At 73.6% G+C, this 57,421-nt stretch carries 51 protein-coding genes (2 of these 51 running past the window's edge); 25 read left to right on the forward strand and 26 right to left on the reverse strand.

From position 1 onward, the window contains the following. From ACI793_RS07120 to ACI793_RS07130, 3 genes are all read right to left on the reverse strand, one after another. Positions 1-121: the 5' portion of a hypothetical protein gene (locus ACI793_RS07120; RefSeq protein ID WP_456605673.1), read on the reverse strand. Its footprint begins 329 nt before the window's first position; the window shows 121 of its 450 coding nt (coding positions 1-121); its start codon is at positions 119-121; its stop codon lies beyond the left edge, outside the window. 14 nt (positions 122-135) lie between these two features. Beyond that, the gene (locus tag ACI793_RS07125) at positions 136-333 is read right to left on the reverse strand and encodes a hypothetical protein (RefSeq protein ID WP_456605674.1); all 198 of its coding nucleotides are present in this window, start codon (positions 331-333) and stop codon (positions 136-138) included. 77 nt (positions 334-410) lie between these two features. Beyond that, the gene (locus ACI793_RS07130; RefSeq protein WP_456605675.1) at positions 411-755 is read right to left on the reverse strand and encodes a hypothetical protein; all 345 of its coding nucleotides are present in this window, start codon (positions 753-755) and stop codon (positions 411-413) included. Positions 756-1,173: 418 nt separating this feature from the next. On the opposite strand from ACI793_RS07130, the gene ACI793_RS07135 reads away from it, so the two are divergent. Continuing rightward, on the forward strand, positions 1,174-5,676 hold the full coding sequence (locus ACI793_RS07135) for an ExeM/NucH family extracellular endonuclease (RefSeq protein ID WP_456605676.1): 4,503 nt from the start codon (positions 1,174-1,176) through the stop codon (positions 5,674-5,676). Between the two features lie 102 nt (positions 5,677-5,778). Here ACI793_RS07135 and malQ read toward each other — a convergent pair whose 3' ends face one another. After that, on the reverse strand, positions 5,779-7,617 hold the full coding sequence (gene malQ / locus ACI793_RS07140) for a 4-alpha-glucanotransferase (RefSeq protein ID WP_456605677.1): 1,839 nt from the start codon (positions 7,615-7,617) through the stop codon (positions 5,779-5,781). 37 nt (positions 7,618-7,654) lie between these two features. Next, positions 7,655-10,165: an ATP-dependent helicase HrpB gene (gene hrpB, locus ACI793_RS07145; RefSeq protein ID WP_456605678.1), complete on the reverse strand. Its 2,511-nt coding sequence runs from the start codon at positions 10,163-10,165 to the stop codon at positions 7,655-7,657. Positions 10,166-10,345: 180 nt separating this feature from the next. Between hrpB and ACI793_RS07150 the strand changes: the two genes are divergently transcribed. The 4 genes from ACI793_RS07150 (at position 10,346) to ACI793_RS07165 (ending at position 16,557) form a co-directional block, all read left to right on the forward strand. Continuing rightward, complete coding sequence (locus tag ACI793_RS07150) at positions 10,346-13,027, forward strand: putative bifunctional diguanylate cyclase/phosphodiesterase (RefSeq protein WP_456605679.1); 2,682 nt, start codon at positions 10,346-10,348, stop codon at positions 13,025-13,027. Positions 13,028-13,045: 18 nt separating this feature from the next. Next, positions 13,046-14,089: a TIGR03885 family FMN-dependent LLM class oxidoreductase gene (locus tag ACI793_RS07155; protein ID WP_456605680.1), complete on the forward strand. Its 1,044-nt coding sequence runs from the start codon at positions 13,046-13,048 to the stop codon at positions 14,087-14,089. Then, the gene (locus tag ACI793_RS07160; protein WP_456605681.1) at positions 14,086-15,756 is read left to right on the forward strand and encodes an alpha-amylase family protein; all 1,671 of its coding nucleotides are present in this window, start codon (positions 14,086-14,088) and stop codon (positions 15,754-15,756) included. Before ACI793_RS07155 ends, ACI793_RS07160 begins: the two co-directional genes overlap by 4 nt. Positions 15,757-15,864: 108 nt before the next feature. Next, the gene (locus ACI793_RS07165) at positions 15,865-16,557 is read left to right on the forward strand and encodes a hypothetical protein (protein WP_456605682.1); all 693 of its coding nucleotides are present in this window, start codon (positions 15,865-15,867) and stop codon (positions 16,555-16,557) included. A gap of 74 nt (positions 16,558-16,631) precedes the next feature. Here the strand turns inward: ACI793_RS07165 and ACI793_RS07170 are convergent, their stop codons facing one another. The 6 genes from ACI793_RS07170 to ACI793_RS07195 form a co-directional block, all read right to left on the reverse strand. Continuing rightward, entirely contained in the window at positions 16,632-17,402 is a 771-nt protein-coding gene (locus tag ACI793_RS07170; protein ID WP_456605683.1) for a sulfite exporter TauE/SafE family protein, read from the reverse strand. Next, positions 17,399-18,178 carry a sulfite exporter TauE/SafE family protein gene (locus ACI793_RS07175; protein ID WP_456605684.1) on the reverse strand — a complete coding sequence of 260 codons (780 nt, stop codon included), beginning with the start codon at positions 18,176-18,178 and terminating at the stop codon, positions 17,399-17,401. The genes ACI793_RS07170 and ACI793_RS07175 overlap by 4 nt, the downstream gene beginning before the upstream one ends. Positions 18,179-18,303: 125 nt before the next feature. After that, positions 18,304-18,693: a universal stress protein gene (locus ACI793_RS07180; protein WP_456605685.1), complete on the reverse strand. Its 390-nt coding sequence runs from the start codon at positions 18,691-18,693 to the stop codon at positions 18,304-18,306. Next, positions 18,690-20,207, reverse strand: a complete 1,518-nt coding sequence (locus tag ACI793_RS07185; RefSeq protein WP_456605686.1) for a tripartite tricarboxylate transporter permease — start codon at positions 20,205-20,207, stop codon at positions 18,690-18,692. The genes ACI793_RS07180 and ACI793_RS07185 overlap by 4 nt, the downstream gene beginning before the upstream one ends. A gap of 12 nt (positions 20,208-20,219) precedes the next feature. Next, a complete protein-coding gene (locus ACI793_RS07190) occupies positions 20,220-20,855 on the reverse strand; it encodes a tripartite tricarboxylate transporter TctB family protein (protein ID WP_456605687.1) in 636 nt (211 codons plus the stop codon). 73 nt (positions 20,856-20,928) lie between these two features. After that, a complete protein-coding gene (locus ACI793_RS07195) occupies positions 20,929-21,984 on the reverse strand; it encodes a Bug family tripartite tricarboxylate transporter substrate binding protein (RefSeq protein WP_456605688.1) in 1,056 nt (351 codons plus the stop codon). A 77-nt stretch (positions 21,985-22,061) separates the two neighbouring features. Here ACI793_RS07195 and ACI793_RS07200 point away from each other — a divergent pair, with 77 nt between their 5' ends. The 10 genes from ACI793_RS07200 to ACI793_RS07245 all read left to right on the forward strand — a co-directional run bounded on the left by ACI793_RS07200 (position 22,062) and on the right by ACI793_RS07245 (position 33,163). Further along, positions 22,062-22,955 (forward strand): LysR substrate-binding domain-containing protein, encoded by an 894-nt coding sequence (locus tag ACI793_RS07200; protein ID WP_456605689.1) that lies wholly within the window; start codon positions 22,062-22,064, stop codon positions 22,953-22,955. A 154-nt stretch (positions 22,956-23,109) separates the two neighbouring features. After that, positions 23,110-24,024 (forward strand): 5-dehydro-4-deoxyglucarate dehydratase, encoded by a 915-nt coding sequence (gene kdgD, locus ACI793_RS07205; protein ID WP_456605690.1) that lies wholly within the window; start codon positions 23,110-23,112, stop codon positions 24,022-24,024. A 40-nt stretch (positions 24,025-24,064) separates the two neighbouring features. Then, a complete protein-coding gene (locus ACI793_RS07210; protein ID WP_456605691.1) occupies positions 24,065-25,396 on the forward strand; it encodes an enolase C-terminal domain-like protein in 1,332 nt (443 codons plus the stop codon). Between the two features lie 17 nt (positions 25,397-25,413). After that, a complete protein-coding gene (locus ACI793_RS07215) occupies positions 25,414-26,565 on the forward strand; it encodes an L-talarate/galactarate dehydratase (RefSeq protein ID WP_456605692.1) in 1,152 nt (383 codons plus the stop codon). 31 nt (positions 26,566-26,596) lie between these two features. After that, a complete protein-coding gene (locus ACI793_RS07220) occupies positions 26,597-28,111 on the forward strand; it encodes an aldehyde dehydrogenase (NADP(+)) (RefSeq protein ID WP_456605693.1) in 1,515 nt (504 codons plus the stop codon). After that, a complete protein-coding gene (locus ACI793_RS07225) occupies positions 28,108-28,971 on the forward strand; it encodes an ATP-grasp domain-containing protein (protein WP_456605694.1) in 864 nt (287 codons plus the stop codon). The genes ACI793_RS07220 and ACI793_RS07225 overlap by 4 nt, the downstream gene beginning before the upstream one ends. Then, positions 28,968-29,885, forward strand: a complete 918-nt coding sequence (locus ACI793_RS07230; RefSeq protein ID WP_456605695.1) for an AEC family transporter — start codon at positions 28,968-28,970, stop codon at positions 29,883-29,885. Before ACI793_RS07225 ends, ACI793_RS07230 begins: the two co-directional genes overlap by 4 nt. After that, complete coding sequence (gene mqo / locus ACI793_RS07235; RefSeq protein WP_456605696.1) at positions 29,882-31,399, forward strand: malate dehydrogenase (quinone); 1,518 nt, start codon at positions 29,882-29,884, stop codon at positions 31,397-31,399. The genes ACI793_RS07230 and mqo overlap by 4 nt, the downstream gene beginning before the upstream one ends. Beyond that, positions 31,396-32,814 (forward strand): FAD-binding oxidoreductase, encoded by a 1,419-nt coding sequence (locus ACI793_RS07240; protein WP_456605697.1) that lies wholly within the window; start codon positions 31,396-31,398, stop codon positions 32,812-32,814. Before mqo ends, ACI793_RS07240 begins: the two co-directional genes overlap by 4 nt. Positions 32,815-32,944: 130 nt before the next feature. Continuing rightward, a complete protein-coding gene (locus ACI793_RS07245; protein ID WP_456605698.1) occupies positions 32,945-33,163 on the forward strand; it encodes a hypothetical protein in 219 nt (72 codons plus the stop codon). A gap of 37 nt (positions 33,164-33,200) precedes the next feature. Here ACI793_RS07245 and ACI793_RS07250 read toward each other — a convergent pair whose 3' ends face one another. Continuing rightward, positions 33,201-33,785 (reverse strand): GNAT family N-acetyltransferase, encoded by a 585-nt coding sequence (locus ACI793_RS07250; protein WP_456605699.1) that lies wholly within the window; start codon positions 33,783-33,785, stop codon positions 33,201-33,203. 64 nt (positions 33,786-33,849) lie between these two features. Between ACI793_RS07250 and ACI793_RS07255 the strand changes: the two genes are divergently transcribed. After that, positions 33,850-34,362, forward strand: coding sequence for a GNAT family N-acetyltransferase (locus ACI793_RS07255; protein WP_456605700.1), 513 nt, complete (start codon positions 33,850-33,852; stop codon positions 34,360-34,362). Between the two features lie 28 nt (positions 34,363-34,390). On the opposite strand, the gene ACI793_RS07260 is transcribed toward ACI793_RS07255, so the two are convergent. The 3 genes from ACI793_RS07260 to ACI793_RS07270 form a co-directional block, all read right to left on the reverse strand. Continuing rightward, the gene (locus ACI793_RS07260) at positions 34,391-35,305 is read right to left on the reverse strand and encodes a phytanoyl-CoA dioxygenase family protein (protein ID WP_456605701.1); all 915 of its coding nucleotides are present in this window, start codon (positions 35,303-35,305) and stop codon (positions 34,391-34,393) included. 121 nt (positions 35,306-35,426) lie between these two features. Beyond that, on the reverse strand, positions 35,427-36,284 hold the full coding sequence (locus ACI793_RS07265; protein WP_456605702.1) for a DUF4349 domain-containing protein: 858 nt from the start codon (positions 36,282-36,284) through the stop codon (positions 35,427-35,429). Between the two features lie 204 nt (positions 36,285-36,488). After that, positions 36,489-37,064: a hypothetical protein gene (locus ACI793_RS07270; RefSeq protein ID WP_456605703.1), complete on the reverse strand. Its 576-nt coding sequence runs from the start codon at positions 37,062-37,064 to the stop codon at positions 36,489-36,491. A 345-nt stretch (positions 37,065-37,409) separates the two neighbouring features. Here ACI793_RS07270 and ACI793_RS07275 point away from each other — a divergent pair, with 345 nt between their 5' ends. Beyond that, on the forward strand, positions 37,410-37,694 hold the full coding sequence (locus tag ACI793_RS07275; protein WP_456605704.1) for a hypothetical protein: 285 nt from the start codon (positions 37,410-37,412) through the stop codon (positions 37,692-37,694). 129 nt (positions 37,695-37,823) lie between these two features. Here the strand turns inward: ACI793_RS07275 and ACI793_RS07280 are convergent, their stop codons facing one another. After that, positions 37,824-40,388 (reverse strand): DEAD/DEAH box helicase, encoded by a 2,565-nt coding sequence (locus ACI793_RS07280; RefSeq protein ID WP_456605705.1) that lies wholly within the window; start codon positions 40,386-40,388, stop codon positions 37,824-37,826. A 169-nt stretch (positions 40,389-40,557) separates the two neighbouring features. Between ACI793_RS07280 and ACI793_RS07285 the strand changes: the two genes are divergently transcribed. From ACI793_RS07285 to arfB, 5 genes are all read left to right on the forward strand, one after another. Beyond that, positions 40,558-40,689, forward strand: coding sequence for a hypothetical protein (locus ACI793_RS07285; protein ID WP_456605706.1), 132 nt, complete (start codon positions 40,558-40,560; stop codon positions 40,687-40,689). A 104-nt stretch (positions 40,690-40,793) separates the two neighbouring features. Continuing rightward, positions 40,794-41,651 carry a glucose 1-dehydrogenase gene (locus tag ACI793_RS07290; protein ID WP_456605707.1) on the forward strand — a complete coding sequence of 286 codons (858 nt, stop codon included), beginning with the start codon at positions 40,794-40,796 and terminating at the stop codon, positions 41,649-41,651. Next, complete coding sequence (yidD, locus tag ACI793_RS07295; protein WP_456605708.1) at positions 41,651-42,163, forward strand: membrane protein insertion efficiency factor YidD; 513 nt, start codon at positions 41,651-41,653, stop codon at positions 42,161-42,163. The genes ACI793_RS07290 and yidD overlap by 1 nt, the downstream gene beginning before the upstream one ends. Positions 42,164-42,203: 40 nt before the next feature. Continuing rightward, positions 42,204-43,220: a hypothetical protein gene (locus ACI793_RS07300; protein WP_456605709.1), complete on the forward strand. Its 1,017-nt coding sequence runs from the start codon at positions 42,204-42,206 to the stop codon at positions 43,218-43,220. A 20-nt stretch (positions 43,221-43,240) separates the two neighbouring features. Then, positions 43,241-43,681 (forward strand): alternative ribosome rescue aminoacyl-tRNA hydrolase ArfB, encoded by a 441-nt coding sequence (arfB, locus tag ACI793_RS07305; RefSeq protein WP_456605710.1) that lies wholly within the window; start codon positions 43,241-43,243, stop codon positions 43,679-43,681. Between the two features lie 33 nt (positions 43,682-43,714). Here arfB and ACI793_RS07310 read toward each other — a convergent pair whose 3' ends face one another. From ACI793_RS07310 to ACI793_RS07325, 4 genes are all read right to left on the reverse strand, one after another. Beyond that, complete coding sequence (locus ACI793_RS07310) at positions 43,715-43,996, reverse strand: DUF1905 domain-containing protein (protein WP_456605711.1); 282 nt, start codon at positions 43,994-43,996, stop codon at positions 43,715-43,717. After that, positions 43,993-45,237 carry an RNA polymerase sigma factor gene (locus ACI793_RS07315; RefSeq protein WP_456605712.1) on the reverse strand — a complete coding sequence of 415 codons (1,245 nt, stop codon included), beginning with the start codon at positions 45,235-45,237 and terminating at the stop codon, positions 43,993-43,995. The genes ACI793_RS07310 and ACI793_RS07315 overlap by 4 nt, the downstream gene beginning before the upstream one ends. 4 nt (positions 45,238-45,241) lie before the next feature. Then, entirely contained in the window at positions 45,242-45,589 is a 348-nt protein-coding gene (locus ACI793_RS07320; RefSeq protein ID WP_456605713.1) for a YciI family protein, read from the reverse strand. Between the two features lie 89 nt (positions 45,590-45,678). Continuing rightward, positions 45,679-47,091, reverse strand: coding sequence for an aminotransferase-like domain-containing protein (locus ACI793_RS07325; protein ID WP_456605714.1), 1,413 nt, complete (start codon positions 47,089-47,091; stop codon positions 45,679-45,681). Here ACI793_RS07325 and ACI793_RS07330 point away from each other — a divergent pair. Further along, positions 47,090-48,025 (forward strand): DMT family transporter, encoded by a 936-nt coding sequence (locus tag ACI793_RS07330; protein ID WP_456605715.1) that lies wholly within the window; start codon positions 47,090-47,092, stop codon positions 48,023-48,025. The two genes, ACI793_RS07325 and ACI793_RS07330, sit on opposite strands and share 2 nt — an antisense overlap. Before the next feature lie 763 nt (positions 48,026-48,788). Here ACI793_RS07330 and ACI793_RS07335 read toward each other — a convergent pair. From ACI793_RS07335 to ACI793_RS07360, 6 genes are all read right to left on the reverse strand, one after another. Beyond that, positions 48,789-49,043 (reverse strand): hypothetical protein, encoded by a 255-nt coding sequence (locus tag ACI793_RS07335; RefSeq protein ID WP_456605716.1) that lies wholly within the window; start codon positions 49,041-49,043, stop codon positions 48,789-48,791. A 351-nt stretch (positions 49,044-49,394) separates the two neighbouring features. Further along, on the reverse strand, positions 49,395-49,583 hold the full coding sequence (locus ACI793_RS07340) for a hypothetical protein (protein ID WP_456605717.1): 189 nt from the start codon (positions 49,581-49,583) through the stop codon (positions 49,395-49,397). Positions 49,584-50,102: 519 nt separating this feature from the next. After that, positions 50,103-50,750, reverse strand: coding sequence for a GNAT family N-acetyltransferase (locus tag ACI793_RS07345; protein WP_456605718.1), 648 nt, complete (start codon positions 50,748-50,750; stop codon positions 50,103-50,105). 80 nt (positions 50,751-50,830) lie between these two features. After that, a complete protein-coding gene (locus ACI793_RS07350; protein WP_456605719.1) occupies positions 50,831-51,454 on the reverse strand; it encodes a hypothetical protein in 624 nt (207 codons plus the stop codon). Between the two features lie 115 nt (positions 51,455-51,569). Further along, complete coding sequence (locus ACI793_RS07355; RefSeq protein WP_456605720.1) at positions 51,570-52,346, reverse strand: DUF2382 domain-containing protein; 777 nt, start codon at positions 52,344-52,346, stop codon at positions 51,570-51,572. Positions 52,347-52,470: 124 nt separating this feature from the next. Next, positions 52,471-53,265 carry a TetR/AcrR family transcriptional regulator C-terminal domain-containing protein gene (locus ACI793_RS07360; RefSeq protein WP_456605721.1) on the reverse strand — a complete coding sequence of 265 codons (795 nt, stop codon included), beginning with the start codon at positions 53,263-53,265 and terminating at the stop codon, positions 52,471-52,473. Positions 53,266-53,419: 154 nt separating this feature from the next. On the opposite strand from ACI793_RS07360, the gene ACI793_RS07365 reads away from it, so the two are divergent. Together ACI793_RS07365 and nirB are read left to right on the forward strand one after the other, a co-directional pair. Continuing rightward, a complete protein-coding gene (locus tag ACI793_RS07365; protein WP_456605722.1) occupies positions 53,420-56,023 on the forward strand; it encodes a molybdopterin oxidoreductase family protein in 2,604 nt (867 codons plus the stop codon). Beyond that, positions 56,023-57,421: the 5' portion of a nitrite reductase large subunit NirB gene (gene nirB / locus ACI793_RS07370; protein WP_456605723.1), read on the forward strand. It continues 1,136 nt past the right edge of the window; only the first 1,399 of its 2,535 coding nucleotides appear in the window; its start codon is at positions 56,023-56,025; its stop codon lies off the right edge, out of view. The genes ACI793_RS07365 and nirB overlap by 1 nt, the downstream gene beginning before the upstream one ends.

The raw sequence follows: 57,421 nt of genomic DNA on the forward strand, positions 1-57,421 counted from the left end.
GCCGGACGCAGCGGGTCAGCTCCCGCTCCTGACCCGGCGCCCAGCCCGGCACGATCTCCGCCGGCGCCCGGGTGCTCTTGAGCAGCCAGCCGGCGACGTCGTCCGCCTGCAGCCGGGCCACCGGTCGGGCGCGGATCAGTCGGTGGCGGGGTGCCGCTCGGCGCCGAGCGGGTCGGCGTCGTCGGAGTCGACGGCCTGCCGCTCCAGCTCCGTGCGGTGCTCGAGCACCTCGTCGCTGGGGTGGGGGTCCTTCGCGTGCTGCGTGCGGTCCCGGGTCACGTTCTCCTCGGGCAGGAGGACGTCGTCGAGGTTCGGCTGATCGGGGGAGGTCATCGGAGTGCTCCGTCCATGGGGTTCGCGGGTCCTCCGGCCCATAGCCAGCGGCCACCCGGCCTAATCCGGGACGACGGTCACCGCGGTTCGAGCCGGGCCGCCGGCAACCAGGTCTCGATCAGCGCAGGCCCGTCCGGGCCGGTCACCGCGTAGGTGACCCGGCCCTGCCAGCCGCCGTGCCGCTGGCGCCACTCGACGAGCAGGCCGGGCCAGGTGCCGGGCGCGTCGGGAGGGTCGTGCACCCAGCAGTGCCGCCCCTCGCCGCCACGGCCCGCCGCACCGTTGCCCGTGGGGGGCGGCCGGGGAGGCAGGTCGAGGTAGGGCGGCGGCGCGTCGGCAGCCGGCGGGGAGGTGTGGCCGGACAGCGCCGCCCGTTCGGCCAGCGATCTGCCCGAACCGCCTCGCTGCATCCCTCCGGCCACCCGGCCAGCATGACATGGGTCGAACGTGTGTTCGACCGCGGCAGGCAGATGAGCAGGAGGTGAACAGTCGAGGACGCCGGAACTGTGGCGGAGGACACCGGATCTCGGGTGGCCGCCCGGTGGCGGGCGCCCTATGCGGAACCCGTCCGCCCGGTGGCGTCACCACGCTCCGTGTGCGGTCCGATGCACTTCGCCGGGGCGAGGGTGGACACCGACACGCCCCCGGGAGGGCAGCGTGACCGTTTCGTCATCTGGCTGTCGGAATCGCTCCCTAGCGTCCGCCGCCGTCACTCAGTGACGCCGCAACCCAGCCACTCGGAAGGATCCACGCGTGCCCGAAATCCTCGGCACCGCACGGCGATCAGGCACCGCACGTGCCCTCGGACGTCGCGCCGCCATCGGCACCGCCGCTGTCTCCATGGCAGTCGTCGGCATGCCCGCGCTCGCCTCGGCCGAACCGCCCGCCGCCCCGTTCATCAGCGAGCTGAACTACGACCCGCCGGGCGCCGACAGCGGAGAGTTCGTCGAGGTGGAGCTGCCTCGGGGCACCACGTCGGCCGGCCTGTCCGTCGTCTTCTACAACGGCAGCAACAACACCGAGTACGGCCGCGTGGCCCTGCCTCCGGTGACCGCCCCGGCGGACGGATCCGCCGTCGCCCACGTCGAGTTCACCGGCATCCAGAACGGTGCACCCGACGGCCTCGCCCTCGTCGACGCCGAGGGCAACGTCCTGGAGTTCCTGTCCTACGAGGGCACGATGACCGTCGGCGGTCTCGAGAGCACCGACATCGGCGTGGCGCAGACCGGCTCCCAGGCCGCCGACCAGTCCCTGCTCCGGATCTACGACCCGGCCACCGACACGCTGACGTGGCAGTCGGGGACCGCGTCGCCAGGTGCGCTCAACAGTCCGGCCGGCGGTGAGACCCCCGACGACGGTGGCGAGACGCCCGGTGACGGTGGCGAGACGCCCGGTGACGGTGGCGAGACTCCGGGCGACGGTGGCGAGACGCCGGGAGACGGTGGCGAGACCCCCGGTGACGGCGGTACGCCCGGGGACGCCTGCGACGCCGAGCCGACCCACGCGGTCGGGGAGGTCCAGGGCTCCGGCGCGACCACGCCCGTGGACGGTCAGTCCGTCACCGTGCGCGGCACGGTCGTGGGCGACCTCCAGACCTCGCTGGACGGCTTCTTCCTCCAGGACGCGGGTGACGGCGACCCCGCCACCTCCGACGGCGTCTTCGTCTACAGCACCACCCCGGTCGACCTCGGTGACACCGTCGCCGTGAGCGGCACCGCGGGCGAGTTCTACACCCAGACCCAGATCGCGGGCTCGCCCGCCGTCACCGTCTGTGCCGACGGCGGCGTTGCCGACCTGCCCGCTCCCACGGGACTCGTCCTTCCCGCCGACGAGGAGGACCGCGAGGCGCTGGAGGGCATGCACGTCGCGCCCGTCGAGGACCTGACGGTCAGCGAGGTGTACGACCTGGTCTCCTACGGCGACCTCACCCTCTCCTCGGGCGGCGTGCTCGTGCAGCCGACCGAGGTGGCTCGTCCGGGTGCGGCGGCCGACGCCGTCGCGGCCGAGAACGAGCGGCGCCAGATCGTCCTGGACGACGCGGTCGCGGGCCGGGGCAGCGCCGAGACCGCCCCCTACCTGACCCCGGAGACCCCGGTCCGGGTCGGCGACGTGCTGGACTTCACCGAGCCGCTGGTCATGGGCTACGGCTTCGACCGGTGGCGGCTCTTCCCCGCCGACGGCACCGCCGAGGGCGTCTTCGCCCCGCAGAACACTCGGCCGGACTCCCCGGAGCCGGTGGGCGGCGACATCCAGGTCGGCGCGTTCAACGTGCTGAACTACTTCCTCACCTTCGGCGACAGCTCGACCGCCCGCGGCGCCGACAACGCCGCGGAGTTCGAGGAGCAGGCCGCGAAGATCGTCACGGCGATCAACGAGATGGACGCCGACGTGCTGGCGCTCATGGAGATCGAGGACACCGACTCCACCGGCTACGCCGCGGGCAACGCCGACGCGGCGCTCGCAGAGCTGGTCGGCCGGCTGAACACCGCCGCCGGCGTCGCGGACAAGTGGGCCTTCGTCCCGTTCCCGGAGGAGCTGTACGGCGTCGACCGCGACGTCATCCGGAACGCGATCATCTACCAGCCCGCCGCCGTCACCCCGGTCGGCGACTCCGTGGGCCTGGTCGACGAGGCGAACTTCGACAACGCCCGTGAGCCCATCGCGCAGACCTTCGAGGCGGAGGGCGACACGTTCACCGTCGTCGCCAACCACCTGAAGTCCAAGGGCTCCAGCGGCGCCAGCGGCGACAACGTCGACAGCGGGCAGGGCGCCTACAACGGCGACCGCACCCGTCAGGCGCAGTCCCTCGCCGCCTTCGTCGAGTCGCTGCAGGCCGGCACCGAGGACGACGACGTGATGGTCCTGGGCGACCTGAACGCCTACTCGGAGGAGGACCCGATCCTGGCCCTAGAGGCGGCAGGCCTGACCGACCTGGGCACGGTGTACGACGAGGGCCGGTACAGCTACGTCTACGACGACCTGTCCGGTTCGCTGGACCACGCGATGTCCACCGACAGCCTGACGGCCAAGGTGACCGACCTCGTCCACTGGAACATCAACTCGGTGGAGTCCATCGCCTACCAGTACGACTGGAACCCGGCCCTGTACGCGGAGCACGAGTTCCGGTCCAGCGACCACGACCCGCTCCTCGTCGGCCTCGACCTGGGCGACGGCGAGGGCCCGATCGTGGACGACGGCACCACCCTCATCCAGCTGCTCGGGTTCAACGACTTCCACGGCCGGCTCGGCCAGGCGGTCGCGCTCGCGGGCACCGTCGAGGAGCAGCGGGAGCGCGACGACGTCGACGCGACGATCGTGGTCTCGGCCGGTGACAACATCGGCGCCTCGCCGTTCGTCAGCTCCGTCCAGCAGGACGAGCCGACGCTCGAGGTGCTCAACGAGATGGGGCTCGACGTCTCCACGGTCGGCAACCACGAGTTCGACCGCGGCTTCGAGGACCTGATGAACCGGGTCGGCGTGGACGGGGCGAGCGGCCTGGCCGACTTCCCCTACCTCGGTGCCAACGTCTACCTGGACAACGGTGAGCCCGCGCTGCCGGAGTACGCCCTCGTGGACGCGGCCGGTGTCTCGGTCGCCTTCATCGGCGTGGTCACCGAGGAGACCAGCTCCCTGGTCTCGCCGGCGGGCATCGAGGGCATCACCTTCGGCAACCCGACCGAGGCCGCGAACCGGGTGGCCGGCGAGCTGACCGACGGCATGGGCGACGAGGCCGACGTGATCGTCCTGCTCGCTCACGAGGGTCCCCCCGGCAACGACCTGGCGGAGGAGCGGGCCGCGGACACCGCGTTCGGCGAGATCCTCCGCGACGTGAGCGCCGACGTGGACGCCATCTTCAGCGGCCACACCCACCGGACCTTCGCGTGGGAGGCGCCGGTGGGCACCGGCGGGGAGACCCGTCCGGTCATCCAGAGCGAGTCCTACGGCGAGCTGCTCGGCCGCATCTCGCTGACCTTCGACGAGGTCACCGACGAGGTGACCGACTTCGAGGTCGAGAACCTGGAGCTCACCGAGCGGTCGGAGGAGGACCTCGTCGCCGCGTACCCGCGGGTCGCCGAGGTCGCCGAGACCGTCGCCGAGGCGGAGGCCTTCGCCGACGAGGTGGGCAGCGAGGTCATCGGCTCGCTGGTCGCCGACATCACGCGGGCCTTCACCGCCGACGGCACCGAGGACCGGGGTTCGTACTCGGCGATCGGCGGCCTGGTCGCCGACTCCTACGTCTACGGCACGGAGCTGTCCGCGGGTGCGCCGGCCGACCTCGGTCTGGTCAACCCTGGTGGGCTGCGCGCCGACCTGCTCTACGGCGAGGAGGGCGCACCGGGGGAGATCACGCTGGCCGAGGCCAACGCGGTGACGCCGTTCGCCAACGACCTGATCGTGGTGAGCCTGACCGGCGAGCAGCTGGTGCAGGTCCTCGAGCAGCAGTGGCAGCCGGAAGGCAGCTCGCGTCCGTTCCTCGCCCTGGGGACGTCCGAGGAGCTCACCTGGTCCTACGACCCGGAGCAGCCGGCCGGTGAGCGCATCATCGTCGACAGCATCCGGATCTCCGGCGAGCCGATCGACCTGGGCGCGACCTACCGGGTGGCGACCAACAGCTTCCTGGCCTCGGGCGGTGACAACTTCACCGTGTTCGCCGAGGGCACGTCGGAGGAGACGGGCCTGATCGACTTCGAGGGCTTCCAGGCCTACATCGAGGACAACCCCGGTCTGGACCCGGCCGACTACGTCGGTCGCGTCACCCTGGCCGACGGCGAGACGCCGCCCGGTGACGGTGACGGTGACAACGGCTCCGGTGACGGCGACGGCGACGGCGACGGTGACAACGGCTCCGGTGACGGTGACGGTGACAACGGCTCCGGTGACGGCGACAACGGTGACGGTGACGGCGACAACGGTGACGGTGACGGCGACAACGGTGACGGTGACGGTGACAACGGCTCCGGCAACGGTGACAACGGCTCCGGTGACAACGGCTCCGGTGACGGCGACCACGGCGCCGGTGACAACGGCTCCGGTGACGGCGACCACGGTGACGGTGACAACGGCTCCGGTGACGGCGACCAGCCCGGGAAGGGCAACGGCTCCGGCAACGGCTCCAGCAACGGCTCCGGCTCCGGCAACGGCTCGGGTTCGGGCTCCGGCTCGGGTTCGGGTTCGGGTTCGGGTTCCGGCTCCGGCTCCGGCTCCGGCTCCGGCAAGGGTGGCGGCAGCCTCGCCTACACCGGTGCCGAGGTCTCCGGCCTGGTCGCCCTCGGCCTGGCACTGACCGCCGCCGGTGGCGCCCTCGCGGTCGCCAACCGGCGTCGCCGGGAGCTCGCGGACTGATCCCGCAGCACCCGTGAACGGCCGGAGGCCGGTCCCCGTCGCGGGGACCGGCCTCCGGTCGTCGGGCAGGGCGGACGAGCCGGGGGCGTCCGCCAGGTCGGCTCAGTCGCCGCGGGACCCCGCGACGCCGTCGGCCAGGGTGCGGACGACGGAACGGAGCAGCGGGTGCCCGGGCAGGTCCTCGACGAGGACCGGCAGGGGGAGCGACCAGTTGGGCCGGTCGCCGGCCCCCGGCATGTTGGGGCGGCGGGGCTCCCCGATCGCGTCGTCCAGCGTGGCCGACAGCAGCAGGGACGGCGCCTGGGCCAGCAGTTCGTGCGCCCGCTGCACCGCCTGGTCCGCCGTCGCGTCCTCGGCCAGGCCCGGCAGGTGGGCGAGCAGCGAGGAGCGACCGCGCTCCAGCTCCTCGTCGGTCCCGGTGCCCTGCTCGCGCTGCTCCTCGACGTCCGCGCCGGTCCACAGCCCGGCGACCGTGGGCAGGTCGTGCGTCGTGATCGCGGCCATCGCCTCGGCCGGCCAGGTCGCGGGCTCGTCGTCCTCGAACCACAGCAACCGGTAGGAGAGCACCCCGTGCTCGGCCATGGCCTCGCGCACGCCGTCCTCCACGGTGCCGAGGTCCTCGCCGACGACGAGGGCCTGCGCCCGGTGGCTCTCCAGCGCGACGATGTCGAGCAGGTCCTCCGCCGGGTAGCGGACGTAGGCGCCGTCGGCCGCGGTGCCGTCGCGGGGCACCCACCACAGCCGGAACAGCCCCATGACGTGGTCGATCCGCAGGCCGCCCGCGCCGGCGATGGTCGCCCGGATCGACTGGACGAACGGCTCGTAGTCGGCGTCCCGCAACCGCCACGGGATCAGCGGGGGAGACCCCCAGTCCTGCCCGGCCGAGTTGAACGCGTCCGGGGGAGCGCCGACGCTCACGCCGTCGGCCAGCACGTCCTGCCACGTCCACGCGTCGGCGCCGCCGCCGGCGAAGCCGATCGGCAGGTCCTGGATCACGGTCATGCCGTCGGTGGCGGCCGTGAACTGCAGCTCGAGAGCCCACTGCAGCCAGGCGTGGAAGGCGACGACCGCGCCGTGCCGCTCCACGTAGGCGTCCAGCGCCTTGCCGCCGGGCCGGCGGAGCTCCTCGGGCCAGGTGTGCCAGTCGGCCCCGTGCTCCTCGCTGATCGCCGCCCAGGTCGCCCAGTCCTGCAGCGGCTGGCCCTGCTCCGCCCGCCAGCGCCCGAACGCCTCCCCGCCACCGTGGGCGAAGAAGATCCGCATGAGGACCTCGCGCTTGCGGGCCCAGATCGCGTCGCGGTCGATGAGCTCGCCGTCGCCCAGCGCGCGCCCGGCCTCCTCCTCGAGGTCCACGGCGTCGGCACCGGGCACCTCGGGAACCCGCAGGTAGATCGGGTTGAGGAACCGCCGGGTGGCCGGCAGGTAGGGGCTGGCCTCCTGCTCGGCGATCGGAGCGACGGCGTGCAGCGGGTTGATGAGCACGAAGCCGGCGCCCTGGTCGGCGGCCATGCGCCGGATGCTGCGCAGGTCGCCGAGGTCGCCGATGCCCCAGCTCTCCCGGCTCCGGGCGGCGTAGAGCTGGACCGCCCAGCCCCAGCTCCGCTCCTCGGGCAGCCAGCAGCGGCCGGGGGAGACGATCAGCCGGCGCCGGCGCCCGTCGGCGGACTGCAGCCAGTGGTAGCCGAGCGGAAAGTCCTCGGCGAGGTGCCCGTCGATCGACCGGAGCTCGCCGTCCTCGCAGATGACGTCCGCCGCGTCGACCTCCAGGGCGTCCCCGGGGCGGGCCACGATCGGCGCCCTGTCCTCGAGGTCGTTTGGGGGCGTCCCGATGATCTCGCGGAGCTTCTCGATGGTCTCCTGCGCTACCTCGTGCTCCTCGTCGAGCGCGTCCAGCCAGCTCGCATCGATGCCCCAGTCGTCCGTCGTCGGTGTGCGCGTCACCGGGTGATCCTCGCCGGGGCGGCGGGAGCCCGCAGTCTCAGGAACGCGAGCGTGGGGAAGCTCGCTTCGTGGCCGGTGCCGCGGCCGGGTCCTCGGGCCAGGGGTGCCGGGGATAGCGGCCCCGGAGCTCGCTGCGGACGGCGGGATAGCCGGTGACCCAGAAACCGGCGAGGTCGGCGGTGGTCGCCACCACCCGGTGCGCGGGGGAGAGGAGCTGGAGCCGCAGCGGTCGTCCCGCCACCTGCGGGGCCCGGGCCCAGCCGAACACCTCCTGGACCCGCACCGCGAGCGTGGGCACCGTGGGATCGGTGTAGTCGATCCGGATCCGCGACCCGGTCGGGACCGCCACCGCGTCGGGCACGACGGTGTCGAGGTCGCCGGACACCTGCCAGGGCACCAGGGCGCGCAGGGCCGCGGTCACGTCGATGCGGGCCAGGTCGGCGCGCCGCCGGGCACCGGAGACGTCGATCGCGGCGAGCAGGGCGTCGTCGTCCACGGCCGGCCACGGCCCGCCGAGCCCGGCGTGCGCGGCGGCCAGGCGCTCGCGCAGCCGGCGGGCCGCCGTCGTCCAGGTCAGCAGGCCCGGGCCCTCCTGGCGCAGGCCCTCGGCCACCGCGGCGGCCAGGGCGGCCGGGTCGGGGTCCGGCAGCGGCCGCTCGGCCAGCACGACCGCTCCCAGCCGTTCCACGCGCGCACTGCGCACGTCGCCGTCCCGCCAGGTCACCTCGTCGCCGTGGGTGTGCAGCGAGCCGCCGGCCTCCAGCGCGGTCGCCTCGTCGATGGCGACGGCCGAGCGGACCCGGGCGTCCCGGCGGCCGGGGGACCGGTCGGCGACCGCGATCGCCAGCCACGGAGCGCCGGAGAGCGCGGTGCCCGGTGGCAGGTCGGCCCCGGTGCCGGCGGCCATCAGGTACGTCGTGCCGTCCGGGCGTCGCCGGGCCAGCCGCTCGGGGTGGGCCAGTCCGACCACCAGCCCGGCCGCCACATCATCGGGCGGCGGGGCGTCGGGCGGCGCGTCGCCGGACGGTCGCCGTGGTGCGACGTCGCCCGCCGATCGCTCGAGCCGGGTGACCTCGTCCCGCCAGCGCGCGGTCGCCCCCCGGTCGGTGCCCGAGCGCAGGGCCCGCCACGTCGCGGTGAGGTCGTCGCCGCGGACGGGGAGGTCCGCCGACAGCATCGCGACCACCTCGGCGGCGCGCCGGCGTCCCACCAGGGGAGCCGCATCGAGCAGTGCGCGAGCCAGCCGCGGGTGCACGCCGACGGCGGTGAGCGCACGGCCCCGCGCCGTGGCCCGTCCCTCGTCGTCCACCGCGCCGAGACTGCGCAGCGTCTGCCCCGCGACGAGCAGCGCCGCCGCCGGCGGCGGATCCAGGAGCGCGAGACCGGATCCTCCGGGCGCTCCCCAGCAGGCCAGCTCGAGCGCGAAGTCGGTGAGATCGGCGACGGCCACCTCCGGCTCGTCGTGCGCGGCGAGCCGGTCGTGCTCGGCGGAGGTCCAGCAGCGGTAGACCGTGCCGGGACCCTCCCGACCGGCGCGGCCGGCCCGCTGGGTGACCGCCGCGCGCGACGCCCGCACCGTGACCAGCGACCCCAGGCCGCGGGACAGGTCGGCCCGCGGCACCCGGGCGAGTCCGGCGTCCACGACGACCCGGACGCCGGGCACGGTGAGGCTGCTCTCCGCGAGCGCCGTGGCGAGGACGACGCGGCGTCGCGGCCCGGGCTGCAGGGCGGCGTCCTGCGCGGCCGCCGGAAGCCGGCCGTGCAGCGGCAGCACGTCGGCGTCGATCCCGCCGAGCGACCCGGCCACCGTGCCGATCTCCCCGGCGCCGGGGAGGAAGACCAGCACGTCGCCGGTCCGGTCCGCCAGTGCCCGGCGGACCGTCGCCGCGACGTGGGAGAGCAGCCGCGGGTCGACGCGCAGCCCGTGCGGCGGGTCGACCGGGCCGGCCGGCGGCGCCCACACCACGTCGACGTCGTGCAGCGCCCCGGAGGCCTCGACCACGGGAGCGGGCCCGCCGTCGCCGCCGAGCAGGGCGGCCAGCCGGTCGGCCTGGGCCGTGGCCGACATGGCCAGCACGCGCAGCTCCGGCCGGAGGGCGCCGCGGAGGTCGAGGCCGAAGGCGAGCGCCAGGTCGGTGTCCAGGTGGCGCTCGTGGCACTCGTCCAGCACGACGGCGTCGACCCCGGCCAGCTCCGGGTCGGCCTGCAACCGCCGCACGAGGAGCCCGGTCGTGACCACCTCGACCCGGGTGGCGGCACTGCGCCGGCTGTCGCCGCGGACGCTGTAGCCCACCCGGCCGCCCACGGGCTCGCCCAGGAGCGCGGCCATCCGGCGGGCAGCCGCCCGGGCGGCCACGCGGCGGGGCTCGGCCACGACGATGCGCCCGGGCAGGTCCCGTGCGAGCGCGAGGGGGACGAGCGTCGTCTTCCCCGTCCCCGGTGGGGCGACCAGGACGGCGCTCCCACGGGTCAGGAGTGCGTCGGCCAGAGCGGGCAGCGCGGTACGGACCGGCAGGTCGGTCCCCGGCGTCCCGGACGGTGGCAGCACCGCACCAGTGTGCTGTGCCGGGGGGCCGGCTCCGTGGGCCGACCGCTCACCCCATCGGGGCGCACCACCCTCCGTGGCCTTCAGCAGCCGGTGCGGCACGCCGAGACCCGGAGGAGACGAACGACGGGGGCGGTAGCCATGGGTGAGGCAGCCCGAGGACGAGGGGGCCGGCGGGCGCTCATGCGCGGCTGGCCCGTCGTCGTGCTCGCCGCCCTGGCGGCCCAGGTCCTGCTGCCCGGTTCGGTGGCGGCCGGCACCTCGTACTTCCTCGTGGTCGCCGGGGCCGCCGTGGCCTCCTGGCTCCTGGTCGGACCGGGGCCCGGCCGCGCGCCCGGGGTGCTCATCGCCCTGGGGCTGACGGCCAGCGCCGCGGGCGACGTCACGTGGCAACTGCTGGTCTGGCGGGGCGCCGACGTGGACCTCTCCGTCGCCGACGTGTTCTACGTGTCGAGCTACGTCTTCCTGGCCGCCGCGCTCACCCGTATCGCCGGCGCGACCGGTCAGGCGTCACGCGCCCGCGTCGATGGCTGGATCGACGCCGTCATCGTCTTCGTCGCCGTACTGCTGGTCATGGGCGAGCTCTCCCTCGCCGACACGCTCGGCGACAGCTCCCAGCCCCTCGCCGTCCGCCTGGTGTGGGCGCTGTACCCCTCCCTGGACGCCGCGCTCATCGCGCTGGTCATCCGGGTCGTGGCCGGGCAGGGCCGGCGCGACGCCCGGGTGCTCGTGCTGGCCGGGGGCGCCGCGTGCTGGCTGGTCGCCGACCTCGGATACCTGCTCGTCGCCGATCCCGAAGCCGGCCCCCCGTTGCTCGAGTGCGGCTGGCTGCTGGGCGCCGTCCTCCTCGCCGTCGCGACGCCCAGCCCTGCCCGGCCGGACGCCGACGGAGGCCGCGAGAGCGGCGGCTTCGCCCGGCTGGCGATCTGCCTGGGCGCGCTGCTCGTGCCCGCGGTCCTGGAGCTGGTCGACGATCTCACCGACGGGCCCGAGCAGCCGCTGTCGATGTTCGGCGCCACTCTCGTGCTGGTGCTGCTCGTCTACGTCCGCACGGCACGGCTCCTCCATGCCGAGGCAACCGCTCGTGCGCTGGTGCGCTCCCAGGCCCGCTACTACGCCACCCTGGCCGCGAACTCCTCCGACGCCGTGATCGTGGTGGACCGGGCCGGCCGGCTGCTGAGCGACCAGCGCCCCCTGGCGGCGCTGCTCGAGGCGGAATCGACGGCGGACCTCCCGGTCTCGGAGCTCATGGCGCGGGCGGGCCTGGACCTGCCGGAGAGCCGCGCCGTCTTCCGTCGTGCGCTGGATGCGGGCGGCGCCGTGGTGAGCGCGGAGCTGCCCCGCAGGACGGGGGGTGAGGACCGGTGGCTCGGTGTGCGCCTGGTCGACCTGACCGACGACCCCGACGTGCGCGGCGTCGTCGTGCACGCCACGGACATCACCGAGCGCAAGCGCGCCGAGCAGACCCTGGCGCACCAGGCCTTCCACGACGGCCTGACCGGCCTGGCCAACCGCGCGCTGTTCGCCGACCGGGTGGAGCAGGCCATGCGCCACAACGCCCGGCACGGCGACACGGCCGCCGTCGTCTTCATCGACCTGGACGGGTTCAAGGAGGTCAACGACGCTCTCGGCCACCAGGCCGGCGACGTCCTCCTGCAGCAGGTCGCCGGCCGGCTGCAGGCGACCGTCCGTGCGGGGGACACGCTGGCCCGGCTCGGTGGGGACGAGTTCGCGATCCTCCTCGGCCAGATCAGCGGGGACGACGACCTCCTGGCCGCCGGCGAACGCGTCCTCGCCGCCCTGAGCGGACCGATCCGCATCGGCAGCCAGGTCGTGACCGTGTCCGGGAGCGTCGGGATCGCGGTGAGCGACGAGAGCGCCACCAGCGACTCGCTCGTCCGGGACGCCGACGTCGCGATGTACGCCGCCAAGGCGGCGGGCCGCGGACGGGTGGTGGTGTTCGACCCCAGCATGCGCGCCGCCGTCGTGGAACGGCGCGAGCTGGAGCGCGAGCTCCAGGGAGCCCTCGGGGGAGGAGAGCTGCGGCTGGTCTACCAGCCGGTCGTCGAGCTCGACGGGTCGACCGTCGTGGGCTTCGAGGCGCTCCTGCGCTGGACGTCGCCGTCGCTCGGCCAGGTTCCGCCGGACCGCTTCGTGCCCGTGGCCGAGGACCTGGACCTGATCGGGGAGATCGGCGCCTGGGTGCTGCGCGAGGCGTGCACGGCCGCGGCTCGGTGGCGCCGGCTGTCCGGCGGCCGGGACGTCACCATGGCCGTCAACGTGTCGGCGGTGCAGCTGGCCTCGCCCGAGCTGGTCGGGCAGATCGCCGAGGCCCTCGCCGTCAGCGGGCTCCCGGCGTCCGCCCTCGTCCTCGAGGTCACCGAGACCGCCCTCGTCCGCGATCCGGAGGCCGCCGCCGAACGGCTCACCGCGCTGCGCGCCCTGGGCGTGCGACTGGCGCTCGACGACTTCGGGACGGGGTACTCCTCGCTGAGCTACCTGCGGCAGTTCACCGTCGACGTGCTCAAGATCGACCGCTCGTTCATCGCGACCATCCAGGGCGCCCACCTGCCGCCGATCGTGCGCGGCCTGATCGACCTGGGACGCACCCTGGACCTGGAGATCGTGGCCGAGGGGGTCGAGCTGGAGGTCCAGCGCGACCAGCTGCGCGCGGCGCGGTGCGACCTCGCGCAGGGCTACCTGTTCGACGCACCGCTGGAGGCCGACGCGGCGGAGCGGCTCGTGGCCCACTCGGCGGGCGCCGTGCTCGTCGACACCGCCCGCCGGCTGCCGGCGCCGCGTGACGCGGGGACGCCGGGCCGCGCAGGGGTGCCCGGCTCTCCTGAGGTCGCCGGGACCGCCTGACCTGGGTAGGCATGACCCATGCCGGTGATCGGGTTCCACAACTCCCACGAGCAGGTCCACCCCGCAGAGCTGCTGAAGGCGGTCCAGCACGCCGAGGAGGTGGGGTTCACCGCCGCCATGTGCTCGGACCACCTCACGCCCTGGAACCCACGGCAGGGGGAATCCGGCTTCGCCTGGTCCTGGCTGGGTGCGGCGATGGCCACGACGTCCCTGCCCTTCGGCGCGGTGAACGCCCCGGGGCAGCGCTACCACCCGGTGATCGTCGCCCAGGCGATCGCGACGCTGGGCGCGATGTTCCCCGGGCGGTTCTGGGTGGCCCTGGGCAGCGGCGAGGCGATGAACGAGCACGTCACCGGCGACAAGTGGCCCCGCAAGGACGTGCGCGACGCCCGCCTCCGGGAGTGCGTGGACGTGATCCGCCGGCTGCTCGCCGGCGAGCAGGTGAGCCACGACGGCCTGGTCACCGTCGACCGGGCGGTGATCTACACCCTGCCCGAGCAGCAGCCGGCACTCATCGCACCGGCGGTCAGCGTGGCCACCGCCCGGAAGGGCGCGGACTGGGCCGACGGACTGGTCACCATCAACCAGCCGCACGACAAGCTGCGCGAGATGATCGCCGCCTACCGGGACGCCGGGGGTCAGGGCAAGCTCGTGCTGCAGGTGCACGTGTCCTGGGATCCCGACCCCGACCGGGCCCTGGGCATCGCCCACGACCAGTGGCGGAGCAACGTCTTCCCCCCGCCGCTGTGCTGGGACCTCGACAGCCCGGAGGCGTTCGAACAGGCCAGCGAGCACGTGACCCCCGAGGACGTGGCCGCCGCCGTCCGCATCTCCTCCGACCTGGGGCAGCACACCGCCTGGCTGCAGGAGTACCGGGAGCTGGGCTTCGACGAGATCTACCTGCACCACGTCGGCAAGGAGCAGCGGCCCTTCCTCGACGCGTTCGGCGAGCACGTGCTGCCGCAGCTGGGGGTCACCGCCCCGGAACCGGCGGTCGCCATCGATCCACCCGGACCGGCCGAGAACCGCCGTCCGCGCCTGGACCCGGTGCCGGCGCCGTGAGGATCACCGACACCAGCGACCTGTGGTGGAAGAACGCCGTCGTCTACTGCCTCGACGTCGAGACCTACATGGACTGGAACGGCGACGGCATCGGCGACTTCGAGGGCCTTGCGCAGCGGATCGACCACCTGGCCGACCTCGGCGTCACCTGCCTGTGGCTGATGCCCTTCTACCCGACCGCCGAGCGCGACGACGGCTACGACATCACCGACTTCTACGGCGTCGACCCGCGGCTGGGGAACCTCGGTGACTTCGTCGAGGTCCTGCGCACGGCCAAGGACCGCGGCATGCGGGTGATCGCCGACCTCGTGGTCAACCACACCTCGCGCAAGCACCCCTGGTTCCGCTCGGCGGAGTCGTCGAAGGACTCGCCGTACCGCGACTTCTACGTGTGGCGCTCCGACCCGCCCCCGGACACCTCCGACCAGGTCGTCTTCCCCGACCAGGAGGACGGCATCTGGACGCTGTCGGAGAAGACGGGGGAGTGGTACCTGCACAAGTTCTACAAGGAGCAGCCCGACCTGAACGTCGCCAATCCGCGGGTGCGCGACGAGGTCGCGAAGGTCATGGGCTACTGGCTGCAGCTGGGCCTGGACGGCTTCCGCGTGGACGCCGTCCCGTTCTTCCTGGAGACCGTCGGCGGCGACGACGGTGCGTTCCCCGAGCCGCACGAGTACCTGCGCTCGCTGCGCTCCCTGGTCAACCGGCGATCCGGCGCCGGCGTGCTGCTGGGCGAGGTGAACCTGCCGTTCGAGAAGCAGCTGGAGTTCTTCGGCGGCGCCGACGGCGACGAGCTGACCATGCAGTTCGACTTCAACGGCATGCAGGCCCTCTACCTCGCGCTGGCGCGCGGCGACGCCGGACCGCTGTCGGCCGCCCTGGAGGCCCGGCCCGCGCTGCACCCGGACTCGCAGTGGGCCACATTCGTGCGCAACCACGACGAGCTGACGCTGGACAAGCTCTCCGACGAGGAGCGCGAGGAGGTCTTCGCCGCCTTCGGGCCCGAGGAGCGCATGCAGGTCTACGGCCGGGGGCTGACGCGGCGGTTGCCGCCGATGCTGGACGGCGACCCGCGGCGCGTCCGGATGGTCTACAGCCTGCTGTTCTCCCTGCCGGGCACCCCCGTGCTCTTCTACGGGGAGGAGATCGGCATGGGGGAGAACCTGGAGGCGGAGGGGCGGCTCGCGGTCCGGACGCCGATGCAGTGGACCTCCGGCCGCAACGGCGGCTTCTCCTCGGCCGAGCCGCGCAAGCTGCCCGGTCCGGTGGTCGACGGTGGCTTCGCGCCGGACTACGTCAACGTCGCCGACCAGCGCAACGACCCCGACTCCCTCCTCTCGTTCATGAAGCTCCTGATCCGGCGGTACCGGGAGTCACCGGAGCTCGGGTGGGGCGGCTTCCAGGTGCTGGAGCACCCGTGCCCGGAGGTGCTGGCGCACCTGTGCACCTGGGACGACGGGGCGCTGGTGGCCCTCCACAACCTCAGCTCCGAGCCACGCACGGTGCCGCTGGTCCTGGAGGGCTGCGGCCCCGATCACCGGCTGGCCGACCTGCTGCGGGCCGGCAGCACGGACGTGGGCGACGGCGGGCGGGTGGAGCTCCAGCTCGACGGCTACGGCTACCGGTGGCTGCGGGTGGTCGGCGCGGACAGCCGCCGGCTGGTGTGACCTCGCCGGTCGCGCGGCGCGGCATCACGCTGCGTGCACGGTCCGCCGGGGCGGCGTCCCGGACGCGTGGGACCGGTGCGCCTAGCGTGGCGCGCGAGGTGATCAGTCATGAGTGAACGCAACGGAAGCACGTCCACCGGTCCGGGGACCGCCGAGATCCCGGTGGTCCGACCCGGCGGCGCCGTGGCGGCGTCGAAGACCGGAGCAGCTCCGAAGGGCGGAGCTGCCGCGAAGGCGGGAGCAGCGTCGAAGACGGCGGCTGCTCCGAAGGCAGGAGCGGCCCCGAAGACCGATGCGGCGGCTACCACCGGCGTGCTGCCGACGGTGGCTGCCCCCGACGCCGTCACGGCGGAGGCCCCGCCGGAGCCGGAGCCGGCCGGGACCGACCGGGACCTGCCGCCGGGTGCCCAGCCGACCGCTCCGGTGTCGGTCCGCCCCGCACCCCGCATGCCCCGCCGTGGCCCGATGACGATCATGGGGCCGTGGGCGCCGGTGGCCGGTGGGCTGCTCGGCCTCGTGCTCGGCGGGATCGTCGCCGCGATCCTCGCCGGGTCGGCGGAGAGCTACGACGAGCGGCTCTCGGTCGTGTTCGTGGTGCTGGGCTTGAGCATGCTCGGCACCGCCGGCACGCTGCTGGCCGACGAGGTGCGCATCGTGCGGCAGCAGGCCCGCGACGCCGTCGTCCGCCCGCAGTGGGTGGAGGCGACCGCCGGGCTGGTCAACGGGCTCACCCCGGCGCGGCTGCTGATGCTCGGCAGCGTCGTCGTCCTGGTGCTCGCCGCCTACGTCGGCCGGGGCTGACCCCCCTCGTCCGACTGCGCGCTTTCCGACGTCTCGGCCCGCGTCGAGACGTCGGGAAACGCGCGCCCGGCCGATCAGAAGTAGGCGTCGATGCCCAGGTGGACGGCGAGCCCGAGCCCGGCCACGGCGATGACCCGCCGCAGCGCCGTCTGGGGCGCCCGCCGCACGATGCGGGGGCCGAGCAGCGAGCCGAGGAACAACCCGATCGCCAGGGGCAGCGCGGCCCACCAGGCGATCGAGGCGAAGAGCACGAAGCCGACCGCCGCGACGCTGTTGGCGACCCCGAGGACGACGTTGCGCATGGCGTTGCTGCGGGGCAGGCCCTCCCCGGTCGTGAGCAGGAAGGTGGCCAGCATCAGGACGCCGGCCGCCGCCCCGAAGTAGCCGCCGTAGATGGAGATGGCGAAGACGGCGGGCGCCAGCCACCACTGGTCGCCGTGCCGGTGGACGCCGGCGGCGGCGGCCTCGGCGGCGAGCTCGCGCGGGGGGCGCTGCACCAGGATCGTGAGCGCCGCCCCGCCGATGAGGAAGGGCACGATCCGCTCGAAGGCCTCGGTGGGGGTGCTGAGCAGCAGCGCCGCCCCGATGCTCCCGCCCAGGACGGCGGCCACGGCCAGCGGCACGAGCCGGCGCCCCTGACCCCTCAGCTCGGGTCGCGATGCGCTCACCGAGCCGACGCCGGTCAGGACCAGCGCCGCGGTGTTGGTGACGTTCGCCGTCACCGGCGGCAGGCCCACGGCCAGCAGGGCGGGATAGCTGATCAGCGAGGCGAGGCCCGCGATGCTGCCGGTGAGCCCCGCGCCGACGCCGGCGAGGAGGAGCAGGGCGAACTCCCAGACGTTCACCGGCTCAGCAGCACCGCGATGGCGACGAGACCGAGGACGACGATCGCCGTCCGCAGCACCGGCTCGGGCAGCCGCCGCCCGTAGCGGGAGCTCACGTACCCGCCCACGAGCGAGCCGACCGCCAGCAGTCCGGCCGCCGTCCAGACCACCCGGTCGGTGGCGACGACGACGTAGGCGCCGGCGGCCACGGTGTTCACCGCGAGCGTGAGGACGTTCTTGAGCGCGTTGAGCCGCTGCAGCGGCTCGCGCAGCAGCAGGCCGAAGATGCCGATCTGCAGCACGCCCTGGCTGGCCGCGAAGTATCCGCCGTAGGTGCCGGTCAGGTAGGCGCCGCCGAAGAGCGCGGCCGTGCGGCCCGGGCCGATCGGCTGCTCCACGTCATCCGGGGAGCGCCGGCGCCGCAGGGCGCGCTGGACCAGGGGCTGCGTGGCGACCAGCGTGACGGCCAGGGCGATGAGCACCGGCACGACCGCCTCGAACGTCGAGGCCGGCAGGTGCAGCAGCAGGAAGGCGCCGGTGAGGCCGCCGAGGACCGAGGCGGGCAGCAGCCCGAGCAGCCGCCTGCCCTGCCCGCGCAGCTCGCGGCGGTAGCCGAACGCCCCCGAGGCGTTGCCGGCGATCAGGCCGAGGGAGTTGCTGATCGTGGCCGGCACCGGCGGGATGCCCACGGCGAGCAGGACCGGGAACGACACCAGCGTCCCCGAGCCGACGACGGCGTTGATGCCGCCCGCGGCGAACCCGGCGGCGGCCACCGCGCACATCTCCAGGCCCGTCATGCGTCCATCGCCGTCGAGACTGGCACGGCGGGGGAGGATCCGCGGAGACCGGTCGTGTCTATCCGGTCACGCCGGACCCGGGCCGGCAGCGGGCGGGCAGGAGCTCAGGGCTCTGTGCTCAGGGCTCAGGGCTTCACCGAGAGCACCGGGCGATCGGCGTCGAGCAGGATGCGCTGGGCCGCGCTGCCCATGAGCAGCTTCCCGACGGCGGAGCGCCTGCGGAGGCCGATGACGATCACCGAGGCGTCGACCTCCGCCGCGACCCGCAGGACCTCGTCGGCGGCGTCGCCCGAGTAGCTCTCCTGCCGGAGCTCCAGCGGAACCCCGGCCTGGTCTGCCCGGTCGGTCAGCCGGCGCACCGCGTCCTCGGGGGCGACGTCCGCACTCACCGGCGCGCCGCTGCGCGCGGTGTTGAGCACGACGAGGGGCTCCGCCCGGCGGCGGGCCTCGGCGAGGGCCGCGGCGAAGGCGGCCTCGCCCTCGGGGGTGGGCACGTAGCCGACCAGGACGGTCATACCAGCTCCTTGGTGTCGCTCGGGTCATCGGCGGGTCGCCGACGGGAGAGGGCGGTGCGGAGCATCGGGCCGATGATCACCAGCACGAAGACCACCAGCAGCGTGCCCGAGATGGGCCGGGTGAAGAAGCCGACGGCATCGCCGTCGAAGATCAGCAGCGACCGGCGCAAGGAGTCCTCGAGCAGGGTGCCGAGGACGAAGGCGAGCAGCAGGGGTCCCGGGTCGAAACCGACCTTCTTCATCAGGTAGCCGAGCAGGCCGAACACGATGACCAGGACGATGTCGAACGCGCTGTTGTTGACGGTGTAGACGCCGATCAGCGTGATCAGGACCGTGATCGGCGCGAGGATCGCCGGCCGGACGCGGAGGATCTTCACGAAGATGCCGACCAGCGGGATGCTCATGATCAGCAGCAGGATGTTGCCGATGTACATCGAGTTGACCACGCCCCAGAACAGCTCCGGCTCGTCGGTCACGAGCCGCGGGCCGGGCGGGACGCCCTGGATGAGCAGCGCGCCGAAGATGACCGCCATGGTGGCGTTGGCCGGGATGCCGAGCGTGAGCAGCGGGATGAACGACGACGTCGCGGCGGCGTTGTTCGCCGTCTCCGGCCCCGCCACCCCTTCGACCGCGCCCTTGCCGAACCGCTCCGGCGTCTTCGACCGCTTCTTCTCCACGGCGTAGGCCGCGAGCGAGGACAGCGTGGCGCCGCCGCCCGGCAGGATGCCGAGGACGAAGCCGAGCACCGAGCCCCGGCCGATCGCGCCCGAGGACTGCCGCAGGTCCGTGCGGGACGGCCAGACGTTGGCGACCTTCGCGGGCGCCTGGGCGACGGTGTGCCGCTGCTCGAGGTTGTAGAGGATCTCGCCGAGGCCGAACAGCCCCATCGCGATCGGCACGAAGTCCAGCCCGTCGGCCAGGTTCAGGTTGCCGAAGGTGAACCGCTCCCCGCCGGTGAAGGCGTCGCGGCCGACGGTGGCGAGCAGCAGGCCGATGCAGGCGGCGACGACCGCCTTGAGCCGGCCGCCGCTGCTGACGGTCGCCACCAGGAGGATGCCGAGGAGGGCCAGCGCGGTGTACTCCGGCGGCCCGAAGTCGAGGGCGAAACCGGCGACGACCGGAGCGAGGAAGGAGAGGGCGACGATCGACACCGTGCCACCGACGAACGAGCCGATCGCCGCGATGCCCAGTGCCGTGCCGGCCTTGCCCTGGCGGGCCAGTGCGTGGCCGTCGAACACCGTGACCACCGACGACGCCTCGCCGGGGAGCTTGAGCAGGACGGAGGTGATCGTGCCGCCGTACTGGGCCCCGTAGAAGATGCCGGCCAGCATGATGACCGAGGTGACCGGCTCGAGGCCGATGGTGATCGGCAGCAGGATCGCGATGGTGGCGGCGGGCCCGAGGCCGGGCAGCACGCCGACGAGCATGCCGACGACGACACCGATCAGGCAGTAGAGCAGGTTCGTGGGTTCCAGGACGACGACGAAGCCGTCGAGCACCGGGGCGAGATCCACTCGGACGCTCCTTCAGAACAGGTGCGGGATGGGGACCGAGAGGGCCGCCACGAAGATGAGGTAGAAGGCGGCCACCACTGCGATGCTGGTGACGACCGAGGTGCGCCAGCCCTCGCCGCCCAGGAAGCGGAGCCAGACGAAGGCGAGCAGGGCTGCCGGGATCTCGAAGCCGATGACTTCGATGACGGCCACGAAGACCACCATCGTCGCCAGGCCGGCGAGCACCAGCCACGAGCCGCGGGTGAAGCGCTCGGCGTCGGTGGTGCGGCGGGCGGTCATCGCCAGCGCGACGCCCAGCACCACGATCAGGAGGCTCAGGATCATCGGCCAGGTGCCCGAGCCCGGGTTGCGGGCGCTGCCGGCGCCGAGGGAGAGGGAACCGACCAGTGCGGCGGCGCCGAGGGCCACGACGAGGGTGGCGACGACGAGATTGGTGGTCGGGCCGGCCGGTGGCGGGCGGTGCTCGGCGTCGGCCTCGAGCTGGTGGGCCGCGTCCTCGAGGTCGTGCAGCGTCGACGGCGGGCGGTCGGTGTCGCCCGGCGCTCCGGCGGGGGATGCTCCTCCGGCGTGCCCCGGGGGGACAGCCCCGGCGGCCGTGCGGCCGCCGGGGCTGTCCGGGGTGGTCGACCCGTCGTGGGCGGAGGTCATGCGCACTCCTCGATGGCGCTCGGAGCACTCATGACGTGAGTGCCGCGTCCTGGGTCACTGCTCGGATCGGGGACTACTCGCCACCGAGCTCGATGCCGTACTCCTCGACCACGGCGCGGTACTCCTCCAGGTTGTTCGTCCACCGCTCGCGGATCTCCTCGCCGTCGAGCTCGTTCGGCGTGAGCTGGTTGTCCTCGTTGAACTGCTGGTAGGCCTCGTCCTCGAATGCGACCTGGAACGCCTCGCGCAGGGTCTCGAGCACGTCGTCCGGGGTGCCCTCGGGGGCGAAGATCGCACGGGACTGCTGGACCGGTACGTCGTACCCCGCCTCGACGGCGGTCGGGGTGTCGGCCAGGTAGCTGGGGCGCTCCTCGGCGAAGGTGACGATGGGGGTGAGCTCGCCGGCCTCGATCTGCTCGATGGCCTCACCGAGCTGGATCGAGCCGACGTCGACCTGGCCACCCAGCACGGCGGTCAGCGTGGGGGAACCGCCGTCGAAGGGCACGGCCGTGGCGTCGATGTCGGCCTGGGCGAAGAGCAGCTCCTGCGACAGCTGGCTGCCGGTGCCCACGCCGGTCGTACCGAACGTGATCGGCCGGCCGGCCGCGGCCAGGTCCTCGACCGTCGTGAACCCGGAGGACGGGGCGGTCACGAGGACGTAGTCGTCCAGGGAGATGCCGGTGACGATCTCGTAGTCGGCGATGTCGGGCGCCTCGCCCTCGCCCACGGCCAGCGGGGTGATGTAGGCCAGGCTGCCGTTGTAGATCATCAGCGTGTGGCCGTCGGGGTCCTCGCCGGCGAGCTCCTGTGCAGCCAGGGAGCCGTTGGCGCCGGGCTTGTTCTCCACGGTGACCGGGACGCCGAGCTCGTCGGAGACACCCTCGGCGAGAGCGCGGGCGATCAGGTCCGTGCTGCCACCCGGGTCCTGGCCCACGAACAGCGTGATCGGGTCACCGCCGGGGAAGTCCTCGCCCTCGGCGCCCGACCCTCCGCCGACGTTCCCGCCGCAGGCGGCGAGCGAGAGGGCCAGTGCGAGTCCGGCACCGGTCGTCGCCCATCGGCGCGCACGGTAGGTGGTGTTCATGTCGATCTCCTCGGTCAGCGGGTGGGCGTCTGTGAGTGGCGTCACTCCGGACCAGCGGAGCGTATGGAGGGCAATCCATGCGTGTCCAAGATCAATGCGGCATTGATTGATACCTTGCGCGCATGGCGTTCACCCTGGAGCAACTTCGCGGCTTTCTGGCCGTCGCCGAGGAGCTGCACTTCGGCCGCGCGGCCACCAGGCTGAAGATGACCCAGCCCCCGTTGAGCCGCCAGATCCAGAAGCTCGAGCGGGCCGTCGGTGCGCAGCTGCTGGAGCGGGACAACCGCAGGGTGGTCCTGACCGCCGCGGGTGAGGTGTTCCTGGCCGAGGCCCGCCGCCTGCTCTCCCTCGCCGACACCGCGCCCGAACTGGCCCGGCGGGTGTCGTCGGGGTCCCACGGTGTGGTGCGCATCGGCTTCACGGCCGCCTCCACCTACGGCACGCTGGGCCGGCTGCTCGACGAGGTGGAGCGGGCCCTGCCCGACATCGGGCTGGACCTGCACGAGATGGTGACCCGCGAGCAGGTGGCCGCGCTCCTCAACGAGGAGATCGACCTCGGGCTCGCCCGGCCGCCCTTCGACGCCGACACGTTCGGTTCTCGCCTCCTCCACCGGGAGGCGCTGCTCGTCGCCGTCCCGTCGGGGCACCGGCTCTCCGCGCTGGGGCGGGACGCGGTGGCCGCGGACCTCGCCACGGAGCCGGTCATCATGCACTCGCCCACGCAGGCGCGGTACTTCTACGACCTGGTGGTGAGCCTGGTGCCCGCGGCGTCGCAGAACGCCGTCCACACCGTGAGCCAGGTGCTCACCATGCTCTGGCTGGTGGCGGCCGGGCGTGGGCTCGCGTTCGTCCCCGAGTCGGCAGCCCGGCTGCCGATCGAGGGCGTGGAGTTCGTCCGGCTGGAGACCTCGGTCCCGGAGCCGGTCGAGCTGCACCTGCTCTGGATGCGGGAGTCGCGCAACCCTGCGCTGCGCCGCGTACTGGAGCTCCTCGAGCGGAGCACGGTCGCGTTCTGATCAGCCCCATGATGCCGTGAACGCATCGCGCGATGCGAAACAACTCTTGGACAGGCATCGTCCGCCGTTCCTACGGTGACGCCGACCCCCGCTCGTGGAGCCGACGACCTCGTCGGACGCCATGCGGACCCGTCGGACCCGAGGACTGATCCCCGTGACGTTGCTGCCCCCCGACGCTCTCGCCGACCGTCTGAAGTCCGGCCTGCTCTCCTTCCCCGTCACCCACTTCGACGCCGACCTCCGGGTCGACGAGGCGCGGTACCGGGAGCACCTCGCCTGGCAGGCCGGGTTTGACGTCGCCGGGCTGTTCGCCGCGGGCGGCACCGGCGAGGGCTTCTCGCTGACGTCGGAGGAGATCGACCGCGTCCTGCGGATCGCCGTGGAGGAGGCGGGGGACCGGGTCCCGGTCATCGCGCCGGCGACCGGCAGCACCGCGCAGGCGGTCGCCCAGGCGACGGCCGCGAAGGAGGCGGGGGCCTCGGGACTCCTGCTCTTCCCGCCCTACCTGACCGAGGCCAGCCAGGCCGGCCTCGTCGAGCACATCAGCGCCGTGTGCGGCGCGACGGACCTCGGGGTCATCGTCTACAGCCGGGCCAACGCCGTGCTCGTGGACACCACCGTCGCACAGCTCGCGGACCGCAACCCCACGCTGATCGGCCTCAAGGACGGCATCGGGGACATCGAGCAGATGACCCGCACCTACGCCAAGGTCGGCGACCGGCTGATCTACATCGGCGGCCTGCCCACGGCCGAGACCTTCGCGCTGCCGCTGCTCCAGCTGGGGGTGAGCACCTACTCGTCGGCGCTCTACAACTTCCTGCCCGAGTTCGCGCTGCGTTTCTACGCGGCGGTCCGCGCGCAGGACCACGCGGCCGTCTACTCGATGCTCAACGACTTCGTGCTTCCCTACATCGACATCCGGGACCGCACCAAGGGCTACGCGGTGTCGATCGTCAAGGCGGGGCTGACCGCGGTGGGCCGCGACGGCGGGCGGGTGCGCCCGCCGCTGACGGACCTGCGCGAGGAGGAGCTGGCCGAGCTGGCCGCCCTCGTGGACAAGGTCTCCTGACCTCGCCGTCCACGGACACCCCGCTGCCCAGGAGGACCGCATGACCGGCCGCACGCCCACCGTGACCACCGTCGAGGTGGTCCCCGTCGCGGGGCACGACAGCATGCTGCTGAACCTCAGCGGCGCGCACGGGCCCTTCTTCACCCGCAACATCGCGATCGTCACCGACTCCGAGGGCCGCACCGGCCTCGGTGAGGTGCCGGGCGGGGAAGCCATCCGGCGCACCGTCGAGGACGCGGGAGCGCTGCTGACCGGGCAGCCGATCGCGGCCTACGGCCGGTTGCTGCGCGAGGTCGCGGCCACCTTCGCCGACCGGGACGCCGGCGGCCGCGGCCTGCAGACCTTCGACCTGCGGACGACGATCCACGCGGTCACCGCGCTGGAGTCCGCGCTGCTCGACCTGCTCGGTCAGCACCTGGGCGTGCCCGTGGCCGAGCTGCTCGGCGAGGGGCAGCAGCGCGACAGCGTGCCGATGCTGGGCTACCTCTTCTACGTCGGCGACCGGAACGCGACCGACCTGCCCTACCTGGCCGAGGCCGAGCCCGCCGACGACTGGGAGCGGTTGCGCCGCGACGAGGCGATGACCCCCGAGGCGGTCGTCGCCCTCGCCGAGGCCGCGCAGGCCCGGTACGGCTTCTCCGACTTCAAGCTCAAGGGCGGCGTGCTGCCCGGCGAGCAGGAGGTCGCCGCGGTGCGCGCCCTCGCCGAGCGCTTCCCGGACGCCCGCATCACCCTCGATCCCAACGGAGGCTGGCTGCTCGCCGAGGCGGTCGAGCTCTGCCGGGACCTGGGCGGCGTGCTCGCCTACGCCGAGGACCCGGTCGGAGCCGAGGGCGGCTTCTCCGGCCGCGAGGTCATGGCCGAGTTCAAGCGGGCCACCGGCCTGCCCACGGCGACCAACATGATCGCCACCGACTGGCGGCAGATGGCGCACGCCATCCGCTCGAACGCCGTCGACATCCCGCTGGCCGACCCGCACTTCTGGACCATGCGCGGCTCGGTGCGCGTCGCGCAGCTGTGCGACGACTTCGGGCTGACCTGGGGCTCGCACTCGAACAACCACTTCGACATCTCCCTGGCCATGTTCACCCAGGTCGGCGCGGCAGCACCCGGTGAGATCACGGCGCTGGACACGCACTGGATCTGGCAGGACGGCCAGCCGCTCACCCGCTCGCCGCTGCGGATCGAGGACGGCGCGATCGCCGTGCCGACCACGCCCGGCCTCGGCGTCGAGCTGGACCGCGACGCCTTGGCCGCGGCGCACGAGCTCTACCTGGAGCACGGGCTCGGCGCGCGGGACGACGCCGTCGCCATGCAGTACCTCGTCCCGGGCTGGGCCTTCGACCCGAAGCGCCCCTGCCTCGTCCGATGAACCGGTCAGGAGACCCTGTGACGTCGTCCGCACCCCCCGCCGTGCTCGACCGGATCACCTCGGTGAGCCTGTCGTCGGTGACCCTGCCGCTGGCCAACCCGATCAGCGACGCGAAGGTCTTCACCGGCCGGCAGCGCCCGATGACCGAGGTCGCCTTCCTCTTCGCCGAGATCGGCACCGAGTCCGGCCTCGAGGGCGTGGGGTTCAGCTACTCCAAGCGGGCCGGCGGCCCGGCGCAGTTCGCGCACGCCCGCGAGGTGGCGCCGGACCTGCTCGGCGAGGACCCCAGCGACATCGCCCGGCTCTGGACCAAGCTGGTCTGGGCCGGCGCGTCGGTCGGCCGCAGCGGCGCCTCCACCCAGGCGATCGCGGCCATCGACATCGCGCTCTGGGACCTCAAGGCCAAGCGCGCGGGCCTGCCGCTGGCCAAGCTGCTGGGGGCGCACCGCGACTCGGTGCGCTGCTACAACACCTCGGGCGGCTTCCTGCACGAGTCGGTCGAGCAGGTGAAGGACAACGCCACCCGCACCCTGGAGCAGGGCGTCGGCGGCATCAAGATCAAGGTCGGTCTGCCCGACTCGGCCGAGGACCTGCGCCGGGTGCGCGCCGTCCGCGAGCACCTCGGCGACGCCGTGCCGTTCATGGTGGACGCCAACCAGCAGTGGGACCGCCCGACGGCCATGCGGGTCAGCCGCCGGCTCGAGGAGTTCGACCTCGTGTGGATCGAGGAGCCGCTGGACGCCTACGACGCCGAGGGCCACGCCGAGCTGGCCCGCAGCCTGGACACCGCGATCGCGACGGGGGAGATGCTGACCAGCGTCGCGGAGCACGCCGCGCTCATCCGCGCCGGCGCCGTGGACATCCTCCAGCCCGACGCGCCGCGGATCGGCGGCATCACCCAGTTCCTGACACTGGCCACCCTGGCCGACCAGGCGGGCCTGCTGCTGGCGCCGCACTTCGCGATGGAGATCCACGCGCACCTGGCCGCCGCCTACCCGCGCGAGCCCTGGGTGGAGCACTTCGACTGGCTGCACCCCCTGTTCAACGAGCGCCTGGAGACCCGCGACGGGCGCATGTACATCTCGGACCGGCCCGGCCTGGGCATCACCCTCAGCGAGCAGGCGCGCGCCTGGACCGTGGACCGCTTCCACGTCGGCGCGACGCACTGACCACCGCACCACAGCACCGGAGGACAGCCACATGAGCGACGTCGTCAGCATCGATCCCAGCACCGGCGAGGCGGTCGAGGTGGTCGCGCAGGAGACCACCACCGCGGAGGTGGACCGCCTCTGCGCGGCGGCCCTCGCCGCCGCGCCCGGCCTGGACGCGATGGGCCGCGCCGGCCGAGCCGCGCTGCTGCGCGCCCTGGCCGACGCCCTGGAGGCCCGCCGCGACGACGTCGTCGCCGTCGCCGACCGGGAGACCGCGCTCGGGACGACCCGCCTGAACGGCGAGCTGACCCGCACCGCCTACCAGCTGCGGCTGTTCGCCGAGGTGCTCGACGAGGGCAGCTACCTGGAGGCCGCGATCGACCACCCGGGGGACACCCCCATGGGCCCGCGTCCCGACCTGCGCCGCATGCTGCTGCCGATCGGCCCCATCGCGGTCTTCGGGGCGAGCAACTTCCCCCTCGCGTTCTCCGTGCCCGGCGGCGACACCGCGTCCGCGCTGGCCGCCGGCTGCCCCGTCGTCGTCAAGGCGCACGGGTCGCACCCGGCCACCTCGCAGCTGGTGTTCGACGTCTTCGTGGCGGCTGCCCGCACGGCCGGCGCTCCCGAGGGCACGTTCGGCATCGTCCACGGGCTGCAGGCCGGAGCCGACCTGGTCGCCCACCCGGCGATCCGCGCCGTCGGCTTCACCGGCTCGGTCAACGGCGGCCGGGCGCTGCTGCAGATCATCGAGCAGCGCCCCGACCCGGTGCCCTTCTTCGGCGAGCTGAGCAGCCTGAACCCGCTGATCGTGACGCCGCAGGCGGCCGGCGAGCGCGGTGAGGTCATCGGTCGCGAGCTGGTCGGTTCCTTCACCCTCGGCGGGGGGCAGTTCTGCACCAAGCCCGGCCTGGCCTTCGTGCCGGCCGGTCCCGACGGCGACCGCGTCGTCGAGGCGATGGCCGAGGCCGTGCGGGCCGCACCGGCGCCGGTGCTGCTGAACGAGGGGATCGCCGCCTCCTACGGCCGGATCTCCGACGGGCTGTCCGGGGCGCCCGGGGTCGAGGAGATCGCCCGCGGCGCCGAGCCGGCGGACGAGGGCTTCCGCGCCGTGCCGCGGCTGCTCACCACCACCGCGGGCGACCTGCCCGAGGAGGTCACCGAGGAGTGCTTCGGCCCGGTCAGCGTGGTGGCCCGGTACGACGGCGAGGGCGACCTGTTCGCGGCCCTGTCGGCCATGCCGTCGTCCCTGACCGCCACCGTGCTGCGCGGATCGGGCGAGACCGACCTGCCGCTGGCCGTCTCCCAGGAGCTGCGCACCCGGGCGGGACGGCTGGTCTACGACGCCTACCCGACGGGCGTGGCCGTCTCCTGGGCGCAGCACCACGGTGGGCCCTGGCCGTCCACCAACTCCCAGCACACCTCGGTCGGCACCACCGCGATCCGCCGGTTCCTCCGGCCGGTGACCTGGCAGGGCGCGCCGCAGGAGCTGCTCCCCGAGGAGCTCACCGACGACTACCGCGGCATCCCGCGGCGCATCGACGGCGTCCTCGAGCTGCCCCGGTGACCCCGAGGGTCGCCCTCGTCAGCTCCGAGCGCGGCCTGGCGGTCGACCCCGACCTCCCGATCGCCGCTGCGGCGCTCGGGGAGGCGGGGCTGACCGTCGACCTGGTCCGCTGGGACGACGCCGGCCTCGACTGGGCCGCCTACGACCTCGCCGTCGTCCGTTCCTGCTGGGACTACGCGTGGCGCCTCGAGGAGTTCCTGTCCTGGGCTGGGCGGGTGCCGCGGCTGCGCAACGCCGCCGAGCTGCTCCGGTGGAACACCGACAAGACCTACGTGCGCGACCTGGAGCGCGCCGGGCTGCCGGTGGTTCCGACGGCGTGGGACCCGGCCGCCGCGGACGAGCTGCCGGACGCGGAGGAGTGGGTGGTGAAGCCGTCGGTCTCCGCGGGATCGCGGGACACCGCCCGGTGGGCCGACGCCGCGGCCGCCCTGGCGCACGTGGCGGAGCTGACCGGCGCCGGCCGGACGGCGATGGTGCAGCCCTACCAGGCCAGCGTCGACGACCTCGGCGAGACCGCGATGCTGTTCATCGGCGGCCGCTTCTCCCACGCCGTGCGCAAGGGCCCGCTGCTGGGCCGCGGTGAGGGTGTGCGGCAGGACCGCGACAGCCGGGGCGACCTGCGCCCGGTGCAGCCGTCGGCCGATCAGCGCGAGGTCGCCGAGTCGGTGTTCGACGCGATTCCGACCCTGGTGCCGGGAGCCCCCGCGCCGCTGTACGCGCGCATCGACCTGGTCCGGGACCCCACCGGCCGGCCGGTCGTGCTGGAGCTCGAGCTCACCGAGCCCAGCCTCTTCCTGCCCCAGGCGCCGGACGCCGCGGAGGCGCTGGTCCGCGCGGTGGAGGCGGAACTGCGCGCGTGAGCGGGGTGCTGGGCGGCTTCGCCGCACTGGCCGCGGTGATCGCCGTGGGCTGGCTCGTGGGACGGACCGGGCTGCTCGGTCCCGAGGCACCCGGCATGCTGTCCCGGCTGTCGTTCTTCGTGGCCACCCCGGCGCTGCTGTTCCTGACCCTCGGCGCGGCGGACACCCACGCCGTCCTGTCCCTCGCCCTCGTCGGGACGGCGGGCAGCGCGGTGCTCGTCGCCCTGCTGTACACGGCGCTGGCGCGGTGGCGCTGGGGGCTGGCCCCGCCGGAGCTGGCCGCCGGAGCGCTGTCCTCCTCCTACGTCAACGCCGGCAACCTCGGCATCCCGGTGTCGGTGTACATCCTCGGCGACGCCTCCTACGTCGCACCGGTGCTGCTGTTCCAGGTCCTGGTGATGGCCCCGGTCGGACTGGCGGTGCTCGCCGGCCCGAGGGCGGCGACGAGCAGGTGGTCGCTGCTGCTCCGGCCCCTGCGCACCCCGGTGGTCATCGGCTGCGCGCTCGGTCTGCTCCTGGCCGCCAGCGGGTGGGACCCACCGTCGCTCGCCCTCGAACCGGTGGAGCTGATCGCCGCGCTGGCGGTGCCGGCGGCGCTCCTGGCGTACGGCATGTCGCTGCACGGCGCGCCCCGGCCGGCCGCCGGCGCGCTCGCCGGGCAGGTGTGGCTGGCCGTCGTCCTCAAGAACCTGGCGATGCCGGCCATCGCCTACGCCCTCGGCCGGTGGGTCGCCGGCCTCGACGGCGTCGCCCTGCTGGCGGTGACCGTCACCTCGGCGCTGCCCACGGCGCAGAACATCTTCGTCTACGCCGCGACGTACGACCGGGGCACCGTGCTCGCCCGCGACGTGATCCTGCTCAGCACCGTGCTGTCGGTGCCCGTCCTCGTCGGCATCGCGGTGCTGCTGACATGAAGGGAACTCCCATGCGCAAGGAGCAGTTCGACGCCGTCCTGATCGGCGGCGGCGTCATGAGCGCGACGCTCGGGACGCTCCTCGGCGAACTCGAGCCGGGCTGGCGGATCGCCGTCGTGGAACGGCTGGACGAGGCGGGGCTGGAGAGCTCGAGCGCCTGGAACAACGCCGGCACCGGCCACGCCGGGCTCTGCGAGTTCAACTACACGCCCCGCCGGGCCGACGGATCGGTCGACGTCTCGCAGGCCGTGGCGATCGGCGAGCAGTTCGCCGCCTCGCTGGTCCTCTGGGCGCACCTGGTCTCGGCGGGCCGGATCGGCCCGCCGCAGGACTTCGTCCGCCCGGTGCCGCACGCCGGGTTCGGGCGCGGAACCGACGGCGTGGCCCACCTGCGGGCCCGGTGGGAGGCGCTCCGCGGGCATCCGCTCTTCGCCGGCACCGAGTACAGCGAGGACCGGGCGCAGCTCGCCGACTGGCTGCCGCTGATGTTCGGCGACCGCCCGGACGACGGTCCCGTCGCCGTCACCCGCTCGACGCAGGGCACCGACGTCGACTTCGGTGTGCTCACCCGGCGGCTGCTGACCGCGCTGCGGTCCCGGGGTGCCGACGTCCGGCTGGGGCAGGAGGTGACCTCGCTCGACCGGGACGGCGGGGCCTGGGACGTCGGCGTCCGCGACCGCCGCACCGGCGCACCGGGGCTGCTGCGCGCGCCCTACGTCTTCGTCGGCGCGGGCGGCGGGACGCTGCCGCTGCTGCAGCAGGCACGGGTCCCGGAGGTGCGCCGGTACGGCGCCTTCCCGATCAGCGGCCGGTTCCTCCGGACGGCGAACCCCGACCTCGTCGCGGCGCACCGCGGCAAGGTGTACGGGCACGCCGCCCCCGGGGCGCCGAGCATCTCGGTGCCGCACCTGGACCACCGCACGGTCGAGGGCCGGGAGCACCTCGTGTTCGGGCCGTTCGCGGCCTTCTCCCCGCGCTTCCTCCGCACGGGGCGGCTCAGCGACCTCCTCCGGTCCGTGCGGCCGGGGAACCTGCCGGTGCTCGCGGCGTCGGCCCGGGACAACCGGTCGCTCATGACCTACCTGGTCCGGCAGCTCGCCCAGACCTCCGGGGGCCGGCTGGACGCGCTGCGGACGTTCGTCCCGCACGTCGAGGCGGATGACTGGGAACTGGTTCCGGCCGGGCAGCGGGTCCAGGTGCTCAAGATGTCCGGCGGTCGCGGGGCCATGGTCGGATTCGGCACGGAGGTGGTCACCTCCGCCGGTGGCTCCCTTGCCGCCCTGCTCGGGGCCTCACCCGGTGCCTCCACCGCGGCCGCGACGATGGTCGACGTGCTCGCGGCGAGCTTCCCCGGCCGCATGGCGGCCTGGGCGCCCCGGTTGGCCGAGATCGTGCCGTCGGCGGGGGGAGCGGAGCGCCTGGACCCGGCCGAGCTGCTGACCCGGGCGCAGGCGGCCCGTCGTGTGCTCCGCCTCGACGAGGCGACCGGCGAGCCCCCGGGGGAGCCGGCATGACGGGCCCGGGACTGCTCGAGCGGCTCCGCGAGGCCGTGGGGGAGGCGGGGCTGGTCACCGACCCCGCGCAGCTGGGCGGGTACCTCAGCGACTGGCGCGACGCCTACCGCGGCACCGCCGCCGCCGTCGTCCGGCCCGCCAGCACCGACGAGGTCGCCGCGGTCGTCCGGATCTGCGCCGGGGACGGGGTGGCCGTCGTCCCGCAGGGTGGCAACACCGGACTGTGCGGAGGTGCGGTGCCGGACGCCTCCGGCCGGCAGGTGGTCCTCTCGCTGGACCGGATGCGCCGGGTGCGCGCCGTCGACCCGGTCAACCAGACGATCACCGTGGAGGCCGGCGTCGTGCTCCAGGCGGTGCAGGAGGCGGCCGCCGCGCAGGGCTGCCTGTTCCCGCTCTCCCTGGGGTCGGAGGGCAGCTGCACGATCGGCGGGAACCTGTCGACCAATGCCGGCGGCACCGCGGTGCTGCGCTACGGCACCATGCGCGACCTCGCGCTCGGGCTCGAGGTGGTCCTGCCCGACGGCCGCATCTGGAACGGCCTGCGCGGGCTGCGGAAGGACAACACCGGCTACGACCTCAAGCACCTGTTCATCGGCGCCGAGGGCACGCTCGGCGTGGTCACCGCGGCGGTGCTCAAGCTGTTCCCCGCCGTCCGCAGCCGGGCGACTGCGTGGGTGGCGCTGCCGTCGGTGCACGCGGCGGTCGAGCTGTTCGGCATCGTGCGCGGACTCTGCGGGGACCGGCTGACCGGCTTCGAGCTCATGAGCCGCCAGAGCGTCGAGTTCGTGCTGCGGCACGTCCCGGGCGCCCGCGACCTCTTCGACTCACCGCACCCCTGGTACGTGCTCGTGGAGCTGGGCGACACCCTGCCCGAGGCCGGCCTCGGCGGGCTGCTCGAGGCCGCGCTGGCCGAGGCGTTCGAGCGCGAGGTCGCCGCGGACGCGGTGGTGGCCTCGGGTTCCACGCAGGTCGATGCGCTGTGGGCGCTGCGCGAGGGGATCTCCGAGGCCCAGAACTTCGAGGGCCCGAGCCTGAAGCACGACGTCACGGTGCCGGTCAGCAGCATCGCCGACTTCGTCGAGCGGACCGACCGCGCGCTGCACGAGGCGCTCCCCGGCGTCCGCATCGTGGTCTACGGGCACATCGGCGACGGCAACCTGCACTACAACCTGAGCAAGCCGGAGAACGGCGACGACGACGCGTTCCGGCGGCGGGCCGACGCGCTGGGCCGGGTCGTCTACGACTCGACGAGCGGCTTCGACGGCAGCATCAGCGCCGAGCACGGACTGGGGCAGTCCAAGCGGGAGCTCGTCGCCGACTACAAGGACGCCCTGGAGCTGGACCTGATGCGGGGCGTCAAGCAGCTCCTGGACCCGCGGGGCCTGATGAACCCGGGCAAGGTGCTGCCGGGCTGAACCGCGGCCGTCCGTGCGGGGGGCGTCCGGTGTGGCCGGGGAGGCCCCGTGCGACTCCTGGGACGGACCGGTTCGTGCCGCGCGGCGGTGTTTCCGGTCACATCCGCGCGGGCGGCCTACCGTCGTCCCCATGCACCCCCAGCGCGTCGAACCGTCGTCCACCCCCCGCTCGGCCGCCCCCGCCCGGGTGCGGTACCTGCACCAGCTGGCCGCGGCCCGCGTGACCGCGGCACGGCCGCGGTCCGAGCAGCAGATCGCGGACATCGTCCGCGTCACGGTCGACGACGAGGTGGACACCCGCACGTTCGCCGCCATCGTCATCGACGTCTCGGACGACCTCCGGCGCTGACGCACCCCCCCGGCCGGCACGGGGAACCGCCGCCGGGTCACGGGTGGGTGGCGATCCGCCCGAGCAGCTCGTCGGGCAGCTCGCGGTCGGCGTAGACGAGCCGGACGGCGTCCGGGTCCGGGTTCCCGGCGTCCGGCCCGCGCCAGAGCAGCGTCAGCCCCGAGCGTTCGGCGCGCCCGCGGGACCGGAGGTTGTGCTCGAGCAGGGTGGCGACGACCGGCAGCCCGGGATCGGCCCGATGCGCGGCGTCGAGTGCTGCGGCGACCAGTTCCGCCGCGAGGCCCCGGCCCCAGACCGCGGGCGTGAAGCGGTAGTAGAGGTTCCACCACGCCGTCCCCACCCGGACGGCGCAGCCACCTGTGCCCACGACCTCCTCCGCGCGCAACGTCGTCCCGGGCAGGTCGTGGCGTAGCCGCGCCGTCCAGTAGCCCAGGCCGTTCCGTGCCCAGTGGCCGAGCGAGTGCGCGATGCCCTCCGCCGTCCGCTCCGGCGACGTGTGCCGCCCGGACGGCAGGTGGGCCCACGTGCCGGGGTCCGACATCAGCGCGACGTGCGCGCCCAGGTCGCCGGGGACGACGGCGTCGAGCCGGAGCCGCTCCGTCTCGACGTGCCGGAGGTCCACGACAGCTCCTCCTGATCGCTGGCCGCCCATCGCCCGGGCCGCCCCGGGACGACATCATCCACTGGTGCGCGTGCGACTCGTCCCGGCCGGGGATCGGGCGCTGGAGGCCGCCGCCCGCGCACTGTCCGCCGCACCGGTCGACCCTCCGGGCATCACTGACCACGACTGGCTGCACGGCGATCCGGGTCAGGTGCTGGACCGGCTTCGCCTCGCGCGTGACCGGCGCCTGGCGGCCCGCGGCCGCGTCTGGACCATCGGCGTCGATGGAGCGGTCGTGGGCTACCTGAGCGCTGCCATCGACGACGGCGGTGCCCGGGCGGAGACGTTCTCCGTGATCGCGCGCGCCGAGCAGGGCCGGGGGATCGGCCTCGCTGCCCGGCGGCTCGCCCTGGACGAGCTGGCAGCGGCGGGCATCCGGTCGGTCGTCAGCCTCGCGCGGCCGGGCAGCGCGTCCGCCGCGGTCTCGCGACGACTCGGCTACGAGCTGATCGGCACGGAGGAGCGGGCCCATCCGGACGGCTACGTCGTGACCCTCGAGCGGTACGAGTTGCGTCTCCCGCGCGGGATGCGCGCGTGAGCGGCGCACGACCCCGGCGCCCCCCGGCTCATCCGGCCGACCGCCACGGCGTCAGGTCGAGTCCCGGATAGCGGAGTGCGGTGCCGGCCAGGGTGTCCGGGGTCCAGTACGGATGCCCGGGGGCGGGGAACCCGAGCGCCATCAACTGGGGCGGGGACGCCCGGTTCACGAAGCTCACCCACTCCCTGGTGTAGCTCCGCGTGGCCCAGGCGCCCCGTTGCCCCCAGGAGAGGCCGGCCGGCCGGTAGCAGACCTGCATGCTGTAGCGGACGCCCCGTGGCGCGGTGAGCTGGGTGCCCCGGTGCACGGTGCCGGGCTGGAAGGCGATGACCGTGCCGGCCGGCCCGGCGCCGGACACCTCGGCCTCGTAGAGCTGCGGGCTCCCGCTGTCGTCGGTGAACCGGGACCCGCCGGATGCGCCGGGCCGGAGAAACCAGTTGGGCACCGCGGGCAGGTCGGCGGTGTGCCGGGCGGCGACCAGGTGCGGTGGGCCCAGCTCCTCCGGCACGTCGGTGAGGAACAGGAACATCTCCAGCTGCCGGCAGCCCGGGGTCGAGCTGGGCACCAGGATCGTGTGGTTCAGGTAGTCGCGGTGCAGGTCCTGCTCGTAGTCGCAGGCCCCCGTGTACTTGGCCCATGCCTCGGCGCCGTACAGGTGGACGTCGTCCTCGGGCAGCAGCGCCTGCGCGAGTGCCAGCAGGCGGGAGTGGACGGCGAGCAGGCTGACCTCGGTGCTCGCGAAGGGGAACGCGTCGATGCCGGCGAACTCGTCGCCGAGGAAGCGCTCGCGGCGGGGATCCGCGCCGTCGTGGAAGCCGTCGGCCGTTGGGAACATCGCGGGCAGCTCGCGCACGGCCGGTTCGAGTTCGTCGGCGGGGATGAACGCCGGGAGGACGACGAAGCCCTCGGTCTCCCAAGCCCGTGCCGCGTCCGCGAGGTCCATGGGGGGAGCCTCGGCGGCACCGAGGAGCCGGGCAACCAGTTATCGCCCTGCTGCCCCGGGCGGCCGGTCTCCTACGCGTTGAGCGTGCCGGGTCGTGCGTTCAGCTCCGCCCGCTCGTCGCTCACTCCGGCGGAGCGGGAGGCACCGCCTCGACCGCGCCGCGCCGTCGGTTCCGGCGCAGCGCGAGGAGCACCGCCGCGACGATCACGGCGGCGACGGCCAGCCACGGCAGCAGGACGCCGAGGACGACGACGGCTCCGCCGGCGGCGGAGACCAGGGCGCGCCAGCCGGTGCTGAGCCCTTCGAAGAACCCGTCCGGACCACCGGGCGGCGCCACGCCGTCCGGGCGCAGGTGCACATGGAGGGTCGACAGCTCGACCTGGTCGGCCAGCAGGGCGCGCTGCGCCTGCAGCGACTCCAGCTGCTCCTGCCGCGAGGACAGCGCTCCCTCGGCCGAGAGCAGCGCCTCGGTGGACGCCGCCTCGTCCATCAGGGCGAGCAGCCGCGCCACGGAGGTCTGCAGGGCGGAGATCCGGGCGTCCAGGTCGACCGCCTTCCCGGTCACGTCGGAGCGGGACACCGACACGCTCGCCACCTCGCCGAGGTCCTCCAGGTCGGCCAGGACGTCGGTCAGCTCGTCAGCGGGCACCCGCACGACGAGGTCTGCGCTGGCCGACTCCTCGTCGCCGTCCCCGGCCGCCGCCTGCTCGGTCCGCTCGTCCACCCGGCCGCCGGCGGACTCCACCAGCTCGCTCACCCGCTGGGCGGCGTCGGGCGGGTCGTCCACGACGAGGGAGGCGGTGGCGGTCGTGATCACCTGCCGGTCGGAGTCGGCCGCGGCACCACCTTCGTCGGAGACGGCCCCCGCGCCGCCACCGGCGCTGTCCGCGCTGCTGGACTCGTCTCCGCCCGAGCCGGTGCATCCGACGACGACCAGCACAGCCAGCGTCGCGATCGTCGTGCCGAGAAGGCGCCTCATGCCGGGACCGTAGGACCGCCATCGGGCTGCCGACCAGCCTCGATGCCCGATCGTGACGCGGCGACGGGGCTGGCCCGCGCCAGCCGGTCGGTCGACTCACCCTCGGTCACGCGCGCAGCTGCGGGAGCTGTTTCGAGGCGTTCCCGCGGGAACGTCCTGATCGATGTGTCCCTGAGGGCGGCCTATGAGACACCCGATCGCGCGTCAAACCAGGTGCTGGAACCCGGCTGGCTCCTCGATCTCGGCGAGGACGCGTTCGTGGGCGTCCAGGATCCGAACAGTGAAGGGGTGCGCGTAGTCAGCGCAGACCACGAACAACCCGACCGGGGCTTCCAGCGGCCGCCTGAGGCAGTCGCCGTTCTGGCGTACCTCGCCAAAAGCGGCGGCGGTGCCGACCTTGCCCCACAGCGCCTTGGTGCCAGGCCGGCCAACACCGGGGCCGCCACCCTTTCCGTCAAAAGCGACATACGTCGCCGGCACGTCAATGCGAGCCAGCGGCGGCACCTGCCGCCAGTCGCCACCGCTGCCCATCTCCGGCATCCACGTTCCTTCTACGCGGACATACTGGTCGATCTCTCTTTCGATCACCGGCTCGTCAAGGCGCTCGTCGACGACGCGCCTGACGTGCACCACTGCGCCCGCGCTCGGCCCCGCCCAGAAAGACACAGGGACCGACTGGCCGACCGCTAGGTCTGGACCTGGCAACTCCGGCAGGCCGTGGTCAAGGACCCATGCGCTCCACTGCTCACTGAAGTCCGCCGCGAAGGTCGGTGGCCGCATAGCGCGACCATCGCACGACCAGACCGCTTCGCGGGCCCCCGCCCGACGGCATGTCCCATAGTGGGCCGCTCTGGGGGACCAGCGCCGACCGACCTCCCTCGAGGTCTCCATTCGGCGGCAATCAGGCTGCGGCCTGGAGCGGCCTGCTGGTCGGCCCTCACGATGATCGTGTGACCGTTCGCGGCCGGGCTCTGCTGCTCTTGCTGCTCGCATTCGCCACGTCCGGCTGTAGCGGCAGCGGGCACGACGACGATCACGACCGCCCTGCTGACGACGTGGGAGCGCGACGACCAGGGGTTCCCGCCATCGGACTACCGGATCTCCGCGGGCGAATCCCACTGCGAGATGGACAGCGTCCTGTTCCTGGGCATGCGCTGGCCGCTCGACGGCGGCAACACCGAGAACGCCGGGCTCGTGTTCGTGCGCGACCCCGAAGGCGTTCTCGACGAGGAGACCGTCGGGTCGTTCGTTCCCGATGCCGCGCTGCCCGACGACGCGATCCCGACCGGCTACGAGAACTACTACGGGGTCGACGTGTGGCTGGCGGACGACCTCTCGACGGCCTACGCCGTGGACGGTGACACGGTCGAGGCGTGGCCGGCATTCCCGGGCAACGCTCTCTGCGCCTGAGTGGACCCCGGCAACCTGGAGTCCTTCGTGGGGCGGAGACGTTCCCGCGGAAACGTCTCGGTCAGTTGCCCCGCAGTGGGCCGCTCCCCGACGACGGTCGTCGGTGTCCGCGCTCCGTACCTGCGCCGATCAGGCCCAGGCGTCGTCCTTGCGGCCGGCGTGCACCAGGCGGATGACCGCGGAGCCCTCCTCGTCGGAGGCCTCCAGGTCGACCTCGACCTCGAAGCCCCAGTCGTGGTCGCCCGCCGGGTCGTCGACGATCTGCCGCACCTTCCAGACGCCGGGCTCCGACTTGTCCCAGATGAGCATCGCCGGACCGCGGGCGTCGCCGCCGGTCCGTACCTCGTCGTGCTCGGCGAAGTAGCCCCGGACGACGGTCTCCCACCGGTCGGCGTCCCAGCCGGAAGCCTTGTCCAGCTCGCCCAGGTCGTACCAGCGGCGGCGGGCCCACAGCTCCACCCGGCGGAACAGCGCGTTGCGGACCATCGCGGTGAACGCCCGTTCGTTGCCGGTCAGCGGCCGTGGCCGGGCCGGCACCGCGACCTCGGCCACGGGGCCGTCGTCGTCGGGGTTGGTCAGGGACTCCCACTCGTCCAGCAGCGAGGAGTCGACCTGGCGCACCAGCTCGCCCAGCCACTCGACGAGGTCGGTGACCTCCTCGGTGCGGGCGTCCGCGGGCACGCCGGACCGTAGCGCCTTGAACGCGTCCGACAGGTACCGCAGCACCGCGCCCTCGGAGCGGGTCAGGCCGTAGGTGTTGACCAGCTCGCGGAAGGTGAAGGCCCGCTCCCACATCTCGCGGACGACCGACTTCGGCGACAGGTGCGCATCGGCCGCCCACGGGTTGGTGCGCACGTAGATCTCGAAGGCGGCGCCCAGCAGCTCCTCCAGGGGCTTGGGGTAGGTCACCTCCTCGAGCAGCTCCATCCGCTCGTCGTACTCGATGCCCTCGGCCTTCATCTGGGCGACGGCCTCGCCCTTGGCCTTGTTCAGCTGCGCAGCCAGGATCTGCCGCGGGTCGTCCAGCGTCGCCTCGATGACGCTGACGACGTCGAGGACGTAGGTGTCGGACTCCGGGTCCAGCAGCTCGATCGCGGCCAGCGCGAAGGTCGACAGCGGCTGGTTCAGCGCGAAGTCCGGCGGCAGGTCGATCTTGAGGTCGTAGCGCCGTCCGTCCGGCTCGGGCTCCGGCAGCCGCTCCAGGACGCCGGCCTGCAGCAGCGAGCGGGCGATGCCGATGGCCTCGCGGATCAGCTTGAGCTGCTTCTTGCGCGGCTCGTGGTTGTCGGTGAGCAGCCGGCGCATGGCGGCGAACGGGTCCCCGGGCCGGTCGACGACGTCGAGGACCATCGCCGTCGACACCCGCATGTTGCTGGTCAGCTTCTCCGGCTCGCCCTCGACCAGCCGGGTCATCGTCGCCTCGCTCCACGGCACCATGCCGTCGGGCACCTTCTTGCGCACCAGCTTGCGGCGCTTCTTCGGGTCGTCGGCGACCTTGGCGAACTGCTTGAGGTTCTCCACCTCGTGCTCCGGCGCCTGGACGACGACGGTGCCCGCGGTGTCGTAGCCGGCCCGCCCGGCGCGGCCGGCGATCTGGTGGAACTCGCGCACCTGCAGCAGGCGGGTGCGGACGCCGTCGTACTTCGACAGCGCCGAGAACACGACGGTCCGGATCGGCACGTTGATGCCGACGCCGAGGGTGTCGGTGCCGCAGATGACCTTGAGCAGGCCGGCCTGGGCCAGCTGCTCCACCAGGCGCCGGTACTTGGGCAGCATGCCGGCGTGGTGGACGCCGATGCCGTGCCGGACCAGCCGCGAGAGCGTCGTCCCGAACGACGACGTGAACCGGAAGCCACCGATCATGTCGGCGATCGCGGCCTTCTCCTCCTTGCTGCACACGTTCACGCTCATCAGCGCCTGCGCCCGCTCGAGTGCGGAGGCCTGGGTGAAGTGGACGACGTAGACCGGCGCCTGCTTGGTGTCCAGCAGCTCCTGGATCGTCTCGTGCATCGGCGTGGTCGCGTAGTAGTGGTGCAGCGGCACCGGCCGCTCGGCGTTGGCGACCAGCGCGGTGGGCCGGCCGGTGCGGCGGGTGAGGTCCTCGCGCAGGGACGTGACGTCGCCCAGGGTGGCGCTCATCAGCAGGAACTGCGCCTTCGGCAGCTCCAGCAGCGGCACCTGCCAGGCCCAGCCGCGGTCGGGGTCGCCGTAGAAGTGGAACTCGTCCATCACGACGAGGCCGATGTCCGCGTCGGCGCCCTCGCGCAGCGCGATGTTGGCCAGGATCTCGGCGGTGCACGCGATGATCGGCGCCCCGGCGTTGACGCTGGCGTCGCCGGTGAGCATGCCGACGTTGGCCGCGCCGAAGACGCCGCACAGGGCGAAGAACTTCTCGCTGACCAGCGCCTTGATCGGCGCCGTGTAGTAGCTGCGGCGACCGGCGGCCAGGGCCGCGTACTGGGCCCCGGTGGCCACCAGCGACTTGCCCGAGCCGGTCGGCGTGGCCAGGACGACGTTCGCGCCGCTGACCAGCTCGATCAGCGCCTCCTCCTGGGCCGGGTACAGCGTCGTGCCGCCCGCTTCCGCCCAGGCGGCGAAGGAGGCGAACAGCTCGTCGGGGTCGGCTCCCTTCGCGCGCAGGGAGGTCAGATCGGCGACGTCGTCGAGCAGGGGAGGGGCAACGGTCGTGGTCATCAGGTGCACCAGCGTGCCCGACGTCCCGTGGCTTCCCGCGACCCCGTGCCGGTGCGCCCCCTGCGTCCCGGTCGAGGTCACGATCCGGTAACGGGGTGACTAACCGAGCGTGATGATGGACACTCGGGATCTGCAAGATGAACAGAAGGTGAACGAGAGGTGGCCGTCCATGCGCAATCCAGAGTGCCCGGAATGCCGGTGGGTGCCCGTCGTCGACGATGCGGGCCGTCGTCGGCTCGAGATGCGCTGGCAGCTGCCCGTGTCCGCCCCGGCGGCCGAGAGCCTGGCCCGCGCCGCCTGACGAGCGGGTTCCGCGCGGATCGGCGCGGGTAGGCAGTCGGCGAGCAGCCGGGCAAGCAGCGCCCCGGACCGCCGTCCGCAGCCGATCCACCCCGGAGGACCACCGTGTCGTCACCTCGTCCCGAGACCCAGCCCGCCCAGCAGCAGACCCCGCCCGGCACGCTCGGTGCGATGGACCCCAAGCCGGATCACGGCGAGGAGAGCTACCAGGGGTCGGGCCGGCTGGCCGGCAAGAAGGCGGTCATCACCGGCGGGGACAGCGGCATCGGCCGCGCCGTCGCGATCGCGTTCGCCCGCGAGGGGGCCGACGTCCTGATCTCCTACCTCAGCGAGCACGAGGACGCCCAGGACACCGCGCGGTACGTCGAGCAGGCCGGCCAGAAGTGCGTGCTGGTGCCGGGGGACATCTCCGACCGGGCGCACTGCAAGACGATCATCCCGAAGGCGGTCGAGGAGTTCGGCCGCGTGGACGTCTTGGTCAACAACGCCGCGTTCCAGATGAGCCACGACTCGCTCGACGAGATCAGCGACGACGAGTGGGACCACACCGTCGCGACGAACCTGTCCGCGATGTTCACCCTGACCAAGGACGCCCTGCCGCACATGGGCCAGGGCGGGTCGATCATCAACTCGTCGTCGGTCAACTCCGACAACCCCAGCCCGAACCTCATCGCCTACGCCATGACCAAGGCCGGCATCGCGAACTTCACCGCGTCGCTGGCCCAGATGCTCGCGGAGAAGGGCATCCGGGCGAACAGCGTCGCGCCGGGTCCCATCTGGACGCCGCTGATCCCCTCGACCATGCCCGAGGAGAAGGTCGAGAGCTTCGGGCAGCAGGTGCCGATGGGCCGACCGGGGCAGCCCGCCGAGCTCGCGCCGGTCTACGTGCTGTTGGCCAGCGACGAGTCCTCCTACGTCTCGGGGGCGCGGATCGCTGTCACCGGCGGCAAGCCGATCCTCTGATGGTCTTCATCTGGAGCAGCGGCTGGGGCCCCCGACGTCGTCGTTCCCGTCGCGGGTACGGCGGACCCGGCTACGGCCGGGGGTACGGCCGGGGGTACGGCGGGTACGGCCCGGCCCCGGGCTACGGGCGGGGGTACGGACGGCGCAACGACTCGTGCCTGCGCGACCTGCTGTTCCTGAACACCGGCTGCTGCCTGGCCAATGCCGTCGGCTGCGGCATGGACGCGGTGCTGCTGGCGCCGGTCACCGCCGGCCGGATGCGGAAGACCGGGACAGGGGAGCGGGGCGCCCGCCTGGCGGACCGGATGGTGGCCGCGGTGCGCGTCTACCAGCGCGAGATCAGCCCGAAGCGGGCGCCGTGCTGCCACTACGAGCCCACGTGCTCGGCGTACGCGGTGCAGGCCCTGGAGCGGCACGGCGCCGGGCGGGGGAGTTGGCTCACCCTGCGCCGGCTGGTCCGCTGTCGTCCCGGGGCCGCCGGTGGACCGGACCCGGTGCCCGGCGCCGCCTGACCGCGGCTGTGCAGCGGCCGGTGCCGGCTACCGTCGCGCGGTGACCACGGGCGGGCCGACGACAGGCTTGGCGACCTGGCGGGATCCGGACTGGCGCGACGCTGCCCTGGCCTGGGCCCGTGGGCAGCTGGCCGGGGCCGGGCTCGCGCTCGACGGCGAGCCCGAGCAGCCCCATGTCCGCATCTGGTCGACGGCCTTCCGGCTGCCCCTGCACGACGGCGGTGTCGCCTGGCTGAAGGCGCCGGGAGCCGGCTCCGCGCACGAACCCGTGCTGACCGAGGCGCTGGGGCGGTGGATGCCCGACCGGGTCCTGGTGCCCCTGGCCGTCGATCCGGCCCGCCGGCTCCTCCTCCTGCCCGACGGCGGCGTCCGGCTGCGCGAGCACGGCAGCGACGCCGGCACCTGGGCGGCGATGCTGCAGTCCTACGCGACCCTCCAGCTGGACCTGATCGGGCACTCCGGGGAGCTGCTCGCCCTGGGCGTCCCGGACCTGCGCCCCACGGTGCTGCCGGACCTGGTGACCGAGCTGCTGGCCGACGACGAGGCGCAGTGCGCAGGGCTCCCCGGCGGCCTGGATGTTGGCGTCCGCGCGCGCGTGACCGCCGACCTCGGGCGCTACGCCGAGGCCTGCCGGGAACTGGCAGCGGGGGTGCCGGCCACGGTGCAGCACGACGACCTGCACGACGGCAACGTCTTCGCCTCCGACGGCCGGTACCGGTTCTTCGACTGGGGTGACGCCTCCGTCGCGCACCCCTTCCTCAGCGTGCAGGTCGCGCTCGTCTCGGCCGCCCGCGTGCTCGGACTGGCGGCGGGGTCACCGGCTCTCCGGCGGCTCCGGGACGCCTATCTGGAGCCCTGGACCGGCCACGGCACCGCCCGTGAGCTGCGGCGGCAGTGCGATCTGGCGCTGCGCGTGGCGCCGCTGGCCCGCGCGCTGACCTGGCGGCGGATCCTGCGCGGTGTGCACCCGGACGAGCGGGGGGAGTGGCAGCTCAGCGTGGCGGAGTGGACGGCCGAACATCTTGCTCCCGGGCCGCTGGCCCCGGCGCCGTCCTGACCGTCGGCCAGACTGTCCGCATGCCCGCTGTCGACGACGCCGCCGGTGACCTGCCGGTCACCTCGTCCCTCGTCGTGCCCGCGGCCGCGTTGTCGTGGCGCTTCTCCCGCTCGTCGGGGCCGGGCGGGCAGGGCGTCAACACCGCGGACTCGCGCGTCGAGCTGTCGGTGGCTCCGCTGGAACTGCCCGGCCTCAGCGACCCGCAGCGGGCGCGGCTGGCCCAGCGGCTGGGCGCCCGGCTCGTCGACGGCGTCCTGACCATCGCGGCGAGCGAGCACCGCCAGCAGCTGCGCAACCGGCAGGCCGCGCGCGAGCGGTTGGCGGCCGTTCTGCGCGCCGCGCTCGCCCCGCCGGCGCCGGCCCGGCGGCGCACCAAGCCGACCCGCGGCTCGAAGGAGCGGCGGATCGAGGCGAAGAAGCAGCGCGGCCAGCTGAAGAAGCAGCGCCGCACCTGGGACTGAGAGTGGGCGTTCCCGCGGGAACGCCCACCCCCGTCAGCTCAGCCGCTGCTGCAGGTGCACGGTCACGTGCTCGCCGGCCCTGCTCTTGCCGATCGCCGTGCAGATGGCCGCCCGAAGCGGTAGCCAGTGCGGTCCGCTGCCCGACGGCATCAGCGTCGCGGCGAAGGCGTGCCCGTCGGCCGTGCCGGTCACCTTGACCGCCCGCCGGGTGCCCAGCAGCTCGGCGGAGTCGGGCACGACGAGGTAGGTGGGGAACGCGCCGTCCTTCTCGATGGGGGCGGTGAACGTGTGGTCCAGGACCGTCGGGGTGCTCATGCCTCTCTGGACCGCCCCGGCGCCGACAACTCATCGCGGCGCCGTCGCAGGAAGGCTCGCTCGCGTTCGTTCCCGGTCAGGGCGAGGGCGGCGTCGTAGGCAGCGAGCGCTTCGGCCGTGCGGCCCAGCCGGCGCAGCAGGTCGGCGCGCACGGCGGGGAGCAGGTGGTGCCGCGGCAGGGCGAGGTCGTCGAGGATCGCCAGGCCCGCCGACGGTCCACGGAGCTCGGCGACCGCGACCGCCCGGTGCAGGGCCACGACGGGGCTGGGCGCCAACGACGTCAGCTGGTCGTAGAGCGCCACGATCTGCCGCCAGTCGGTGGCGGCGGCCGTGGGGGCGTCGCTGTGCACCGCCGCGATCGCGGCCTGCAGCTGATAGACCCCGGGACGGTTCCTGCGCAGGCACCGCCGGACCAGGTCCTGACCCTCGGCGACCAGCGCGCGGTCCCACCGCGCCCGATCCTGGTCGGCGAGCAGCACCAGCTCGCCGTCGGCGGACGTCCGGGCGGGGCGGCGTGACTCGGTGAGCAGCATCAGCGCCAGCAGCCCGAGCACCTCCGGCTCGTCGGGCATCAGCTCCGCCAGCAGGCGGCCCAGCCGGATCGCCTCGGCGCACAGCTCGTCGCGCACCAGTTGCTCGCCGGCCGAGGCGGCGTACCCCTCGGTGAAGACCAGGTAGACGACGGCGAGCACGGCCGGGAGCCGGTCGGGCAGCTCGGCCTCCGACGGCACCCGGTACGGGATTCCGGCGTCGCGGATCTTGGCCTTGGCGCGCACCAGCCGCTGGGCCATCGTCGGCTCGGGGACCAGGAACGCCGCGGCGATCTCCGCCGTCGTGAGGCCGCCCAGCAGGCGCAGGGTCAGGGCCACCCGCGCCGGCATCGCGAGGGCGGGGTGGCAGCAGGTGAAGACCATCCGCAGTCGGTCGTCGGTCACGGGTCCCTCCTCTGCTGGTGGCGGGTCGTCGTCCCGGAGCAGCGCGGCCTGGACGTGTCGGTCGGTCCGCGAGCTCTCGCGCCGGAGCCGGTCGATGGCCCGGTTGCGGGCGGTCGTGATGATCCAGCCCGGGGGACTGGGTGGCACCCCGTCGTCCGGCCAGCGGGCGACGGCGGTCACGAAGGCGTCCTGCACCGCCTCCTCGGCGGCGTCGATGTCGCCGAGGAGGCGGGTGAGGACGGCGACCGCCCTGCCCGAGTGCTCTCGGAAGACGCGCTCGACCAGCGCGGTGGCCTCCGGGGTCATGCGGTCAGAAGGACTGAGCCACCGGGCGGACCTCGACCGGCAGTCCGAGCACCCCCGTCAGCTTGCCGGCCCAGGCCAGCGCCTCGTCGAGGTCCGTGACCTGGATGACGTCGAAGCCCCCGACGAACTCCGTCCCCTCCGCGTAGGGGCCGTCGGTGACGAGCACCCCGTCCCCGTCCGCACGGACGACGGTCGTCGACTCCGGCTGGTGCAGGGCGGCGGCGAAGACCCAGACCCCGGCCGCGCGCATCTCCTCGTTCAGGGTGGCGAGATCGCGCATGACGGGCTCGAGGTCCTCCGGCGACGGCACCTGGCCGGTCGGCTGGATGATGTTGAGCAGGTACTGCGGCATCGGATCCTCCTCGGGCGCGGCCGGTCCCTCCGGCCGCTCACCCCCTGTACGAACGGATCCTGCCCGGATCGACACCCGCCGAGACTTCCTCAGCCGTTGTGGCGGTCGATGACCTCGCCGAGGATGCGGGCGCCCTCGGGGAAGCGGGCGGGATCGGGGCCGGCGAAGCTCAGCCGTAGGAAAGGGGCCGTCGGCTCGGCCGGGAACCACTCCGTGCCCGGCGCCAGGACGACGCCGGCGGCCTGGCAGTCGGCGACCAGCCGGGACAGGTCGGTGTCGTCGGGCAGCCGCGCCCAGAGGTGCAGGCCACCGGCCGGCACGTGCTCGACGTGCGCCTGCGGTGCGTGTTCGGCGAGCGCGGCGGTCAGCAGGTCCCGGCGGGCGCGCAGCTGCTGACGAAGACCCCGCAGGTGGCGGTCCCACCCCGGCTGGGTGACGACGTCCAGGGCGGCGGCCTGGAGCAGCCCGCTCACGTACATCGACTCCGCGGCCCGGTCGGCCAGCAGCCGGTCGCGGGCGGCCCCGCGCGCCACGACCGCCGCCACGCGGAGGGCGGGGGAGACGCTCTTGGTCAGCGAGCGCAGGTAGACGACGTGGCCCGAGTCGTCCTGCGCGGCCAGCGGGATGGGAGAGGTGGTGATGCCGAAGTCGTGCGCCCAGTCGTCCTCCAGGAGGAAGGCGCCGTGCGACCGCACCACGTCGAGCACCTGCCGCGCGCGCTCGGGCGACCACTGCGCCCCGGTGGGGTTCGCGTAGTTCGGCTGGGCGTAGAGGAGGCGGGCACCGGTCTCGCGGAAGGCGCGGGCCAGCTCTTCCGGGTCGGGGCCCCCCGCGCCGCTGGGCACCGGTACGACGGAGACCCCCGCCCTCGCCGCGGCCTGGATGGCACCCCAGTACGTCGGGGACTCCAGGAGCACCGGCCGGCCGGCGCCGGCGAGGGCGGAGAACGCGGCACTCAGCCCGCTCTGGCTGCCCGGGAGCACGATGACGTCCCTAGGCGTGGGGGCGGCGACGTCGGCCGGCGTGGCCGCGCGCAGCTCGTCGGCGAACCACGCCTGCAGCTCGGGCAGACCCGCGGCCGGGGGACGGGAGAGCGCGGCATCGCTGCGCGCGCTGCGGGTGAGCGCAGCCCGGACCAGGCGCTCGGGCAGCAGCTCCCGGTCCGGGAAGCCGGAGTGGAACGCGATGATGTCGTTCGGGGTCGTGCGCAGGGCCGTCGGCATGCCGAGGGACGACGCCGACGGCGCGCGCAGCGCCGCGGTCTGCCAGCCGTAGTCGGCCGGGCGGGTGGCGCGGACCGTGCGGACGAACGTCCCCACCCCGGGGCGGGTCTCGATCAGTCCCTGCCCGGCCAGGATGCGCAGCGCCTTCTGCACGGTCACCGGACCGGCCTGGTGGCGGCCGGCGAGGACGCGGGTGGGTGGCAGCTGGGCGCCGGGCGGTGCCGTGGCGATCCAGGTCCGGAGCTCCGCAGCGATCCGGGCACCGCTATCGTCAGCCATGACGGCACACGATAGCGCTACCGCCATCCGCTCCACCCCGCTCCCGCCCCCGGCTGCCGGACTCGCCTGGGGCCTGCTCGGGGTGCTGGCCTTCTCCTTCACGGTGCCCTTCACCCGGATCGCCGTGGCCGGGCTCGACCCGTTGTTCATCGGCGCCGGCCGGGCCGTCGTCGCCGCGGTCCTGGCCGCAGCGGCGCTCGCGCTCACCCGGCAGCGCCTCCCGCGCGGGGCCCAGTGGCGCCGCCTGGCTCTGGTCGTCGGCGGAGTGGTCACCGGCTTCCCGCTGCTGACGTCCTTCGCGCTCACCAGTACGCCCGCCAGCCACGGTGCCGTCGTGATCGCCCTGCTGCCGGCCGCCACTGCCGTGGTGGCCGTGGTGCGCACGGCCGAGCGACCGCCGCGGGCGTTCTGGGCCGCGACCGTCACAGGGGCGCTGGTCGCCGTCGGCTTCGCCTCGGCCCACTCGGGCGGCCTCAGCCGGCTGCACTGGGCCGACCTCCTGCTCTTCGGTGCGGTCCTCGCCGGCGCGGTCGGTTACGCCGAGGGTGGGCTCCTGGCCCGCGAGCTGGGTGCCTGGCAGACGATCTCGTGGGCGCTCGTCCTCGGAGCGCCGGTCACGGGCGGTCTGGCGCTGTTCTCGGTGCTCCGCCGCCCGCCGGACGGCAGCCCGGGGGAGTGGACGGCCTTCGGCTACCTCGCGGTGGTGAGCATGTTCCTGGGCTTCTTCGCCTGGTATCGAGGACTGGGCATCGGACCGATGGCCCGGGTCAGCCAGATGCAGCTGGTCCAGCCGGTGCTGAGCATCATGTGGGCGGGGCTGCTGCTCGGTGAGCACGTGTCCACCGGCACCGTCGTCGGCGGGCTGGCGGTGATCGCGTGCGCAGGGCTCGCCGTCCGGGTGCGGCAACCTTCGCCCGCGAAGCCTGCGCGATGAGTGCGGCAGGAGCGCTTGTCGGTAGTTCGCCCGGCCGACCGCTCTCCGGTCTTGAATTCGCATAGGCCGGCAGGGCGCCCTGAAGGCGGCTTTTGAGACACCCACAGATGGGCCGCCGCCGAGCCGTCGGGGGCGCCGCCCTGCGGTTGCGTAGCGGATCAAGATGAGGCGCTCATCTCCGCCCCCTGACTCTGCCATTTCCCGTCACGCTGTCCATCGTGGCGTGAGGCTCAGCTGGCCACTGCTATCGGCTGCGTTGTCACCCCTGAATCAGCGGGGGAGCCCTGGGCGTTCAGGTCTAGACCCCGCGGTCCCGACTGTGCCTCGATGGGCCGTTCGGAGGCGCCTGGACGTCCGCGGACGAGAAGCCGAGCCGTGTGCCTTCTAGCCGAGGACGAGTGAGGCGGTCTACTTCTTGCCATGTCGCCATACGACTCAGACATCGCCCGCATCGAGGCCATGGTCGAGGACATACGAGCGTTGAGGGCCCGCACGTGCGAGCCGGAGAACCAGGGCAACCCCCGCTATCACGCGCTCTCCATGGCGGTGTCGGGTCTTATGAAGGCCGCAGACGACATGCGCAAGGAGCCCTGAGGGGGTCCGCCTGAGAGCCAGCGTCCCCCGAGCTGGCTCGGAAGTCCCTGAGTGGGTCGCTCCGGGACGCCTTCTCGCAGCAACGCAGACGTTTCCGCGGGAACGTCTGCGGAGCCGGCTTGGGTGTCCCTAAGTGGGCCGATCAGGGACGTCCCGACGCCTCACCGCGTTACTGGAGCGGTTCGATGCCGTATCTATCCGCGAGCCGCTGCCGGGCGGCCTGGACTGTCTCGGCGTAGTCGGCCTCGAAGGGCTCCACCAGATTGGACTCCAGCGCTCCAGCCAACAAAGTGAGCGCACACAGCTCGCCCGAGTGCGCGTCCGATAGACGGGTCCAACCGTCGTCTGCTTGGTGCTCGACCCACTCGAAAAGGACAAGCGCCACATCGGACGGAAGCTCGATCTTGACCTGTCCACGCGTCACGGGGCGTGAGGCTAGCTTCCGGGCGCAACCGTCCCGAGTGGGCCGCTACAAGACACCTGTCGTAGCGACGGAGACGTTCCCGCGAGAACGTCGTCAAGCCGCTCAACGTGACCGCGTTCCCGCGGGAACGTCTCCGGGACGTCCTCGAGTGGGCCGCTCGGCTCCTCTCGCGGCCGCCATCTCGAGGTGTGGAGTCGTAGCGACCCCAGTCCCCACGTGCCCCCGTCGTGGTGGACCAGCCCCAGGTTCTGGACCAGCCATCGCAGCCAGCGCTTCATGCCGATCGCGCTGGCCATGTCGGCGCTCCACCTCGAGCGCTCTCGTAATCCGTCGGTCCCGCTCGGAAGGCGGCTAGTTAGCGCCGCCGGTGAGGATGAGGACCCCCGCGACGATCGCCACGACGCCCGCCAACGCGGCCTTGAGCTTGTTCGACGTCGTCCATGCCGCGTGCCCTCGTGAACCAGGCGGACCTATGAACCGCAGCCCGATGACGAGAACGAGCCCGGCGATGATGCACAGCACGCCGACGAGGACCTGCACGGCCGAACATCTACTTCTGCTGCTTCTCAAATGGTTGCGGCTGGAAGTGGATCACGTCCGGTCCTTGTCGCCATCGGACGTCCCCCGGTCGTGTTGGCACAGAGGCCCGCTCCGAGGCGCCAGGCGCCGCAAGAAACCCCAGGGCCTCGACTCATCAGTCGTTCCTCGCAGGCGGAGGAGTGTCGTGAAGAACCAGAGGAGGAACCAGGCTGTCAGGCCATTGAGAAGCAACGTGACCACGAACCGGACGAGATCGAAAGGCGGATCGCGCAGCTCGCCCCCGATGGCTCCGAGAAGCGCCAATGCGATGAGTCCGGCGATGATCGGCCGACGTCGCCGTGTGCGGTCGCCGGACTGCGCTGGCCTCGCTGTCACTGCGTGATCATGCACCTCTGGATGGCCGCACGGTCCTGAACTGAACGACCGACCACACGTTGGCCGCTACGGGCGATGGCGCTCAGGACGGTCACCGCCGCGACCGTAGCGACGACCGCGCGCACCCGTGAGCGGGAGAACGGGTCAGCCCGGGAGCGGCTGCCGCACGAGCACCCACACGGGCAGCTCGTCGTCGGAGGTGCGCAGCTCCTCGGTCACCTCGAAGCCGAAGCCGCGCAGGAAGCGCACGTTCGCCCACGAGTACACCGCGGCGGCCGCGACCTCCCGCTCGGCGTCGCAGCGCACGATCACCGGGGCGAGCACTGCTGCCGCCAGCCCGCGCCGGCGGGACGACGGCCGCACGCCGAGGTGGGCCAGCCACCAGTGCGGCTCCGACGGCCGCGCCGCGGAGAGCAGCGCGCCGGTCTCGGCCACGGTCCGCGCCCGGTCCCCGGCGATGTAGGGCAGCTCGCGGGCCAGCGCCTCGGCGACGTCGGCGGGCAGCGGCGCGGTACCGGCCGGCGGCTCCCAGCTGGCGACGGCGTCGACGTCGTCGGTCACCCAGGCGCTGCCGGTGGCCACACCGCGGTGGCCGGCGTCCAGCTCGTGCAGCCGGGTGAGCCGCTGCATCCGGCCGTCGTCGGGCAGCGCCCAGCGGACCCACCGCGAGTCGGCCAGTGCGACGGTGAGCGTGGCAGCGATGCGGGGGACGTCGCGGTTCTCGGCCGGCCGGACGTCGGGACCCTCCTCGTCCGGGTCGTCGATCCGCCGGATGGTGGGTCCCTGGGTCACCCCGGCATTCGACCACGCTCCGGACACACGGACGGGGGCCGCCCCGGGAGGGACGGCCCCCGTCGGGGGTGCGGGATCGCTCAGGCGGCGTCGAAGCCGGCCCGGTCGACCTTGCGGTGGAAGCGGTCGCCGAGCTTCCCGCCCAGGATGGCGCCCAGGAGCGTCACCAGCAGGACCGCGACGAGGGCGATGATGCCGCCGGTCGTGGCGGTGCCCTCGTCGATCGGGATGCGCGGCAGGTTCAGGTCCTGCAGCACGTTGTACTCGGAGCCGAAGACCAGCCCGGCGACGGCCAGGGCCAGCACGACCAGCAGGCCGATGACCCAGACGGCGATCCCCTGACGGGCGCCGTCGAAGCGCGCCATGCGGCCGGCGACATAGCCGCCGGCCAGGTAGGCGAGGAACAGGACGACGAGCAGGGCGATCCCGCCGGCGATGCCGACGGTGTCGGCCTCGTCGGCGACGTCCTCGGCGGCGTCACTGATGGACGACACCCCCTCGGTGAGGCCGAGGGCCACACCGGCGGCGCTCAGCAGGGCGATCAGCAGGACGGCGAGCCCGTTGGCGGACAGCCACCCGAAGAAGGCGGCTCCCCACTTGATGCCGCCGTAGCGGGAGTGCTGCGCGTCGACGGCGTTCCGCGCGGTGCCGCGGGTGGCCGAAGCGCCCCGGTCGTCGGTGGGCGTGGGATCGGGTGTGGCCATGTGAGGTGTCTCCAGGGGAGCGGGCGGCGAGGTGCTCGGCCGGAACGGGCCGCACGGCGGGTGTCGTGCGGTGGGACGGCGGCGGCGCGGGCCCGAGCCCGCACCGCCGCGGCGATCAGCTCCGGCGGGAGGTGGTCTCGTCGTCGAGCTCGATCTGCTCCTTGCGCACCGTCTCGTTGACGGTCTCCTGCTCGGTCACCGTCTGGGTGTCCAGGCGCACGCGCTCGACCGGCACGGCCTCCTTGGCCACGACCGGGCGCTCGGCGTGCAGGACGACCTCGTGCTCCTCCTCCGAGATGGCCGGCCCGTCGAGGGCGTTGCCGACGTTGCCGTCGGTGATCGGCTCGCGCTCGAGCCGGATCTCCTCGTGCGAGACCGGCACGGTCTGCGTCACGTTCTCGCTCACGACGTACTTGCGCAGGCGGGCGCGGCCGGCCTCCACGCGCTCGGTGCCGACCCGGAGGTGCTCCTCGGAGCGGGTCATGGCGTCGTCGGTGGTCGGGCCCGAGGTGTCGTGGCCGACCGTGCCGTGGTCGTTCGTGCGACCGGTGGTCGTGGTGTCGGTGTACGTGGCGTTCGTGCCGGAGCCGACGCCGTAGTAGCGGTAGAGCTCCTCCTCCTCGGCGGGGGAGAGGTGGCCGTCGGTGTCGATCTGCGGCGCGTGCTTGACCTTGTCCTTGTCGTAGGGCAGGCGCAGGTCGGTGCCGGACAGGTCGGCGTCGGCCAGCGGCACGAAGGACTCCTTCGTACCGAACATGCCGGTGCGGACCGTGGCCCACTCGGGACGGCCGGTCTCGTCGTCGAGGTAGACCTCGCCGACGGTGCCGAGCTTGCCGTCCGCTCCGTGGGCGGTGCTGCCGATGACGGTGCTGAGCTGCTGTTCGGTGATCACGTGCGCTCCTCGCGGGTTCAGGGCTGGATTGCGGTCTCGCCTCGGGGGTAGGTGCTCACCGCCGAGGGCCGCAGCCACCCATGCCCGCCCGTTTACGCCGTAAACGGAAACCGGGCGTGTCGCCTCAGTCGCGCGAGTCGCCCCGCCGCGGGGTCCGGCCCTCGCGCAGCACGACCTCCAGGCGCTCGAGCAGGTTCTCCAGAGCCTCCTCGAACTCCGCCGCCGACTCGTCCAGCGAGAGCAGCGACTCCAGCCGGACCACGGTGGGGTACTGGCTCAGGTCCGTCGCCTCCTGTGCCGCGGGCACGCCCTCGGGCTTGTCCTCGGCGTTGACCGCCACTCCCTTCTGCGAGACCTCCAGCAGCAGGTGGCCGAGCAGGAAGCTCGAGTACGCGCGGTAGGCCGACACGGCCGCCTCCTGGCTGAACCCGCTGTCGATCAGCGCGACCAGGAAGGACTCCACCCAGCGCAGGCTGCGCAGCGGGGGACGCACCCAGGGCGCGGCCGGCGGACGGGTGGCGACGAGCGGGAACACTTCCGGGTGCGCCAGCGCGATGCGCCGGACGCCGTGCGCCAGGCGCTGCAGGTAGTCCTGCCAGCCGGAGCCGGGCTCCAGGTGGACGTCGGGGTCGCCGTAGAGCTCGTCGATGACCGTCTCGACGACGCCGTCGAGCAGGTTCTCCCGGCTCGGGACGTACCGGTACAGCGCCATCGCCTCGACGCCGAGGTGCGCGCCCAGCCGGCGCATCGTCAACGCGGCCAGCCCCTGGGAGTCGATGAACTCCACCGCCGCGCCCAGGATGCGGCGCCGGTCCAGCCCCGCGCGCCCCGAGCCCCGGCCGGCGGCAGGGATCACCGCGGCCGCTCCGCCACGCCCCTCCGGGCTGTCGGGATCGGCGTCCTTCCGGGGCCCGTCCACGGCCGTCCTCCTTCGCTCGGTTCCGACTGCGCCCCCGGGACGATCGTGCACCCCGTGCCGCTCACCGCCGCGGGCGAGGTGGTGTGAGGTCCTGTGCACCCAGCGTTGACGCCGTCGTGCACCCGGGGTAACGACCGGCACCGAGTCTCGTTCCGTGCCCGTCTCCCTCACCGCCCAGTCCGCCCGCTCCGGCACCGGCACCGTGCGGACGACGGAGACGCACTGCCCCTACTGCTCGCTGCAGTGCGGGATGGCGGTGACCGCCGGCGACCGCCCGGCCACGCTCGTGCCGCTGGACTTCCCGACCAACCGCGGCGGGCTCTGCTCGAAGGGCTGGTCGTCCACCGAGCTGCTCGACCACCCCGAGCGGCTGCTGCGGCCGCTGGTGCGCGCCGTGCCCGGCGACCGGACCAGCGCCCTGGTGGAGAGCACCTGGGCCGACGCTCTCGACCGGGTGGTCGCGGCGATCGGGTCGACCCAGCGCCGGTACGGCCGCGACGCCGTCGGGTGCTTCGGCGGCGGGTCGCTCACCAACGAGCAGGCCTACCAGTTCGGGAAGTTCGCCCGGGTGGCGCTGCGCACCAGCGCCATCGACTACAACGGCCGGTTCTGCATGAGCTCGGCCGCGGGGGCGGCCAACCGGGCCTTCGGCCTGGACCGCGGCATGCCCTTCCCGCTCAGCGACATCGCCGACGCCGACGTCGTCGTCCTGGTCGGCTCGAACCCGGCCGACACCATGCCGCCGGCGATGCAGTGGTTCGACGCGGGCCGCGAGCGGGGGGCCCAGCACATCGTCGTCGACCCCCGGCGGACCGCCACCGCCCGCGCCGCCGCCGTCCACCTGCAGCCGCTGCCCGGCACCGACCTGGCGCTGGCGAACGGGCTGCTGCACATCGCGATCGCCGAGGGGCTGGTCGACGAGGAGTACGTCGCCGCACGCACCACGGGCTTCGGCGCGGTGCGGGACGGCGTCGCCGCCTACTGGCCCGACCGCGTCGAGCGGCTCACCGGCGTGCCCGTGGAGCAGCAGCGGCGCACGGTCTTCGCGCTCGCCCGCGCCGAGAAGGCCATCGTCCTCACCGCCCGCGGCGCCGAGCAGCACCGCAGCGGCACCGACACCGCCCAGGCGTGGATCAACCTGGCGCTCGCCCTCGGCCTCCCCGGCCGTCCGGGCAGCGGCTGGGGCACCGTCACCGGGCAGGGCAACGGGCAGGGCGGCCGGGAGCACGGGCAGAAGGCCGACCAGCTGCCCGGCTACCGCTCGCTGGCCGACCCCGCCGCCCGCGCGCACGTCGCGGCCGTCTGGGGCGTCGACCCCGACGACCTGCCGATGCCCGGGCGCAGCGCATTCGAACTGCTCGACTCCCTCGGCACCGACGGCGGCGTGCGCACGCTGCTGGTGCTCGCGAGCAACGTCGCCGTCAGCGCCCCGGACGCCCGCCGGGTCATCAGCCGGCTGCGCGACCTGGACTTCCTCGTCGTCAGCGACTTCTTCCTCTCCGAGACCGCCGAGCTCGCCGACGTCGTGCTCCCCAGCGCCATGTGGGCGGAGGAGGCGGGCACGATGACCAACCTCGAGGGCCGGGTGATCCGCCGCCGGCGGGCGCTGGACCCGCCGGCCGACGTCCCCGACGACCTGCAGCTGCTCGCGACGCTGGCCGCCCGGCTGGGCACCGGCCACCTGTTCAGCGGGGATCCCGAGACCGTCTTCGACGAGCTGCGCCGGGCCAGCGCCGGGGGGACGGCCGACTACTCCGGGATCAGCTACCGGCGCATCGACGACGAGGACGGCGTCTTCTGGCCCTGCCCTGCGGCCGAGGACGGGGCACCGGACCACTCCGGCACCCCGCGGCTGTTCACCGAGCGGTTCGCCACCCCCGACGGCCGCGCCCGGTTCCTCCGCGTCGAGCACGTCGACGCCCACGAGCGACCCGACGCCGACTACCCCTACGTGCTCACCACCGGGCGCGTCCTGGCGCAGTACCAGTCCGGCACCCAGACCCGCCGGTCGCGCAGCCTCCAGCTGATCGCGCCCACGCCGCGCGCGGAGCTGCACCCCGACCTGGCCCGGCGGCTGGGCATCGCGCAGGACGACGTGATCGAGCTGGCCACCCGGCGCGGCCGGGCCCGCTTCCACGCGCAGGTCACCGACGCGATCCGCCCCGACGTCGTGTTCGCGCCGTTCCACTGGGGCGGGAGCTCCAGCGCCAACGCGCTCACCGACGCCGACGCCCTCGATCCCACCTCGAGGATGCCCGCCTTCAAGGTCTGCGCCGTCGCCGTCACCCGCGTGGACGGCCCCGCCGAGCGGATCGCCCCGCCCGCCGCCACGACCCAGCCGCAGCCGCGGGCCCACCGGCCCGCTGCTGCCCCCGAACCGCGCCACCCCACCCGGAAGAGGAGCACCCGCGTGAAGAGCACCCCACGCTTCCTGCAAGGCGTCTACCCCATCACCGGGGAGGGGCTGACCAAGCCCGGCCCGGTCGACGCCGCGCTGCGCTACACCGTGCCGTCGGGCTGCTCGGCCCAGGCGCTGTACTTCCGTGGCGGCAACTCCACCGGCGAGCTGGTCTACGTGCTCCTGCTGCGCGACGGCGAGCCGGTGCGCTGGTTCCCGATCGGCGCCCGGGGCGACGTCCACGTCCCGCTGCGGGTGGTGGAGGACCTGCCCGGCGGCTCGGTGGTCGAGCTGCACGCCGCCGCACCCGAGGGCGTCACCGGCGAACTCGTGGTCGACCTGGGTCTGGTGGAGGTCTGATGGGCGGGATGGACCTGCGGGTGCTGGGTGGCCGGCCTGGCGGCATGACGGCGCTGCACGTGGACGACGGCCTGGAGACGCGCAGCCGGCTGGTCGTGGTGGGCAACGGCATGGCCGGCGCCCGCTTCGTCGAGGAGGTGCTCGAGCGCGGCGGGGAGGAACAGTTCTGCATCACCGTCTTCGGCGACGAACCGCACGGCAACTACAACCGGATCATGCTCTCGCCGGTGCTGGCCGGGGAGTCGCACGAGGACGAGATCGTCCTCAACAGCCACGACTGGTACGCCGACAACGGCGTCACCCTGCGGGCCGGTGTCCGTGTGGAGCGGATCGACACCGCCGCCAAGCAGGTGCACGCCGACGACGGCACGGTGACCCCCTACGACCACCTGGTGCTCGCGACCGGCAGCTACTCGTTCGTGCCGCCGATGACCGGGGTCCGCCGGGACGACGGCTCGCTGCTGCCCGGCGTGTACGGCTTCCGCACCATCGACGAGACCCGGGCGATGCTCGAGGCCACCGGGCGCTGCCGGCGTGCCGTGGTCATGGGCGGCGGGCTCCTCGGCCTGGAGGCGGCCCGCGCGCTGCAGGGGCACGGGCTGCAGGTCGAGCTGGTGCACGCCATGCCGTGGCTGATGAACGCCCAGCTCGACGCCGAGGCCGGCGCGATCCTGAAGAAGAGCGTCGAGTCCCTCGGCATCACCGTGCATCTCGACGTCCTGGCGACCGAGGTCCTGGGCACCGAATCCGTCGAGGGCGTGCTGCTCAAGGACGGCCGGCGGCTGGACTGCGACCTGCTCGTCGTCGCGGCCGGGGTGCGCCCGCACACCGACGTCGCGGTCCGCTCGGGGCTGGAGGTCGAGCGAGCGATCGTCGTCGACGACCAGCTGCGCACCGAGGACCCCGACGTCTACGCGATCGGCGAGTGTGCGCAGCACCGGGGCGAGATCTACGGCCTGGTGGCGCCGGCCTGGGAGCACGCGAAGGTGCTGGCCGACGTCCTCACCGGCACGAACCCGGACGCCGAGTACACCGGCAGCCGCACCGCCACCAAGCTCAAGGTGGCCGGGGTCGACGTCGCCGTCATGGGGGTGAGCACACCCGAGCGGGACGACGACGAGTTCCTGGTGATCTCCGAGCCCAAGCGCGGCGTGCACCTGTCGGTGGTCATCCGCGACGACAAGCTCGTCGGCGCCACGCTGCTCGGCGACACCCGCAAGGTCGCCTTCCTGACCCAGGCGTTCGACCGCGGGGCCCCGCTGCCCGAGGAGCGGATCCGGCTGCTGGTCGACCTCTCCGACGGCGTGGAGGAGGTGGGCGTCGCCGAGATGCCGGCCGACTCGCAGGTCTGCAACTGCAACGGCGTCTCCAAGGGCGACATCTGCGGCGCCGTGGCCG

The sequence above is a fragment of the Blastococcus sp. SYSU DS0617 genome (assembly GCF_054051075.1).

Bases quoted from the DNA above. Each gene is read 5' to 3' on its own strand.
- ACI793_RS07135 (WP_456605676.1), top strand. From the start codon at position 1,174: ATGGCAGTCGTCGGCATGCCCGCGCTCGCCTCGGCCGAACCGCCCGCC.
- ACI793_RS07260 (WP_456605701.1), bottom strand. From the start codon at position 35,305: ATGGACCTCGCGGACGCGGCACGGGCTTGGGAGACCGAGGGCTTCGTC.
- ACI793_RS07240 (WP_456605697.1), top strand. From the start codon at position 31,396: ATGACGGGCCCGGGACTGCTCGAGCGGCTCCGCGAGGCCGTGGGGGAG.
- ACI793_RS07325 (WP_456605714.1), bottom strand. From the start codon at position 47,091: ATGGCTGACGATAGCGGTGCCCGGATCGCTGCGGAGCTCCGGACCTGG.
- ACI793_RS07125 (WP_456605674.1), bottom strand. From the start codon at position 333: ATGACCTCCCCCGATCAGCCGAACCTCGACGACGTCCTCCTGCCCGAG.
- ACI793_RS07350 (WP_456605719.1), bottom strand. From the start codon at position 51,454: ATGGCCACACCCGATCCCACGCCCACCGACGACCGGGGCGCTTCGGCC.
- ACI793_RS07245 (WP_456605698.1), top strand. From the start codon at position 32,945: ATGCACCCCCAGCGCGTCGAACCGTCGTCCACCCCCCGCTCGGCCGCC.
- ACI793_RS07320 (WP_456605713.1), bottom strand. From the start codon at position 45,589: ATGCCGCAGTACCTGCTCAACATCATCCAGCCGACCGGCCAGGTGCCG.
- ACI793_RS07150 (WP_456605679.1), top strand. From the start codon at position 10,346: ATGCGCGGCTGGCCCGTCGTCGTGCTCGCCGCCCTGGCGGCCCAGGTC.
- mqo (WP_456605696.1), top strand. From the start codon at position 29,882: ATGAAGGGAACTCCCATGCGCAAGGAGCAGTTCGACGCCGTCCTGATC.
- ACI793_RS07175 (WP_456605684.1), bottom strand. From the start codon at position 18,178: ATGACGGGCCTGGAGATGTGCGCGGTGGCCGCCGCCGGGTTCGCCGCG.
- ACI793_RS07315 (WP_456605712.1), bottom strand. From the start codon at position 45,237: ATGACCCCGGAGGCCACCGCGCTGGTCGAGCGCGTCTTCCGAGAGCAC.
- ACI793_RS07180 (WP_456605685.1), bottom strand. From the start codon at position 18,693: ATGACCGTCCTGGTCGGCTACGTGCCCACCCCCGAGGGCGAGGCCGCC.
- arfB (WP_456605710.1), top strand. From the start codon at position 43,241: ATGCCCGCTGTCGACGACGCCGCCGGTGACCTGCCGGTCACCTCGTCC.
- yidD (WP_456605708.1), top strand. From the start codon at position 41,651: ATGGTCTTCATCTGGAGCAGCGGCTGGGGCCCCCGACGTCGTCGTTCC.
- ACI793_RS07275 (WP_456605704.1), top strand. From the start codon at position 37,410: ATGGACAGCGTCCTGTTCCTGGGCATGCGCTGGCCGCTCGACGGCGGC.
- ACI793_RS07310 (WP_456605711.1), bottom strand. From the start codon at position 43,996: ATGAGCACCCCGACGGTCCTGGACCACACGTTCACCGCCCCCATCGAG.
- ACI793_RS07265 (WP_456605702.1), bottom strand. From the start codon at position 36,284: ATGAGGCGCCTTCTCGGCACGACGATCGCGACGCTGGCTGTGCTGGTC.
- ACI793_RS07210 (WP_456605691.1), top strand. From the start codon at position 24,065: ATGACCGGCCGCACGCCCACCGTGACCACCGTCGAGGTGGTCCCCGTC.
- ACI793_RS07285 (WP_456605706.1), top strand. From the start codon at position 40,558: ATGCGCAATCCAGAGTGCCCGGAATGCCGGTGGGTGCCCGTCGTCGAC.
- ACI793_RS07155 (WP_456605680.1), top strand. From the start codon at position 13,046: ATGCCGGTGATCGGGTTCCACAACTCCCACGAGCAGGTCCACCCCGCA.
- ACI793_RS07270 (WP_456605703.1), bottom strand. From the start codon at position 37,064: ATGCGGCCACCGACCTTCGCGGCGGACTTCAGTGAGCAGTGGAGCGCA.
- ACI793_RS07280 (WP_456605705.1), bottom strand. From the start codon at position 40,388: ATGACCACGACCGTTGCCCCTCCCCTGCTCGACGACGTCGCCGATCTG.
- ACI793_RS07330 (WP_456605715.1), top strand. From the start codon at position 47,090: ATGACGGCACACGATAGCGCTACCGCCATCCGCTCCACCCCGCTCCCG.
- ACI793_RS07200 (WP_456605689.1), top strand. From the start codon at position 22,062: ATGGCGTTCACCCTGGAGCAACTTCGCGGCTTTCTGGCCGTCGCCGAG.
- ACI793_RS07165 (WP_456605682.1), top strand. From the start codon at position 15,865: ATGAGTGAACGCAACGGAAGCACGTCCACCGGTCCGGGGACCGCCGAG.
- ACI793_RS07220 (WP_456605693.1), top strand. From the start codon at position 26,597: ATGAGCGACGTCGTCAGCATCGATCCCAGCACCGGCGAGGCGGTCGAG.
- ACI793_RS07190 (WP_456605687.1), bottom strand. From the start codon at position 20,855: ATGACCTCCGCCCACGACGGGTCGACCACCCCGGACAGCCCCGGCGGC.